The organism is Paraburkholderia sp. EG304 (genome assembly GCF_046543485.1).
GTDB lineage: Bacteria > Pseudomonadota > Gammaproteobacteria > Burkholderiales > Burkholderiaceae > Paraburkholderia > Paraburkholderia youngii.
Map to the genome: position 1 here is coordinate 1 of NZ_JBKGUA010000008.1, position 57,671 is coordinate 57,671.

48 protein-coding genes are annotated in these 57,671 nt (G+C 65.2%); 25 read left to right on the forward strand and 23 right to left on the reverse strand.

Going from position 1 to position 57,671, the window contains the following annotated elements:
• Nucleotides 1-373 precede the first annotated feature (373 nt).
• From ACLFKU_RS11915 to ACLFKU_RS11935, 5 genes are all read left to right on the forward strand, one after another.
• On the forward strand, nt 374-1,102 hold the full coding sequence (locus ACLFKU_RS11915; protein ID WP_368583565.1) for a hypothetical protein: 729 nt from the start codon (nt 374-376) through the stop codon (nt 1,100-1,102).
• Between the two features lie 370 nt (nt 1,103-1,472).
• Nucleotides 1,473-2,939 carry an amino acid permease gene (locus ACLFKU_RS11920; protein WP_368583566.1) on the forward strand — a complete coding sequence of 489 codons (1,467 nt, stop codon included), beginning with the start codon at nt 1,473-1,475 and terminating at the stop codon, nt 2,937-2,939.
• Between the two features lie 347 nt (nt 2,940-3,286).
• Nucleotides 3,287-4,498, forward strand: coding sequence for an efflux RND transporter periplasmic adaptor subunit (locus ACLFKU_RS11925; protein ID WP_410849215.1), 1,212 nt, complete (start codon nt 3,287-3,289; stop codon nt 4,496-4,498).
• Nucleotides 4,499-4,509: 11 nt separating this feature from the next.
• The gene (locus ACLFKU_RS11930) at nt 4,510-7,707 is read left to right on the forward strand and encodes a multidrug efflux RND transporter permease subunit (RefSeq protein ID WP_410849216.1); all 3,198 of its coding nucleotides are present in this window, start codon (nt 4,510-4,512) and stop codon (nt 7,705-7,707) included.
• On the forward strand, nt 7,700-9,205 hold the full coding sequence (locus ACLFKU_RS11935) for an efflux transporter outer membrane subunit (protein WP_410849217.1): 1,506 nt from the start codon (nt 7,700-7,702) through the stop codon (nt 9,203-9,205). The genes ACLFKU_RS11930 and ACLFKU_RS11935 overlap by 8 nt, the downstream gene beginning before the upstream one ends.
• Before the next feature lie 63 nt (nt 9,206-9,268).
• Here ACLFKU_RS11935 and ACLFKU_RS11940 read toward each other — a convergent pair whose 3' ends face one another.
• Nucleotides 9,269-10,687, reverse strand: coding sequence for a Do family serine endopeptidase (locus tag ACLFKU_RS11940; protein ID WP_368583570.1), 1,419 nt, complete (start codon nt 10,685-10,687; stop codon nt 9,269-9,271).
• Between the two features lie 327 nt (nt 10,688-11,014).
• Between ACLFKU_RS11940 and ACLFKU_RS11945 the strand changes: the two genes are divergently transcribed.
• The 6 genes from ACLFKU_RS11945 (at nt 11,015) to ACLFKU_RS11970 (ending at nt 16,339) form a co-directional block, all read left to right on the forward strand.
• Nucleotides 11,015-11,536, forward strand: a complete 522-nt coding sequence (locus tag ACLFKU_RS11945) for a 2,4'-dihydroxyacetophenone dioxygenase family protein (protein ID WP_410849218.1) — start codon at nt 11,015-11,017, stop codon at nt 11,534-11,536.
• Between the two features lie 84 nt (nt 11,537-11,620).
• On the forward strand, nt 11,621-12,922 hold the full coding sequence (locus ACLFKU_RS11950; RefSeq protein ID WP_410849219.1) for an MFS transporter: 1,302 nt from the start codon (nt 11,621-11,623) through the stop codon (nt 12,920-12,922).
• A 13-nt stretch (nt 12,923-12,935) separates the two neighbouring features.
• A complete protein-coding gene (locus ACLFKU_RS11955) occupies nt 12,936-13,664 on the forward strand; it encodes an SDR family NAD(P)-dependent oxidoreductase (protein WP_410849220.1) in 729 nt (242 codons plus the stop codon).
• Nucleotides 13,665-13,747: 83 nt separating this feature from the next.
• Nucleotides 13,748-14,605, forward strand: a complete 858-nt coding sequence (locus ACLFKU_RS11960) for an IclR family transcriptional regulator (RefSeq protein ID WP_410849221.1) — start codon at nt 13,748-13,750, stop codon at nt 14,603-14,605.
• A 149-nt stretch (nt 14,606-14,754) separates the two neighbouring features.
• On the forward strand, nt 14,755-15,798 hold the full coding sequence (locus tag ACLFKU_RS11965) for a rod shape-determining protein (RefSeq protein WP_176105923.1): 1,044 nt from the start codon (nt 14,755-14,757) through the stop codon (nt 15,796-15,798).
• Between the two features lie 22 nt (nt 15,799-15,820).
• Nucleotides 15,821-16,339 carry an SLATT domain-containing protein gene (locus tag ACLFKU_RS11970; RefSeq protein ID WP_176105924.1) on the forward strand — a complete coding sequence of 173 codons (519 nt, stop codon included), beginning with the start codon at nt 15,821-15,823 and terminating at the stop codon, nt 16,337-16,339.
• A 47-nt stretch (nt 16,340-16,386) separates the two neighbouring features.
• On the opposite strand, the gene ACLFKU_RS11975 is transcribed toward ACLFKU_RS11970, so the two are convergent.
• On the reverse strand, nt 16,387-17,082 hold the full coding sequence (locus ACLFKU_RS11975; protein ID WP_368583575.1) for a YceH family protein: 696 nt from the start codon (nt 17,080-17,082) through the stop codon (nt 16,387-16,389).
• 132 nt (nt 17,083-17,214) lie between these two features.
• Nucleotides 17,215-17,610 carry a PaaI family thioesterase gene (locus ACLFKU_RS11980; protein ID WP_368583576.1) on the reverse strand — a complete coding sequence of 132 codons (396 nt, stop codon included), beginning with the start codon at nt 17,608-17,610 and terminating at the stop codon, nt 17,215-17,217.
• Nucleotides 17,611-17,750: 140 nt separating this feature from the next.
• Here ACLFKU_RS11980 and ACLFKU_RS11985 point away from each other — a divergent pair, with 140 nt between their 5' ends.
• Nucleotides 17,751-18,005, forward strand: a complete 255-nt coding sequence (locus tag ACLFKU_RS11985; RefSeq protein ID WP_368583577.1) for a BON domain-containing protein — start codon at nt 17,751-17,753, stop codon at nt 18,003-18,005.
• A gap of 30 nt (nt 18,006-18,035) precedes the next feature.
• On the opposite strand, the gene ACLFKU_RS11990 is transcribed toward ACLFKU_RS11985, so the two are convergent.
• Complete coding sequence (locus tag ACLFKU_RS11990) at nt 18,036-19,181, reverse strand: acetate/propionate family kinase (protein ID WP_410849222.1); 1,146 nt, start codon at nt 19,179-19,181, stop codon at nt 18,036-18,038.
• Nucleotides 19,182-19,192: 11 nt separating this feature from the next.
• Nucleotides 19,193-21,586, reverse strand: coding sequence for a phosphoketolase (locus ACLFKU_RS11995; protein WP_410849223.1), 2,394 nt, complete (start codon nt 21,584-21,586; stop codon nt 19,193-19,195).
• Nucleotides 21,587-22,050: 464 nt separating this feature from the next.
• Between ACLFKU_RS11995 and ACLFKU_RS12000 the strand changes: the two genes are divergently transcribed.
• Entirely contained in the window at nt 22,051-22,590 is a 540-nt protein-coding gene (locus tag ACLFKU_RS12000) for an ankyrin repeat domain-containing protein (protein WP_410849224.1), read from the forward strand.
• A gap of 63 nt (nt 22,591-22,653) precedes the next feature.
• Here the strand turns inward: ACLFKU_RS12000 and ACLFKU_RS12005 are convergent, their stop codons facing one another.
• The 5 genes from ACLFKU_RS12005 to ACLFKU_RS12025 all read right to left on the reverse strand — a co-directional run bounded on the left by ACLFKU_RS12005 (nt 22,654) and on the right by ACLFKU_RS12025 (nt 27,036).
• On the reverse strand, nt 22,654-23,352 hold the full coding sequence (locus ACLFKU_RS12005; protein ID WP_368583581.1) for an HAD family hydrolase: 699 nt from the start codon (nt 23,350-23,352) through the stop codon (nt 22,654-22,656).
• A gap of 36 nt (nt 23,353-23,388) precedes the next feature.
• Entirely contained in the window at nt 23,389-24,423 is a 1,035-nt protein-coding gene (gene gnd, locus ACLFKU_RS12010) for a phosphogluconate dehydrogenase (NAD(+)-dependent, decarboxylating) (protein WP_410849225.1), read from the reverse strand.
• A gap of 216 nt (nt 24,424-24,639) precedes the next feature.
• Nucleotides 24,640-25,983: a sugar efflux transporter gene (locus ACLFKU_RS12015; RefSeq protein WP_368583583.1), complete on the reverse strand. Its 1,344-nt coding sequence runs from the start codon at nt 25,981-25,983 to the stop codon at nt 24,640-24,642.
• 236 nt (nt 25,984-26,219) lie between these two features.
• Nucleotides 26,220-26,663 (reverse strand): hypothetical protein, encoded by a 444-nt coding sequence (locus ACLFKU_RS12020; protein ID WP_410849226.1) that lies wholly within the window; start codon nt 26,661-26,663, stop codon nt 26,220-26,222.
• A 76-nt stretch (nt 26,664-26,739) separates the two neighbouring features.
• Nucleotides 26,740-27,036 (reverse strand): DUF2628 domain-containing protein, encoded by a 297-nt coding sequence (locus ACLFKU_RS12025; protein WP_368583585.1) that lies wholly within the window; start codon nt 27,034-27,036, stop codon nt 26,740-26,742.
• Nucleotides 27,037-27,208: 172 nt separating this feature from the next.
• Between ACLFKU_RS12025 and ACLFKU_RS12030 the strand changes: the two genes are divergently transcribed.
• The 3 genes from ACLFKU_RS12030 to ACLFKU_RS12040 all read left to right on the forward strand — a co-directional run bounded on the left by ACLFKU_RS12030 (nt 27,209) and on the right by ACLFKU_RS12040 (nt 29,081).
• Nucleotides 27,209-27,529 carry a thioredoxin family protein gene (locus tag ACLFKU_RS12030; RefSeq protein WP_368583586.1) on the forward strand — a complete coding sequence of 107 codons (321 nt, stop codon included), beginning with the start codon at nt 27,209-27,211 and terminating at the stop codon, nt 27,527-27,529.
• Between the two features lie 15 nt (nt 27,530-27,544).
• The gene (locus ACLFKU_RS12035) at nt 27,545-27,964 is read left to right on the forward strand and encodes a secondary thiamine-phosphate synthase enzyme YjbQ (protein ID WP_368583587.1); all 420 of its coding nucleotides are present in this window, start codon (nt 27,545-27,547) and stop codon (nt 27,962-27,964) included.
• Nucleotides 27,965-28,061: 97 nt separating this feature from the next.
• Complete coding sequence (locus ACLFKU_RS12040; protein WP_410849227.1) at nt 28,062-29,081, forward strand: class I fructose-bisphosphate aldolase; 1,020 nt, start codon at nt 28,062-28,064, stop codon at nt 29,079-29,081.
• A gap of 120 nt (nt 29,082-29,201) precedes the next feature.
• On the opposite strand, the gene ACLFKU_RS12045 is transcribed toward ACLFKU_RS12040, so the two are convergent.
• Both ACLFKU_RS12045 and ACLFKU_RS12050 read right to left on the reverse strand, forming a co-directional pair.
• The gene (locus ACLFKU_RS12045) at nt 29,202-29,480 is read right to left on the reverse strand and encodes a hypothetical protein (protein WP_368583589.1); all 279 of its coding nucleotides are present in this window, start codon (nt 29,478-29,480) and stop codon (nt 29,202-29,204) included.
• Between the two features lie 153 nt (nt 29,481-29,633).
• The gene (locus ACLFKU_RS12050) at nt 29,634-31,778 is read right to left on the reverse strand and encodes a response regulator (RefSeq protein ID WP_410842460.1); all 2,145 of its coding nucleotides are present in this window, start codon (nt 31,776-31,778) and stop codon (nt 29,634-29,636) included.
• Nucleotides 31,779-32,044: 266 nt separating this feature from the next.
• Between ACLFKU_RS12050 and ACLFKU_RS12055 the strand changes: the two genes are divergently transcribed.
• The 5 genes from ACLFKU_RS12055 (at nt 32,045) to ACLFKU_RS12075 (ending at nt 38,477) form a co-directional block, all read left to right on the forward strand.
• A complete protein-coding gene (locus ACLFKU_RS12055; RefSeq protein WP_368583673.1) occupies nt 32,045-33,670 on the forward strand; it encodes an FAD-dependent oxidoreductase in 1,626 nt (541 codons plus the stop codon).
• Nucleotides 33,671-33,709: 39 nt separating this feature from the next.
• A complete protein-coding gene (locus ACLFKU_RS12060) occupies nt 33,710-33,883 on the forward strand; it encodes a hypothetical protein (protein ID WP_184227466.1) in 174 nt (57 codons plus the stop codon).
• Nucleotides 33,884-34,022: 139 nt separating this feature from the next.
• Nucleotides 34,023-35,219 carry an HlyD family secretion protein gene (locus ACLFKU_RS12065; protein WP_410849228.1) on the forward strand — a complete coding sequence of 399 codons (1,197 nt, stop codon included), beginning with the start codon at nt 34,023-34,025 and terminating at the stop codon, nt 35,217-35,219.
• Nucleotides 35,216-36,805 carry a DHA2 family efflux MFS transporter permease subunit gene (locus ACLFKU_RS12070; protein WP_410849229.1) on the forward strand — a complete coding sequence of 530 codons (1,590 nt, stop codon included), beginning with the start codon at nt 35,216-35,218 and terminating at the stop codon, nt 36,803-36,805. The genes ACLFKU_RS12065 and ACLFKU_RS12070 overlap by 4 nt, the downstream gene beginning before the upstream one ends.
• Nucleotides 36,806-36,875: 70 nt before the next feature.
• The gene (locus ACLFKU_RS12075) at nt 36,876-38,477 is read left to right on the forward strand and encodes an efflux transporter outer membrane subunit (RefSeq protein ID WP_410849358.1); all 1,602 of its coding nucleotides are present in this window, start codon (nt 36,876-36,878) and stop codon (nt 38,475-38,477) included.
• A 46-nt stretch (nt 38,478-38,523) separates the two neighbouring features.
• Here ACLFKU_RS12075 and ACLFKU_RS12080 read toward each other — a convergent pair whose 3' ends face one another.
• The 3 genes from ACLFKU_RS12080 to glgX form a co-directional block, all read right to left on the reverse strand.
• Nucleotides 38,524-40,590 (reverse strand): AI-2E family transporter, encoded by a 2,067-nt coding sequence (locus ACLFKU_RS12080; RefSeq protein WP_410849230.1) that lies wholly within the window; start codon nt 40,588-40,590, stop codon nt 38,524-38,526.
• Between the two features lie 95 nt (nt 40,591-40,685).
• Nucleotides 40,686-40,862: a DUF2934 domain-containing protein gene (locus ACLFKU_RS12085; protein WP_368583594.1), complete on the reverse strand. Its 177-nt coding sequence runs from the start codon at nt 40,860-40,862 to the stop codon at nt 40,686-40,688.
• 161 nt (nt 40,863-41,023) lie between these two features.
• On the reverse strand, nt 41,024-43,237 hold the full coding sequence (gene glgX / locus ACLFKU_RS12090; protein WP_410849231.1) for a glycogen debranching protein GlgX: 2,214 nt from the start codon (nt 43,235-43,237) through the stop codon (nt 41,024-41,026).
• Nucleotides 43,238-43,532: 295 nt separating this feature from the next.
• Here glgX and ACLFKU_RS12095 point away from each other — a divergent pair, with 295 nt between their 5' ends.
• The gene (locus tag ACLFKU_RS12095) at nt 43,533-43,955 is read left to right on the forward strand and encodes a PRC-barrel domain-containing protein (RefSeq protein WP_368583596.1); all 423 of its coding nucleotides are present in this window, start codon (nt 43,533-43,535) and stop codon (nt 43,953-43,955) included.
• Between the two features lie 44 nt (nt 43,956-43,999).
• Here ACLFKU_RS12095 and ACLFKU_RS12100 read toward each other — a convergent pair whose 3' ends face one another.
• The 8 genes from ACLFKU_RS12100 to ACLFKU_RS12135 form a co-directional block, all read right to left on the reverse strand.
• The gene (locus ACLFKU_RS12100; RefSeq protein WP_410849232.1) at nt 44,000-46,261 is read right to left on the reverse strand and encodes a xanthine dehydrogenase family protein molybdopterin-binding subunit; all 2,262 of its coding nucleotides are present in this window, start codon (nt 46,259-46,261) and stop codon (nt 44,000-44,002) included.
• Entirely contained in the window at nt 46,258-47,265 is a 1,008-nt protein-coding gene (locus ACLFKU_RS12105) for an FAD binding domain-containing protein (protein WP_410849233.1), read from the reverse strand. Before ACLFKU_RS12105 ends, ACLFKU_RS12100 begins: the two co-directional genes overlap by 4 nt.
• Complete coding sequence (locus ACLFKU_RS12110) at nt 47,262-47,822, reverse strand: (2Fe-2S)-binding protein (protein WP_410849234.1); 561 nt, start codon at nt 47,820-47,822, stop codon at nt 47,262-47,264. The genes ACLFKU_RS12105 and ACLFKU_RS12110 overlap by 4 nt, the downstream gene beginning before the upstream one ends.
• Nucleotides 47,823-47,977: 155 nt before the next feature.
• Entirely contained in the window at nt 47,978-48,292 is a 315-nt protein-coding gene (locus ACLFKU_RS12115; protein WP_368583600.1) for a hypothetical protein, read from the reverse strand.
• A gap of 86 nt (nt 48,293-48,378) precedes the next feature.
• Nucleotides 48,379-49,245, reverse strand: coding sequence for a glucose 1-dehydrogenase (locus ACLFKU_RS12120; RefSeq protein WP_410849235.1), 867 nt, complete (start codon nt 49,243-49,245; stop codon nt 48,379-48,381).
• Between the two features lie 226 nt (nt 49,246-49,471).
• Nucleotides 49,472-49,948, reverse strand: coding sequence for a response regulator (locus ACLFKU_RS12125; RefSeq protein ID WP_410849236.1), 477 nt, complete (start codon nt 49,946-49,948; stop codon nt 49,472-49,474).
• A gap of 443 nt (nt 49,949-50,391) precedes the next feature.
• A complete protein-coding gene (locus ACLFKU_RS12130) occupies nt 50,392-52,065 on the reverse strand; it encodes an ATP-dependent DNA ligase (RefSeq protein WP_410849237.1) in 1,674 nt (557 codons plus the stop codon).
• A gap of 10 nt (nt 52,066-52,075) precedes the next feature.
• On the reverse strand, nt 52,076-53,158 hold the full coding sequence (locus ACLFKU_RS12135; RefSeq protein ID WP_368583604.1) for a ligase-associated DNA damage response exonuclease: 1,083 nt from the start codon (nt 53,156-53,158) through the stop codon (nt 52,076-52,078).
• A 159-nt stretch (nt 53,159-53,317) separates the two neighbouring features.
• On the opposite strand from ACLFKU_RS12135, the gene ACLFKU_RS12140 reads away from it, so the two are divergent.
• The 3 genes from ACLFKU_RS12140 to zapE all read left to right on the forward strand — a co-directional run bounded on the left by ACLFKU_RS12140 (nt 53,318) and on the right by zapE (nt 57,486).
• On the forward strand, nt 53,318-54,220 hold the full coding sequence (locus ACLFKU_RS12140; RefSeq protein WP_410849238.1) for a YihY/virulence factor BrkB family protein: 903 nt from the start codon (nt 53,318-53,320) through the stop codon (nt 54,218-54,220).
• A gap of 99 nt (nt 54,221-54,319) precedes the next feature.
• The gene (locus tag ACLFKU_RS12145; RefSeq protein WP_368583606.1) at nt 54,320-56,155 is read left to right on the forward strand and encodes a thiamine pyrophosphate-requiring protein; all 1,836 of its coding nucleotides are present in this window, start codon (nt 54,320-54,322) and stop codon (nt 56,153-56,155) included.
• Between the two features lie 230 nt (nt 56,156-56,385).
• The gene (gene zapE / locus ACLFKU_RS12150) at nt 56,386-57,486 is read left to right on the forward strand and encodes a cell division protein ZapE (RefSeq protein WP_410849239.1); all 1,101 of its coding nucleotides are present in this window, start codon (nt 56,386-56,388) and stop codon (nt 57,484-57,486) included.
• Nucleotides 57,487-57,671: the final 185 nt, after the last annotated feature.

The window sequence follows — 57,671 nt, forward strand, 5'->3', positions numbered from 1 at the left end:
CTGCCAGTTCAAACGCTATCCTTCGACACTGCGTGAATAAAAACCGGGTGAGAGACCGATTCCCACCCCCTAAAAGCGGACATTTGAACTTGGCCAGTAAGCGGACATTTCAAAATGGCTTTGACAATTCGAATTTGGAGATCGAGTCATTATTTCCGCATTTCGTCGAACGCCGGCGCGCATCGCCGCAGTCGAGCCATTTCCAAATTCTCGTAACGAGATTAGAAAAGCAGCCAGAGAAGTCCGACTTTAGATTTAATGATCGGAATCAATGACCTGAGGACTTTACGTACGCTGCCGCACATTGTGCGCGGCTAGTAGGGAATATTTTTCATTACGGTTGTAGCGCAAAAAAACGAATGGAATTTGGGCTATGGACACCCTGACAGACGTGCGTGGGCACACTGAGATTAACCGGATCCGAATCGACCAAAGCGTCGCCCTGAAATCTTTTGACGACGTAATTCCCCAGGAGACGATCGCCGAAATCAACCAGTTCATCGACCATTTGTTTGACACGACCGCTCCGCGCTCGCAATCCGGCGCGAAGATTGCCGGGATGCTGCGTGGCGTTCAGGCCTTTCGCGAACTCGAGCAGTCGATCTGCGCGAATGCGCGCGCGATGGCCGCCAGGATCGGGCAGACAAACTTACCGGCCGAGCCGTTCCACGTACTGCGTTGCGCGAGCAAGGCTTCGCTGGCGGAGAGCCACTGCCGCCACTACGACTCGCACCTGCTGACGCTGCTGATTCCGCTTCAGCTCGCACCCGACGGCGTTCACAACGGCGATCTCGTGATGTATTGCAAGCCGCGCCTGTCGGTCACGACGCTGACCAACGTGATCTGCAAGATGCGGCATGGTTTCCTGCATAGCCTGCCGCTCAGTTGGCGCAGCTGGCATACCCTGCATGATCTGCGTGTGGGCAACTGCAAGCGCATTCCGGTCAAACCGGGCAGCGTCTACGAATTCAACGGCTTTGCGCTTCAGCATGCGAACCTCGACGTACAGAACGGGCAGCGGCGCACGCTCCTGATTCACTACTACGACCCCGGTCACTCGCTCGGCCTGAGCGGCGTGCTGCGGCGCGGGCGTATCGGCTGAGGTCCGCCTCGCAAGGCTGAAATCGCCACCTTTCCTTGCCGGTATCGCAAGCGCACATCGTAAGTTCTACTGCATCGGACAGCAGGCGTCTGCATGCGGGATCGCAATGCACAAATGCACACCGGCGCACAGCACGCCGCTGCTGCGCGCGCCGGCCACGTCACTGCCCTATCGCCCCGTCGAAGCAAGCCGATTTCACTTTGCTTTTAATCCGGCATAGACTGAATCCAGACTTTTTCCGTAAGACGCTTTCTTCGCACTTGCCGTGACCGTTGCCGTGCGCGGCGACGGATGTTTTTGTCGTGCTCCGCGAGCCGATGGCGGTCCGACCGGTTCGTGCCTAATCAACACTGAAAAGGGACGACTCATCATGGCCGATACCGGTTACATGGCACGCAAAACCATCGCTGAGATCGTCGCCAGCGCCGACGTCGAAGAAGGCCGTCATCTGTCCAAAACGCTGGGCGCGACGAGTATCACCGCGATGGGCATCGGCGCGATCATCGGCGCCGGCATCTTCGTGCTGACGGGGACCGCCGCCGCGCAGTTCGCGGGGCCGGCCATCACGCTGTCGTTCATCCTGGGCGGCATCGCGTGCGCGTTCGTCGGCCTGTGCTATTCGGAGCTCGCGGCGATGCTGCCCGTGTGCGGCAGCAGCTACACGTACACGTATGCGACGCTCGGCGAAATCTTCGCGTGGATCATCGGCTGGGATCTGATCCTCGAGTACGCGATGGGCGCCGCGACCGTCGCGGTCGGCTGGTCCGGCTATATCGTGAGCCTGTTGCGCAACGTCGGTATCGACATCCCAGCTACCCTCGCCGCCGCCCCCGGCACCGTCGTCAAACTGGCCGATGGCTCGACGGTCACCGGCGTGATCAACCTGCCGGCGGTGGTGATCATCGCAATCCTGACCACGTTGCTCGTGTTGGGGACCAAGGAATCGGCGCGCCTGAACAACGTGATGGTCGCGGTCAAGCTGACCGTGGTGGTCGCGTTCATCGCGATCGGCGTGTTTTTTATCAAGCCGGAACACTGGCATCCGTTCATTCCTGCCAACACCGGCCAGTTCGGCAGTTTCGGCATGAGCGGCATTCTGCGCGGCTCGGCCGTGGTGTTCTTCGCGTTCATCGGCTTCGATGCGGTGTCGACCGCCGCGCAGGAGGCGCGACAGCCGCAGCGCGACATGCCGATCGGCATTCTCGGCTCGCTGGTGATTTGCACGGTGCTGTACATCCTCGTTGCCGCCGTGCTGACCGGCCTCGTTCCGTACACCGAGCTGAACGTTCCCGATCCGATCGCCAAGGGCGTCGACACGATCGGGCTCACGTGGTTCGCGATACTGATCAAAATCGGCGCGTTGACGGGGCTGACCACCGTCATACTCGTGCTGCTCTATGGACAAAGCCGCATCTTCTTCACGATGTCGCAGGACGGTCTGTTGCCGCACTTTTTCGCGAAGGTGCATCTGCGTCTGCACACACCTTATCTGAGCCAGATCCTGATCGGCACGGTCGTCGCGATCGTCTCGGCGCTGACGCCGATCGGCGTACTCGGCGAGATGGTCAGCATCGGCACGCTGTTCGCGTTCGTGCTCGTGTGCGGCGCGGTGATCTATCTGCGGCGCAGCGACTCCGAGGCGGCGCGTCCATTCCGGGCACCCGGCGTACCGGTCGTGCCAGTGCTCGGCATCCTGTTCTGCCTGCTGCTGATGGTCGGCCTGCCGCTCGTCACGTGGCTGCGTCTCGTCGTGTGGCTCGTGATCGGCATGACGATTTATCTGTCATACGGCCGCAATCATTCGGTGTTGCGCCATCCGGAGCGCAAGCGTACGTGACTGTTATTCAGTGACAATTGCATGCCTTTAAATAGCCGCGATTACCGGATGGGCAATTGACATGTAATTGACGATTGCCATTCAACCTGCCGGTCTCTTTGGACATGCGCGCTGCGTCTCTATCCGGCGATCCACGTGGTGCCGCGTTTGCGAGCGCGAAGCCTGGTCCTGCTCGCGACACCAAGAATAAATTGACAAGCCACCCAGACACGGTAGGATCAACGGAAATATTTTTCCGCGCATTAACGCGCCCACACTCGTTCCCAATAGTTAATTCGACCGCAAACCGGTAAAACCGTCACCGATCTCACGCGCAAAAAAGACTGCCTTGATCAAAGGAGTTTCGCTTGCTTTGCTCCGCATTTCGCCTGCGTAGTCGTGCCGTATCGCTGCTTGTTACCGGTTTGCCGCTCCTGCTTGCCGCCTGCAACGACCGGTCGCAGACTCCCACCGCCGCGTCGATGCCGCCGCCGGTTCCCGTGCTGGTCGAAACGGTTTCCACCACCCCTGTCGCCGATGTGGTCGAGTTGCCGGGCCGCATCGAGGCCGTGCGCACCGCCGAGATTCGCGCGCGCGTCGATGGCATCGTCGAGCGCACGCTCTATCAGGAAGGCACGGACCTGCCGGCCAACGCCCCGCTCTTCCAGATCGACGCGAGCGACTATCGCGCGCAGTTGCAGCAGGCGCAGGCCGCACTCACGCGCGCGACCGCCGTGCGAGACAACGCGGCGTCGGTCGTGGAACGGTTCAAGCCGCTCGTCGGCCGTCATGCGGTCAGCGCGCAGGAATACGACGCCGCGCTCGCGACGATGCAGCAGGCACAGGCCAATGTCTCCGATGCGCAAGCGGCGGTTGCGCTTGCGCAACTGCGGCTGGATCGCTGCATCATACGCACGCCGATCGCCGGGCGCGCGGGCCGCGCGCTCGTCACCGAAGGCGCGCTCGTCAGCGCGGGCGCGGCAACGCTGCTCACGCAAGTCAATCAGCTGACGCCGATCAACGCGGTGTTCACGCAGTCGAATACCGTGATGCTCGATGTCGAGCAGCAGATCCAGTCGGGCGCGCGCAAGCCGACCAGCATGAAGCACGTCGAGGTGCAACTGATCCTCGCCAACGGCCAGGTCTACAACGAGCGCGGTTTTCTCGACTTCGCCGATCTCGTCATCGATCCGTCGACCGGCACGCAGACGGTGCGCGCGCGCTTCGCAAATCCGGACCGCACGCTGTTGCCGGGGCAGTTCGTGCGCGGGCGCATCATCGCGGCGGGCACGCTGCAGGGCATCCGTATTCCCGAGCGGGCGGTGCAACTCGACAACGGCGTTGCGAGCGTCGCGCTGGTCGCCGACGACGGCACCGTGGTTCGCCGCAACATCGATCTAGGCGAACAGGGCGAAGGACGCTGGACCGTGCGCGGTGGCCTGAAGCCCGGCGAGCGCCTGATCGTCGACGGCTGGCAGAAGGTGCAACCGGGTCAGCACGTCGACGCGCGGCCCGCGCCCGATGCTTCGCCAGCGGCGCAGCCGGCCGCGCCCCCCGCCCCCGCTTCTGCCGCGCACTGACGGGCGGGCCGATGAATCGATTCTTTGTCGCCCGGCCGGTTTTCGCGTGGGTCATCGCCCTGTTCATCGTGCTGTTCGGCGCGATCGCGCTCGCGCTGTTGCCGGTCGAGCAGTACCCCGACGTCGCCCCGCCGTCGCTCAGCATCGCCGCGGTGTACAGCGGCGCCGACGCGAACACGCTCGAGCGTACCGTCACGTCGATCGTCGAGGACGAGATGAACGGCATCGACAATTTCCTGTACATGTCGTCGGTGAGCCGCTCGAACGGCACGATGCAGATCACCGTGGTGCTGAAGCCCGGCACCGATCTCGACGTCGCGCGCAGCCAGGTGCAGGACCGTCTGAGCCGCGTCGAGCCGCGCCTGCCGCTCGAAGTCCGGCAGGTCGGTGTGCGCGTGACGAAGGCGTCGTCGGGCTTTCTGATGCTGCTTGCGCTGCAGGCGACCGACAGCTCCACCAGCGCCGTCGCGATGGGCAACTTCGCGACGAACAACATCGTCAACGAGTTGCGCCGGATCGACGGCGTCGGCGACGTGCAGCTGTTCGGCTCGTCGTACGCGATGCGAATCTGGATCGATCCGCGCAAGCTCGCGGGCTTTGGTCTGTCGGCAAGCGAGGTGCTGCAGGCGATCCAGGAACAGAACAGCCAGACCGCCGGCGGCGGCCTCGGCGATCAGCCGATCGCGCCGGGCTCCGAATTCACCGCGCAGATCGTCACGCAAAGCCGCTTCACCACGCCCGAGCAGTTCCGCGAGATCATCGTGCGCGCGAATCCGGATGGCTCGACCGTGCGGGTAGGCGACGTCGCGCGCGTCGAACTCGGCAACGACAGCTATGGCAACCGGCTCACCGTCAACGGCAAGGCGTCGGCCGGCATCGCGATCCAGCTCGCGAGCGGCGCGAATGCGCTCGCGGTAGCGAACGCGGTGCGCCAGCGCATGCGCGAATTACAGCCGATCTTCCCGCGCGGCGTCACGTGGACCGTGCCGTTCGACACCACGCCGTTCATCACGACCTCGGTGCAGGGCGTGATCCGCACGATGGTCGAAGCGCTGCTGCTCGTGACGGTCGTGGTGTTCCTGTTCCTGCAGGACTGGCGCGCGACCGTGATCCCGACGATCGTCGTGCCGATCGCGCTGATCGGCACCTGCGCGGGGCTCTATCTGTTCGGGCTGTCGATCAACATTCTGTCGCTGTTCGGCATGGTGGTCGCGATCGGTATCCTCAACGACGACGCGATCGTCGTCGTCGAAAACGTCGCGCGCATCATGCGCGAGGAAGGGCTCGGCGCGCCGCGCGCAACCGTCAAAGCGATCGGGCAGATATCGGGAGCGGCGATCGCGAGTACGCTGGTGCTCGTCGCGGTGTTCATTCCGATGGCGTTTTTTCCTGGCTCGACGGGCGGCATCTACCGGCAGTTTTCGGTCACGCTGGCGGTGTCGATCCTGCTGTCGACGGTGCTGGCGCTGACACTCGGCGCGGCGTTGTGCGCGGCGATGTTGCGCAGCGAGGCGGCCGCAAAGCGACGGCCGAAGAACCCCGCGTCACGTCTGCTGCACGGCGTGTTCGGCGGCTTCAATCGCGCGCTCGACGCGGGCACCACGCGCTATATCGGCGGCGTCGATGCGATGCTGCGCGCGCCGCTGCGCTGGCTGCTGGTGTTCGTCGCGGCCTGCGCGATCACCGCGTTTTTCTTCACGCGGCTGCCGACCGGCTTTCTGCCGACCGAGGACCAGGGATACATATTCGTCACCTATACCGGGCCGCCGGGTTCGACCGACCAGCGCACGCAGCGTGCGATCGATCAGGTCGAGGCGTTCTTGCGAACGCAGCCGCAGGTGCGCAACGTCGCGTCCGTGACGGGCTTCAGCTTCTTCGGTCAGGGGCAATCGGCGGCGCTGTCGTTCGTCGATCTGAAGCCATGGGACGAGCGCTCGGGCGAGGAAAATTCGGCGAGCGCGCTGGTGCGCCGCGCGAATGCGGCGTTCCGGCAGATTCCCGGGGCGATCATTTTCGCGCTCGATCCGCCGCCGATTCCGTCGCTCGGCACCGCGACCGGCTTCACGATGAAGATCCAGGATCGTAGCGGCGTCGGCGGCGAAGCGCTGCAACAGGCCGCGCAGCGCATGATGATCGATGCGTCGCAAAGCCCTCTTCTTGCGGGCGTGCGCGCCGAGGGCATGCCGGAGGCGCCGCAACTCTATGTCGAGATCGATCGCGTGAAGGCGCGCGCGCTCGGTCTGCAGATCGGTCAGGTGAACCAGGCGCTCGCGCTGACGTTCGGTTCGAACTACGTGAACGACTTCGTGTTCGAGGGCAACGTGCTGCGCGTGCTGTTGCAGGCTGACGCCGAGCAACGCATGCGCGCCGAGGACGTGAGCGCACTGCGCCTGCGCAACAACCGCGGCGAGATGGTGCCGTTTTCGGCGTTCTCGCACGTGCGCTGGATTTCCGGGCCGCAGCAACTCGAACGCTATAACGGCTTTCCGTCCGCGACGCTGTCTGGGCAGGCCGCGCCCGGCCGTTCGAGCGGCGCGGCGATCGCCGAGATGGAACGCATCGCGTCGCACGTGTTGACCGGCAGCCTGAGCTACGAATGGACCGGCACTGCGTTCGAGGAAAAACAGGCGAGCGGGCAGATCGGCATGCTGCTGGGATTGTCGCTCGTCGTCGTGTTCCTGCTGCTCGCGGCGCTGTACGAGAGCTGGGCGATTCCGGTCGCGGTGTTGCTGATCATCCCGTTCGGCGTGATTGGCGCGGTACTGCTGACGATGCTGCGCGGACTGTCAGCGGACGTGTACTTCAACATCGGCCTCGTGACGATCATCGGCCTTGCCGCGAAGAACGCGATTCTGATCGTCGAGTTCGCGATCAAGGAGGAAGCCGAAGGAAAGGATGCGCTGGCCGCTGCGAAGAACGGCGCACAGCAGCGTCTGCGCCCTATTCTGATGACGAGCGTCACGTTCGTGTTGGGCATGCTGCCGCTCGTGCTCGCGACCGGCGCGGGCGCTGCGAGCCGGCGTGCGGTCGGCACCGGCGTGATGGGCAGCATGCTGACCGCGACGATGTTCGGCATCTTCTTTACGCCGCTGTTCTACGTGGCCGCGCGTCGCTGGCTGAGCCGCAAGAAGCGCAGCATCGATCTCGACGATGACGATCGGCCGACGGCCACGCCGGGCGAATTGGGTAGAGGGCAGCGCGATGCCTAAGAGCCTTCATCCGAGCCTTCATCGGTGCCTTCATCAGCGCCTGCTGCTGCCCCTCTTCTGCTGCTCGCTCGCCGCCTGCAACTTTGCGCCGAAGTATCAGCAGCCCTCGCTGCCGATCGCCGATCATTTCGACACGACGGAGACCGTCAATCCGGCCACCGCGCATCTGGCAAGCGAAGTCGACTGGCAGACCTTCTTCGCCGATCCGCGACTGAAGCTGCTGATCGAGGCCGCGCTCGAGCACAACCGCGATCTCGCCGCGTCGATCGCGCGCATCGAGCAGGCGCGCGCGTTCTATCGCATCCAGAACGCCGCGCGTTTGCCGCAGGTCAATGCGAACGCGGGTGCGACCCGCACGAAGGCGCCGCTCGGTTCGATCGACCCCGAGTTCGACAACACGGACATCTCGGTCCAGTTCAACCAGTACAACGTGCAGGCCGCGGTGACGTCGTTCGAACTCGACTTCTGGGGGCGTGTGCGCAACACCAGCGAAGCGGCGCGGCGCCGGTATCTGGCCACCGTCGACGCGCAGCACGCGTTCCGTTTGTCGCTGATCGGCAATGTCGCGTCGAACTACTACGCGATCCGTTCGGGGGAAGAAGGCATCGCGCTTGCGCAACGGACGCTCGACAGTCGGCGCTACGCGCTGGAAGTCGCGAAGATGCGGCTCGATGCGGGCGTCACGTCGATGGTCGATTACGACCAGGCCGCCATTCTCGTCACGCAGGCGCAGACGCAGCTCGCGGAGCTGCAACGAACCACCGCGCAGCAGCGCAATCTGCTCGAGGTGCTGATCGGCGGGCCGCTGAACGAGGCGCTACCGCAAGCGCCGCCGATCGCCGACGCCGCGCAGTTCCGCGAACTCGATGCGGGCCTGCCCTCCGCGTTGCTGATCGACCGGCCGGACATCCAGCAGGCCGAGCAGCAGCTGCGCGCGGCCAATGCCGACATCGGCGCCGCTCGCGCGGACTTTTTCCCGCGCATCGCGCTGACGGGCAGCTTCGGTTATGTGTCGCCGGAACTCGGGGATCTGTTCGTGCCGGCCAAGCAGGCGTGGTCGTTCGGCGCGCTGGTCGGCATGCCGATCTTCGATGCGGGACAGCGCCAGGCGCAACTCGCGCAGGCGCGCGCGCGGCGCGACGAACTGGTCGCCGACTATCAGCGCACGGTGCAGAACGCGTTTCGCGAGGTCTCCGATGCATTGGTCGCACGGCAACGCTACAAGGAGCAGATCGCGGCGCAGGAACAGGCGGTGCAGGCGCAGCGGCAGCTCGCCGAAACGGCGGAGCTGCGTTACGAAAACGGGATCTCGATCTATCTGGAGGTAGTGGATGCGCGACGCAATCAGTTTGCCGCCGAGCAGCAATTGATCCAGCTTCGGGCGACAGCGTTGCAGAATGGCGTGTCGCTTTACGTCGCGTTGGGGGGCGGACCCGACGAGCCGCCGAACGTATCGCAAAGCACGTCTCACGCGGATGGGGTCCAGCCGTCCAACTGAGGCACGCGCGCTGCATCAGCGCGTCGTGCCCGCCGCCGGCATTGCACCGGCGGGTTCTACTCATCAGCCAAGCGTCACGTCGACCGACGCCTGTTCGCCATCGCGCACCACGGTGACGGACACGCTTTCGTCCGCCTGCGCGATCATGCGGCGCAGCTGCTCGACGCCGCGAATCACCTTGCCGTCGACGGCAACGATGATGTCGCCCGCCTGAATGCCTGCCTCGGCGGCCGGACCGGTGGCCTGCTGCACCACCACGCCGCCCGGCAGCTGCGCTTGCTGCAGTTCGTCGCGGCTCAGCGGACGCACGGCGACGCCCAGACGCGGACGGTTCTGCTGCTGCGGTTGCTCCTGCTGCTCTTCGCGCGGCTGGGCCGACGCCATGTCCTGCGCTTGCTGCGCGCCCACCGTCACCGACAGCTTGTTTTCGCTGCCGTTGCGCCACACGCTGATCGTCGCTTTGCTGCCCGGCGACAGTTGCGCAACCTGACCGACCAATTCCCTGGTGTTATCGATATGCTTGCCATTCACGCCGACGATCACGTCGCCCTGGCGCAGACCGGCTGCGTGCGCGGGACCATTCGGATCGACGGAGCCGACCAGTGCGCCGCCCGTCGAGTCGAGGCCGAGCGCCTTCGCCTTGTCGGCGCTGAGCGGCTGCACGGCCACGCCGATGCGGCCGCGAGTCACGTGACCAGTGCTCACGAGCTGGTCTTTCACATGCATCGCCGCATCGATCGGAATCGCGAACGACAGACCCTGGAAGCCGCCAGTGCGGGAGTAGATCATCGAGTTGATGCCGATCACTTCGCCGTTCAGATTGAACAGCGGACCACCCGAGTTGCCCGGATTGACCGGCACGTCGGTCTGGATGAACGGGATCGGGCTGTCGTCGGACATCGAGCGCGATTTCGCGCTGATGATGCCCGAAGTTACCGTGCTGTCGAAGCCGTACGGCGAGCCGATGGCCACGACCCATTCGCCGACCTTGCTGCTGTCCGGGTTGCCGATCTTCACGGTCGGCAGATTGTTCGCGTCGATCTTGACGACGGCGACGTCGGTGGTCTTGTCCTTGCCGATCACCCGGGCGCGGAATTCACGGCCGTCGGTGAGCTTCACGCTCACGCTGGTCGCGCCGTCGACGACGTGATTGTTGGTCAGGATGTACCCGTCCTGGCTGATGATGAAGCCCGAGCCGAGCGCTTCGCCGCCGCTCTTGCGTTGACCGTTCTCGTCGATCGACGCGGCTGCCTTGACGCCGATATGCACGACCGCCGGACCATAGCGCGTGACGATGCTGGAGAAGTCCGGTGCCGACGAGCGCGAGCCGACGATATCCGCCGCCGCGTGCAGCGACGACGTCGGGCCCTGCGTGTCGCTCACCGACGCATCGGCATTGCGATGGCTGAGCGCATACGCGCCGCCAAAGGCGAGTACTACGCAAATCGCAGCGCTACCGCTCCAGTATTTTTTCGTGGTCATAGTCAAGGGAATATTGCCGAAAATTTCGAGATGGATGCGTAATGTAGTGGCCTCCTCTTAAACAAGGCTTAAAGATGGTGCTCGATCAGAACGGGCGAAGAAGCCTTGATTTATGGGCTATTTGCGCGTGCGCGCTTGCGGCCACCGTTGCCCGTGCATCTGTCGCGCGACGTGAGGATGAATTCACGTGTGGTTTGTCGTGCCCGACCGGTGATTTCCCCAGGATTGACCCCGCCGAAACCGGTTCCGATAATAGCCATATCGTGGACTTGATATCCACCATGTGGACATGAAGTTCTTTGAGCACACTTCGCGAGGAATTTCCGCATGCCAGAGGCTAATCAATCCGCTTTGACGCCGTACCAACTGCCGTTCCCGAAGGAAGCGCAAAAGGAAATCGTCGTGCCCTTCGCGATTCCGACCGACGAACGCGTGTGGGTCCCGCAGGCCGAAAACGTGTCGTTCCGTCCGCTATGTCTGAATGCGTCGCAGGGATACTGGATGAATCTGCTGCGCGTGCGCCGCTCGGGTGTGCTGAGCCGCCATCGTCATCCGCAGGCCGTGCACGGCATGGTGCTCAAGGGCCACTGGCGCTATCTCGAACATGACTGGGTCGCGACCGAAGGCAGCTACGTGTACGAGCCGCCGGGCGAAACGCATACCTTATATGTGCCCGAAGACGTCGAGGAAATGATCACGTACTTCCAGGTCAACGGCGTGATGTTCTATTGCGATCCATACGGCAACTACACCGGCTACGAAGACGTGTTCACGAAGATCGACATGTGCCGCAAGCACTACACGGCGGTCGGGCTCGGCGAAGACTACGTCGACCAGTTCATCCGGTAAACAACACGCCCAACGACTCTGCAATACCCGGAGTCACAGCAACACCATCCCGACACAGCAGGACCCATTGCGCAGGAGACAAGCATGCTTCAGAAGTCGCAACGTCTGAAACGTATCCAGGTGGTCGCCGTCGTCTTCCTGACGGTTGCGGGCATCGTCAATTATCTCGACCGCAGCACGCTGTCGATCGCGAATCATCTGGTCAGCGAGGAATTGCATCTGTCGGCTTCACAGATGGGGTTGCTGCTGTCCGCATTCTCGTTGTCGTATGCGTTCGCTCAGTTGCCGGTCGGCGCACTGCTCGACCGTTTCGGTTCGCGCGTGATGCTCGGCCTCGGCATGCTCGTGTGGTCGATCGCCCAGGTCGCGGGCGGCTTCATCCAGACGCTCAATCACTTCCTGAGCGCGCGCGTCGTGCTCGGCATCGCCGAGGCGCCGTTGTTTCCGGCTGGCGCGAAAGTCGTCAGCGAATGGTTCGCGGTACGCGAGCGCGGCACGCCGATCGGCACCTTCATCTCGTCATCCACCATCGCGCCGATGATCGCGCCCCCGCTGCTCACGGTGCTGATGCTGGCCTTCGGATGGCGAACGATGTTCGTCATCATGGGCGTGATCGGCATTATCGTCGCGCTCGCGTGGTACGTCGTCTATCGCAATCGCAGCGAAATCGCGCTGACCGAAGCCGAAACCGCGCATCTGAACGAAGGCGCGACCGCCCAGGAAAACCCGCAGGGCCTCAGCTGGTCCGAATGGGGCGCGCTGTTCAAGCTGCGCAATACGTGGGGCATGATCTTCGGCTTCATGGGCGTGATCTACATGGTGTGGCTCTATCTGACCTGGCTGCCCGGCTATCTCGAGCGCGAGCGTCATCTGAGCATCGCGCATACCGGCTGGCTGGTCGCGATTCCCTATGTGTTCGGCACGATCGGCATGGCGAGCAGCGGCGTGATCGCCGACTATCTGTTGAAGCGCGGCATGGCGCCGATCCGCAGCCGCAAGTGGCCGCTGTGTATCGGCCTCGTCGGCGCGGCCGCGTTCACGGTGCCGGCCGCCTACACGCCGAGCACGACGCTCGCGATCGTCTACGTGTCGCTCGCGATGCTGTTCGTGAACCTGTCGAGCGGCAGCGCATGGGCGCTCGTCAGCGTCGCTGCGCCGCGCCACCTGGTCGCGTCGCTCGGCAGCATGCAGAACTTCGGCGGCTATCTGGGCGGCTCGTTCGCGCCTGTGATCACCGGCATCGTCGTCGATCAGACGCATTCGTTCGTCAACGCGCTGCTGATCAGCGCGGCGGTTGCGTTCGCGGCGGCGCTCGTCTATCTGTTCGTCGTCAAGGAAGTGGCGCCCGCGCCGCTCGCGAGCTCGATCGAGACCCAACCCACTTGACGCGGCTTCTCACATGACATTCCAGAATCAGCTACTCGAAGGCAAGACCGCGCTCGTGACCGGCGGCTTGTCCGGCATCGGCGCGGCAATCGCCAACGCGCTCGCGCAACTCGGGGCGCAGACGATCGCGGCCGGTTTGCCGCTGCCCGCAGGCGCACCCGATACGCTCGAACGCGAGATCCCGCGCGTCACGCTGGACGTGCGCTCGGCGGACGCCGTAAGCGCAGCGGTTAACGCGTTCGAGCGTCTCGACATCGTGGTCAATTGCGCGGGCGTGATAAGCCGCGCCGAAGAACATCGGCTCGACGTGTTCGAACGCGTGATGGATATCAATCTGAACGGCACGATGCGGGTGTGCGCGGCCGCGCGCGACTTGCTGAAGGCGTCGGCGGGCTGCATCGTGAATACGGCGTCGATGCTGAGTTTTTTCGGCGGCGGTCTCGTGCCTGCCTATAGCGCGAGCAAGGGCGCGGTGGCGCAGCTAACGAAGTCGCTAGCCATCGCGTATGCGGCCGACGGCATTCGCGTGAATGCGGTTGCGCCGGGCTGGATCGCAACGCCGCTCACGCAGGCGTTGCAGGACGACGATGGCCGCTCGCAGGCGATCCTCGAACGGACACCGCTGCGTCGCTGGGGCACGCCGGCAGAAGTCGCGCAGGTCGCGGTGTTCCTCTGCACGCCGGCGGCGTCGTTCATGACGGGCGCGATTGTGCCGGTCGACGGCGGGTATCTCGTCGCGTGAGCCAGTCGTTGCGTGAAGCGGCGTCACCGTCGATTGAGCCATCGATAAAGCATAATTGCGTACCCCTGCCCTGCCTCTATGTAATGTCAAGTTCCGCTTCCAAACCCGCATCGCGCGCTGGCTCCGCCCGCCATGATGCCGTCCGGCACGCTGAGAACAAAGCCGACTCCAAGGCCGTCGCCGGCGCCGCCGCGTTCTCGAAGTTCATCGCGGTGCTGCAACTGATCGCCGATGCGCCAACTCCGCCCAACGTCGCGAAACTGAGCGCGGCGAGCGGCTATCCTCGCCCGACCGTGCATCGCATCGTCGCCGCATTGCAGGCCGAAGGGCTGATCATCGCGAGCGGTAGCGGCAACACCTTCGGCCTCGGACCGCGCCTGATCGATCTCGCGAGCCATAGCTGGGAGCGCTCGGATCTGCGGCTCGCGGCCGTCGACGCGTTGATGGCCTTGCGCGACCTCACGTCGGAGACGATCCACCTCGCGGTGCCGAGTCAGGGCGAGATGGTCTACATCGAAAAGCTCGAAAGCCCGCACGCGGTGCGCATGGCCTCGCGCATCGGCACGCGCGTGTCGCTGACGTCGAGCTCGGTCGGCAAGGCGTATCTGGCGACACTCACCGTGGCCGAGCGCGAGGCGCTGCTGAAGAACGCGCCACTCGCGCGTTTCACCGAGCACACGCTGACCGACCTCGACGCCGTGCGCCGCGAGATCGATGCGACCGCGCAACGCGGCTACGCGGAGGATCAGGAGGAGAACGAAGCTTCGATCTGCTGCTACGGCGCCGCGATTCGCGGCCCGGACGGCCACGCGGCCGGCTGCGTGAGCATCAGCATGCCGACCTTCCGCCGTCGCGACGATGTGCAGGCTACTTACATCGAGCCGCTGCTTGCGGCATGCCGCACGATCGCGGCGCGGCTGGGTCCGGCGAGCGGCAGATAGCAAACGATACTGCGGCCGCGGCCGTCGATAAACTGCTATTCTTGCTGTCGCGCGGCCCACGCTCCGGCCGCCCGCCGCGTGCAAGCGGCAGACCCCGACAAGCTCCCGGCGGCGCTCACGCGCCCGCCTTCGCAAAGACAGGAATACGCATGTTCGGTTTTCTGCGCGGCTACTTTTCCAACGACCTCGCGATCGACCTCGGCACGTCGAACACGCTGATCTACATGCGCGGCAAAGGCATCGTTCTCGACGAGCCGTCGGTCGTGTCGATCCGCCAGGAAGGCGGGCCGAACGGCAAGAAGATCATCCTCGCCGTGGGCCGCGAAGCGAAGCAGATGCTCGGCAAGGTGCCGGGCAACATCGAGGCGATCCGGCCGATGAAAGACGGCGTGATCGCCGATTTCAACATCACCCAGCAGATGATCAAGCGCTTCATCCAGATGGCGCATGAGGCGCGGCTTTTTGCACCGTCGCCGCGCATCATCATCTGCGTGCCCTGCGGTTCGACCCAGGTCGAGCGTCGCGCGATCAAGGAGGCCGCGCATAGCGCGGGCGCCTCGCAGGTCTATCTGATCGAGGAACCGATGGCTGCCGCGACCGGCGCCGGCCTGCCGGTGTCCGATGCGACCGGCTCGATGGTCGTCGATATCGGCGGCGGCACCACCGAGGTCGGCGTGATCTCGCTCGGCGGCATCGTGTACAAGGGTTCGGTGCGGGTCGGCGGCGACAAGTTCGACGACGCCATCGTCAACTACATTCGCCGCAACTACGGCATGCTGATCGGCGAGCAGACCGCCGAAGCGATCAAGAAGGAAATCGGCTCCGCGTTTCCGGGCTCCGAGGTCATGGAGATGGAGGTCAAAGGCCGCAACATGTCCGAGGGCATTCCGCGCAGCTTCACCGTGTCGAGCAACGAAATCCTCGAAGCGCTGACCGATCCGCTGAACCAGATCGTCTCGTCGGTAAAGATCGCACTGGAACAGACGCCGCCGGAACTCGGCGCGGACATCGCCGAGCGCGGCATCACGCTCGCGGGAGGCGGCGCGCTGCTGCGCGATCTCGACCGTCTGCTCGCCGAGGAAACCGGCCTGCCGGTGTTCGTCGCCGAGGCGCCGCTGACCTGCGTCGTGCGCGGCTCGGGCATGGCGCTGGAGCGGATCGAGAAGTTCGGCAGCTCGTTTTCCTACGATTGATGTGCGCGCCGACCACTGAACGATGACGACCCTGCCCGCCTACGAGCCGCCCGTCGACGAAACCGAGTTGCTGTTGAAATGGATTCGCCGCGCGCGCGAATCGCAGATGAGCCATTACGACATGGCCGATCTGCTGTCGGCGCGCGAGCGCCGCATGGGCTGGCTGGTGACCGCGCTGACCGCGTTCGTCGGCACCGCGGTGTTCGCGTCGTTGAGCGTGCCGCCGGTGTCGTTCGAGATGCGGATATTCGTTGGGCTCGTCAGCGTGACGGCGGCGATTTCCGCGGCGTTGCAAACGTTCCTGCGGTATGCGGAGCGTGCCGAGAAACATCGCGCGGCCGGTGCGCGCTATGGCGCGGTGCGCCGGCGGCTCGAAGCGGTGTTTGCCGGCGACGCCGATGCGCGCGAAGCGCACTACCTCACCGGCATTCGTACCGAACTCGACCGTCTCGCCGAAGACTCGCCGAACGTGCCGCCGCGAATCTTCTATCGCACGCAGCGCACGTTGCTGGCGGACAGGCCGCGTCGGCGCGACGCGTGAAACGGGCGGCTTTACGTTTCCGTTTCCATTTCCGTCTTCATTTCAGATCACAAATCGTCCGCGCTGATACCCAGCTCGGCCGCCATGCGCCGCACGACGGCCTGCAGACGGCTGACTTCGTCGGCGAGACGCTTCTGCTCGGCCTTCAGCGCCTCGAATGCGGACAGCGGCACGCTGTCGTCCTCGGCCACCGCCGACTGCGCGGCTTCGCTGAGGCTGACCTCGCCACACAACAGATGCATCCAGCGGTTCTCGCGCTCGCCCGCCATGCGCGGCAGCCGGACGACGCGAGGCGGATCGTTCGCGGCCAGTTCGTCGAGAAACGCTTCGACCGACGAGATATCGGCGAAACCATGCAGACGCGCGCTGTTCAGGCGCAATTCGGCGGCCGTTTGCGGGCCGCGCAGCAGCAGCGTGGTCAACAGCGCGATCGACTGCCCCGGCAGTCCGAGCACGCGGTTCATGTTGTGCTCGAAGCGCGGCACGCGGCTACTGCTGCCCTCGAACACGAGGCTCAGGCGTTTCAAGCCGTCGATGGCGGTCAGCACCTCGGCCTCGGTCGCGTTCATTACCGGCGCGCGGCCGGTCTTCTGATTGCAGCCGAGCGTCAGCGCGTTCAGCGATAGCGGATAACTGTCGGGTACTGTGTTCTGTTTTTCGACGAGCACACCGAGGACACGTCCTTCGAGCGCGGTCAGCGCGCGCAGCGAGGGTCGGGAAGGAGCGTCGGGAGTCGAATTCATGGGGATACGAGGTCTCGTGGAAGATGCGCGCGCCGTTCGCGGCTGGACGGCACGTCCTGTCAGGTGGCCACTATGATAAACGCGGCGCGGCCCGCGCGGTGCGGGAATCTGCGCTGCCGGGGCCGCCGCGCGTCAGGCGGTCTTCGAATACTTGAAGGTGCCCTGCGCGCTCGCGATCAGCAGCTTGCCGTCCACCCATGCTTCCGCCCGAGAAAAGAAAATCGAACGGCCCGAGCGTTCGAGAAAACCCTTCGCGGTGACCGTCGCGCCGAGCCCCTTGTCCAGATAGTTGGTGGTCAGCGACAGCGTGAAGCCATGCCGCGCCGGTTGTCCCGGCTGCGCATACAGGCCCGCGTAGCCCGCGGCGGCATCGAGCAGCGTCGCGATCGCGCCGCCTTGCAGCACGCCCTGACGATTGAGCTTGCTCGCGTCGATCGGCATCAGCAGCTCAGCGTAGCCGTCGCGCCATTGCGTCAGACGCACGCCGAGCGAGTCGAGAAACGGGTTGTCGATGGGAAAGTCGGACATGATTCGGGCCTTGGCTCGGTCGGAACGAACCGTGAGCATACCCTTGAACCGGGCGGCGGCAGCGGCCAGGCGCGCACGCGGGCAAATCCCGCCGCATCTGCTAGTGTGAAGGGATGGACATTCTGTTTCGTGGAGATTCCATGCGCTCCGCTAGCTCGAAATCTGGCGAGCCTACCCGCCTGACCGACGCGCAGATCGCCGCTGAAGCGGCACGCCGTCTCGCGTGGGACTCGGCCGTGCCGCCGCGCGCCGTGCGCGTGAAGGTCACGCGCGGGCGCATCACGCTGTCGGGCGAGCTTCAGCACGAAGCACAGCGCACCGCGATGCTCGAAGACGTGACGCGGTTGTTCGGCGTCACCGGCATCGCGGACCGGACCATGGTCAAATCGGCATAACGCGGCTCGAGCGGGTCAGGCGCGTCAGCTCTAGCCCGCTAGCAGCAGTTCCCGACAATGCCGCGCGATCTGCTTCTCCTCCTCGGTGTGCAGCACCCTCACCTTGCCCGCCGGATCGCCCTCGACGAGCCCAAGAAACGCAAGCCCATCGCATACGCGCCGCCGGACCTCGGCGCTGTGCTCGCCGATCCCGCCGGTGAACACCAGTAGATCGATGCCGCCAAGCAGTGCCGCGTAAGCGCCGATCGTCTTGCGCACGCCGGTCGCAAACGCATCGAGCGCGAGCGACGCGTGCGCATCGCCGGCCGCCGCGCCTTTTTGCAGCGCTTGCATGTCGCTTTCGCCGTCCGCGTAACCGGCCAGACCGCTCTGGCGATTGAGCAGCGTGTCCAGCGCATCCGCGTCGAGCCGTTCCGCGCGCATCAGATACAGCAGCACGCCCGGATCGAGGTCGCCGCTGCGCGTGCCCATCGGGACGCCGCCGGTCGGCGTCAGGCCCATCGTCGTATCGACCGAGCGGCCGTCGAGCAGCGCGCACAGGCTCGCTCCGTTGCCGAGATGCGCGAACACCGCGCGCGACGGCAACGCCGCGCCGAGTTGCTTGACCAGCGATTCGTACGACAGCCCGTGAAAGCCATAGCGGATCACACCGGCGTCCGCATAACGGCGCGGCAGCGGGAGCCGCGCGGCGCGCGGCGGCAGCGTCGCATGAAACGCGGTGTCGAAGCACGCGTAATGCGTGGCGTCGCGGAAAATCTGCGTGGCTTCGTTGATCAACTCGAGTGCCGGCGGGATATGCAGCGGCGCGAAGTGCAGCGCGTCGAGCAACTGACGGCGCACGTCGTCGGTGATGCGCTGGTGCGTGCGCAGATGCGGGCCGCCATGCACGACGCGATGCCCGACCGCCGAGGGCCGCGCATGATGCTGTTGCACGAGCAGTTGCGAAAGCTGTTGCAGCGCCTCGGTCTGCGAGTCGAGCCTCTGGTCCTGCTGCAACAGCACGCGGCCGTCGGCCGCCTTGATCCGCAGGCGGCCGTCGGTGCGGCCGATGCCCTCGGCCGCGCCTTCGAGCAGCAGCGTTTCGTCGTCGGCCGAAGGTGCGAAAAGCCCGAACTTCAACGACGACGACCCGCTGTTCAACACGAGGATCGTCCGTTCCTGATCGTGGTCGTGCATGGTGTTCCCCCTCAGCCTTTCCACGTCCAGTTACGGATTTCCTCCTTGTCGATCCCCTCCTCGTGCGCATATGCGAGATGCTCGATGATCTGCCCGCGCAGCCACTCCTTCGTATGATCGCCGACGCCGCGCAGCGTCGGCACGCGATCGATCGCATCGATCGCCAGCGTGAAGCGGTCGACGCCGTTGATGATCGCGAGTTCGAGCGGGGTATTGATGTTGCCCCTCTCGTTGTAGCCATGCACGTGCATGTTGCCGTGGTTCTTGCGGTTGTACGTGAGCTTGTGCACGAGCGCCGCATACGCGTGGAAGTTGAAGATCACCGGTTTGTCGGTCGTAAACAGCGAATCGAAATCACGGTCGGACAGTCCATGCGGATGCGCACGCTCCGGCATCAGGCGGAACAGATCGACCACGTTGACGAAGCGGATCTTCAGCGTCGGGCAGTGCTCCTTCAGGATCTGCACCGCGGCGAGCGCTTCCATCGTCGCGATGTCGCCCGCGCACGCCATCACGACGTCCGGCTCGGCGCCCTGATCGGTCGACGCCCAGTCCCAGATGCCGATACCTTTGGTGCAGTGAATGACGGCCGCGTCCATGTCGAGATAATCCAGATGCGGCTGCTTGTCGGACACGATCACGTTGACGTAGTCGCGCGAGCGCAGGCAGTGGTCACCAACGCTCAGCAGACAGTTCGCATCGGGCGGCAGATAGATGCGCACGACATCCGGGCTCTTGTTCGTGACCACGTCGAGAAAACCGGGGTCCTGGTGCGTGAAGCCGTTGTGATCCTGGCGCCACACGATCGACGTGATCAGCAGATTGAGCGACGGCACCGGCTGCCGCCAGCCGAGCTCGCGCTTGGATTTTTCGAGCCATTTCGCGTGCTGGTTGAACATCGAGTCGATCACGTGCACGAACGCTTCGTAGGTCGCGAAGAGCCCATGACGGCCGGTCAGGTTATAGCCTTCCAGCCAGCCTTCGAGCGTGTGCTCGCTGAGCATCTCCATCACGCGGCCGTCGGGCGACAGGTGGCCTCCGTCGGCGTCGCTCGGTTCGAGCGGATCGAGCCAGGTCTTGCCCGACACTTCATAAACCGCATGCAGCTTGTTGCTCGACGTTTCATCGGGACCGAACAGCCGGAAGTTCGACATGTTCTTGCGCATCACGTCGCGCAGGAAGGTGCCGAGCACCGCGGTCGGCGACGTATACGCCGCCGCCGGTTTCTTCACGGCGACCGCGTAATCGCGGAACGACGGCATGTCGAGCATCTTGCACAGCAGCCCGCCGTTCGCGTGCGGATTCGCGCTGATGCGGCGCGCGCCTTCGGGCGCGAGCGCGCGCAGTTCTTCGACGAGGCGGCCATTCGCATCGAACAGCGTTTCAGGACCGTAGCTGCGCAGCCAATCCTCGACGATCTTCAGACTCTTGCGATTGGTCACCGCATCGGCCACCGGCACCTGATGCGAGCGCCACGAGCCTTCCACCTTGTGACCGTCCACTTCTTTCGGCCCGGTCCAGCCCTTCGGCGAGCGCAGCACGATCATCGGCCAGCGCGGCCGAGTGGTGTCGTTGTTCTGCCGCGCGTTCTGCTGGATCGCGCGAATTTCGCTGAGGCATTGTTCGAGTGTCGCCGCCATCTGCTGATGCATCGTGTCGGGATCGTCGCCTTCGACGAAATATGGCTTGTGCCCGTAACCGACCATCAATGCCTCGAGCTCTTCATGCGGAATGCGCGCGAGCAGCGTCGGATTGGCGATCTTGTAGCCGTTCAGATGCAGCACCGGCAGCACCGCACCGTCGCGGATCGGGTTCAGGAATTTGTTCGAATGCCACGAGGTGGCGAGCGGCCCGGTCTCCGCTTCGCCGTCGCCGATCATCACGGTGACGATCAGATCAGGATTGTCGAACGCGGCGCCGTAGCCGTGCGACAGGCAGTAGCCAAGTTCGCCGCCTTCGTGAATCGAGCCCGGCGTTTCCGGCGTGCAATGCGAACCGATGCCGCCCGGGAACGAGAATTGCCGGAAAAAGCGCCGCATACCGTCTTCGTCCTCGCTACGGTCCGGATAGACCTCCGAATAGGTGCCTTCCAGATAGCAGTGCGCGAGACTCGCCGGCGCGCCGTGACCGGGGCCGGACAGAAAGATCATGTCGAGATCGTGTTTGCGGATCAGCCGGTTCAGATGCACGAGCACGAAGCTCTGGCCGGCGTCGGAACCCCAGTGGCCGAGCAGCCGGTTCTTGATGTGCTCGGGCTTCAGCGGTTCGCGCAGCAGCGGGTTGTCGCGCAGATAGATCATGCCGACCGACAGATAATTGCATGCGCGCCAGTACCGATCGAGGTTGCGCAGCATATCGGGGTCCAGAACTTGCGGTGGGGTGGGATGCGAGGTTGCTTCGGCCATGGCGTCACTCCTCGAAAAGAACTGTCAGGCTGGTTGGCGGATGATGCGGTGCAATCGAAACGAAGCCGTGGGGCACGGGTCGAATGTACTAAGCTGCTCAAACCGGGGGCGAATGTTTCTACCCCTCGCAGTATCTGGCGCTGACTGTGGCATTCGTACTGCAATTGCCTTGCGCTGTCTGCTTTCTTTTCGTGATCCTCTGTCTCAGGTCAATGGCCGCCATGTCGACATCTCCCAGTGCGCTCAAAGTGCTTAAGGTTCTGGTCCTTACGCTCGTATTGACGTTCGTGGCGGTCGGAATACCGATAGGCGTATTCGGGCTGCTGGTCAAGCTTTTCAGCCACGCATAGCACAGCGGCGCCGCTGTCGGCACGCGGACGCGAGCGCCGCGGAATGTGTATGCTCTCTGAAAAACCGGGCGCGACATTTGCATCGCGCCGCTCATTCAACGCAAGGAGAGAGCCTTGGCCAATCACAGCGACCACACCAACAACCCGTCCGCTTCGCAACCCGATCCTGAATTGCAGGCGCTCGCCCGGGAAGTCTTCGACCTCGCGCGACGCGGCGATGCGACGATGCTCGCCGCCGTCATCGAAAAAGGCGTACCGCCGAATCTGCGCAACGAGCGCGGCGACAGCCTGCTGATGCTCGCGAGTTACCACGGCCACGTCGACGCGGTGCGCACGCTGCTCGAACAGGGCGCCGATGCGAACCTGCGCAACGATGCGGGGCAGACGCCGATCGCGGGCGCCGCGTTCAAGGGCTTCGACAACGTGATCGAAACCTTGCTCGCGCATGGCGCCGACGTCGAAGGCGCATCGCCCGATGGCCGCACCGCGCTGATGATCGCCGCGATGTTCAACCGCACCGCAATCGTCGATCTGCTGCTCGCGCACGGCGCGGATCCGCATGCGCGCGACGCGAACGGCGTCAGCGCGGCCGATGCCGCCGCGCGCATGGGCGCAGCCGATACCCAGGCGCGCCTGAAAGCGCTGGGCGCTTGATCTCGCGACTTCACCCGCGACTCCATCCAAGAGGCGGTGCCCGCACATCGCGCGCGGCGCCGCCTAGTTGCCCTTCCCGCTACGCAACAGCGTCTGCACGTCGATCTCCGCCAACTCGCCGATTCGCCCGATGCTCACGTCCGCGGGCGGATTGTTCGCGATCTCCTTCGGATCGAACGCATAGTGTCCCTGGCGCGGAAACACGGTCGTCAGCTCCGCGCCCCATGCCTGCTTCATCGCGCTCAGAATCCGCAGCTTGTCGTCGACCATCACGTAATGGCGCGCCGGATAGCAATCCATCACCTGATCGAGCATCAACTCCTTGTGGATGTAGATCAGCACGCGTCCTTCGACTTCGTCCCACAGGCCCGAGCGCGAAATCTTGCGCGGCTGGAACACGACGTCGCCGTCCGACAGAATCACCGTCGGCCCGTACTTGCCGACATGCCGCAGCGCGTCGAGCGCACCCGGATAGAGCCGGTTCGCAAACGGATACTCGATCAGGAACGACGACATCAGCAGCAGACGCGTGTCGCGTGGATGCTCGGTCCGGTAGCGCTGCAGCGCGCCGAGGTAGTCGGCGTAGCCAAGTTCCTTACGCAGGTTCTCGAAGATTTCCCAGTAGCGCGCACTGTTCTCTTCGCCGAACTGCCCCATCATGTGCGCGCGCAGATCCTGCAGCACGTGATCGTTGTCGAGCAGCGTGTTATCGCAATCGAATAGAAATACGACGTCGTGCGGCGTGGCGGAAGTGACTGGCATCGCGGTTCCTCGTGGCAGGTTCGTGGATCGCCTCGGCTACTTCAGTCCGCCGTCCGGCGCGACGGGTTTTTCCGCGTGACCGCCGAAATCGTGCCGCATCGCCGACAGCACGCGGTTCGCAAAATCGGCGTCTCCGCGCGAACTGAAGCGCGCGAACAGCGCCGCGCTGAGCACCGGCGTCGGCACGCCTTCGTCGATCGCCGCGGCGACGGTCCAGCGCCCCTCGCCCGAATCCGATACGCGGCCGGCGTAGCCTTTCAGTTCGGTGTCGCCGGCAAGCGAGCCGGCGATCAGGTCGAGCAGCCACGAGCCGATCACGCTGCCGCGCCGCCACACCTCGGCGATGTCCGCGAGATTCAGATCGTACTGATACAGCTCCGGGCGGCGCAGCGGCGCCGTCTCCGCATCGGCTTCGCGCGCGTGGCGGCCGGCGTCGGCGTGGCGCAGCACGTTCAAACCCTCGGCGTAGGCGGCCATCAGCCCGTACTCGATGCCGTTATGAACCATCTTGACGAAATGCCCCGCGCCTTGCGGGCCGCAATGCAGAAAACCCTGCTCGGCGGTGCTCGCGCCCGCCACGCGGCCCGGTGTCGCGCTCTCGGTGCCGACGCCGGGCGCCAGCGCCGAGAAGATCGGTTCGAGCCGTTTCACGACCTCGGCCTCGCCGCCGATCATCAGGCAGTAGCCGCGCTCGCGCCCCGCCACGCCGCCGCTCGTGCCGACGTCCACATAGTGAAGCTGGTGCGCGCCGAGCTGTTGGCCGCGGCGGATGTCGTCGTGATAGTAGGAGTTGCCGCCGTCGATCACGATGTCGCCCGGTTCGAGCAGCGGCACGAGCTTGTCGAGCGTCGCGTCGACCACCGCGGCCGGCACCATCAGCCACACGGCACGCGGCCTGGCGAGCTTCGCGACGAGGTCTTCGAGCGAACTGGCGCCGGCTACGCCTTCCTGCTTCAGCCTGTCGACCGCCGCCGGCTGCACGTCGTACACGATGCATTGCTGAGCGCCTTTGGTCAGGCGCCGCACCATGTCGGCGCCCATCCGTCCCAATCCAATCATGCCTAGCTGCATAGCTCGCTCCGAAAGATGCTGCGTTGCGCTGTCCGATTTTCTGGTCGTCGTGTTGCGGCGGCGTGGTTGCCCTTAAGCATAGGCGCTGTGTCGCGAGGTGCGCCGAATGGGTCGAAAGAAGCCGCACTTTTTTGCAGAGGTGCGGCGCGGGTCAAAGTTCCGCGCGGCTGGAGGCGCGCCGCATCCGCACGAAAGCGAACGCGGCGGCGTCGCGCGTCATTCGCTGCGCTCGGGCAAGCGCGTGCCGCGGCGCGCGGCCAGCTTCGCGTATTGCTCAGCCGTGAAGCGCTTCACCGCGCGCCACATCACCGGATAGCGATAGCCGGGCACCGCGAACAGCACGAGCGCGCACAGCCCCAGCAGTCCGCAAAACAGGAACGTGCCGCGATAGCTGAACGCCTGCACGAGCAGCCCGGACAGCACGCCCGACAGGATCGAGCCGACCCGCGCCGCATTGAAGAACAGCGCAGTCGCTCGCCCGGGCGAGTGCGGCATCAGATCCTGCACGTAGGTCATGCCGAGGCACGAGGTCACGGCGACCACGAACGCGTTCAGCATCTGCATCGGGATCAGCACGCTGACGCTGCCGGCCAGCGACATCGCGACAAAGTACACCGCATGCACGGCCGCGCACGCGGCAAGCCAGTTCGGCTTGTGCAGCGACGACGACTTCGCGCCGAGCGCGAGCATCATCGGGATCTCGGTCAGCGCGCCGAGGCCGAGCATCACCGACACGTCGAGATGCGTGCCGTTCAGCCCGTGCACGATGTAGAGCGGCAGCACGATCATCGTCGCGTTCGCGGCGAGGCCGAGCAAGGTCAGCGCGGTCACCGAGCGCAGGATGTCGTTCGCCGACGCGGCCGGCAGCGTTTCGTGCGCATCCTCGCCGGGTTGCCGCAGCGGCGGCACCGTGATCGACGCGGACGGCTCGGACGCGGTGTCCTCGACCGTGTGATCGCCGAGATGGCTCTGCGGCTCCTGCATGCGCCAGACGATGAAGCCGCAGATCGCGAAGCTCGCGGCCGCGAACAGGAACAGCCCGGTGAAGTTCGTCGCCGCGAGCACCAGCGCGCCGACCGACGGCCCGAACACCCATGCGGCCGACAGGATCGTGCGCAGCGTCGCGCTGGCGAACACGCGCTCGGCTGGGTCAGGCACCGGCAGCGCCGCGCGGCTGAACGAGAACACCATCGAAATCGCCGAGCCGCCCGCGCCGATGAACACGATACCGACCACGAGCAGCAGCCGGTAATCGCGCACCACGCACAGACACAGGTAGCCGAGCGCGGCCAGGATCAGCGCCGCCAGCAACAACGGGCGGTGCCGCCCGCTCCTGTCGCTCCAGCGCCCGGCGGCCGTGCTCGCGAGCACGCCGCTCGCGGCGATCAGCGTCATGAAGACGCCGAGCCGGAACGGGGTCATGCCGGCGCGTTCGATGCCGAACAAAGACAGATACGGTGCGGTGAAGGACATCGCCACACCGAGCATCAGGGTGGCGGCAGCGAGCGGCTTGAAGCCAGGAATGCGAAGCAGGTCGAAAAAACGCGCAGTTTTCAACACGGGGACGGAAGGTCAGGTGGAGCGGGCCTCGCTGCGCTTCGATGCGCGCGACGGCACGATAGGCGTCGCGGGCTCGGGGCCAAAAACGACCGGGGCATTATCGACCCGGAGCGCGGCTCGCGTAAACCCGCTCACAGCCGTCCCAATTGTGAAATGCGCGCGCGTGGGTGTAGCGCTGCTCGCGCCGTGCGGTGCCGATGCGCGCCGTTAGCGGCAAGCTCCCCGCACACTCGCCGCTACTTGCCCTCCGTTGCGCGCATTTGCTGCGCCTGCGTCTTGTAGTCGTAGGTCGGATAGAACTCGGTGTGATAACCGCCCCACGCGGTCGATTCGATCGCGCGGTTCACTTCGCGCAGCCGGCTCGCGGGCACGCGCAGCGTCACGACTTGTCCGATGCCCATCATCACGTACCACGACACGACTTCGATGCCGGGCGGCGGAAATGTCTTGAAGAAGCCCTGCTCGCGCAGTTGATCGTTGATCTTCGGCAGCGGCTTCGATTCGTCGTGGCGCAGGAAGATCGTCAGCAGGAAGGTGTCGTCGGCGGGAGCGGACGTTGGGGTCGCCGGGGTGGCCGCGATCGTGGCGGGGGGCGCCGCGTCGGCGGCGTGGGCGAGCGGCGCGATGGCCAACATTCCCAACGACACGGCGAGACCAGCGACTGTCGATGCAATGAGCATGAAACGCCTCCATCACGGATTGAACCGAGCTTCGATCACACGCCCGCGCAGCAATCCGCGCTCCAGCGTGAACGCATCACACGACGACGTAGCCGCGCTGTTCGAGCGTCCAGCGATGCCACCGGTTGCCATACGCGCCGCACGCGAACGCGAACACGATCGACAGCCCGAAGCCGATCAGATCGGCCGTCTCGCCCCACAGCCCGATGCCGAGCAGGATCACGTTGATGCCTAGCATCACGAAAGCGGCGAACCACATTCTTTTCGACAGCGCCCAGATGAAGCCGAGCAGGCACGCGCCCCAGCTGAAGCCGGTCGCGACCGCGATCGCGTCCTTGTGTTGCGGATGTTGCAGATAGATTCGTGCGTTCATGTCTTGCGAGGTTCCGTGCGATGACGCGGCGCGTCGATCGGTCGAGCACGCGCGCACCGCTTTTTAACATGCCGCGGCGACATCACGCGCATCGGCTGCATACGGCCGCTGCGCTGACGATCCGCGGCATAGCTGCTACCCTTGGCAGATCACGATCAAGAGCGGAGCACGCATGACCTCCCCGACAGCTTATTCCCCGAAAGCCCCTTCCCGCGCCGAGCTCGACTCGCTGCCCGGCGCCACCGTCGTCGAATTCGGCACCGACTGGTGCGGCTATTGCCAGGGTGCGCAGGCCTCGATCCGGCAGGCGCTCGCACCGCACGCGGGCGTGCGGCATCTGAAGATCGAGGACGGTCCCGGCCGCCCGCTCGGCCGCTCGTTCAAGGTTAAGCTTTGGCCGACGCTCGTGCTGATGCGCGACGGCGCCGAGGTCGCGCGCGTGGTGCGGCCACGCAGCGCCGAGGACATCGAGGACGCGTTCGCGTCGCTCTGAGATTCGAGCTCCATCATGCGCCAGGTCATCCATCATCTGCGTGTCCAGGCCCGTGGCCGCGGCCTGGTCGAATTTACCGACGACGCGCGCCGCTTCGTCGACGATACGGACATCCGTACCGGTCTGCTCACGGTATTTTGCCGGCACACGTCGGCGTCGCTGCTGATTCAGGAGAATGCCGATCCATCGGTGCGGCGCGATCTGCAGCGCTACTTCGAGACCCTCGCGCCCGAGGACGACACGCGCTACGAGCACGACACCGAAGGCCCCGACGATATGCCCGCGCATCTGCGCACGGCACTCACCCAGGTGCAGCTATCGGTGCCTGTCGAGCATGGAAGAATGGTGCTCGGCACATGGCAGGGGCTCTATCTGTTCGAACATCGGCGTCAGCCACAGCCGCGCGATATCGTGTTGCATCTGCTCGGCGAATAAAGTCCGCTTTCGCACCCACTCGTCACGCAAAGGAAACTGTCACCGGCACTTCTCCGCACACCGCATCGTACGGAGCCTACCCAAGGGAGCACACCTCATGGACACCCGTAGCGAGCTGCAAGCCACCGTCAAGGCGATGATTCAACCGGGCAAGGGTCTTCTCGCCGCCGACGAAAGCGGCCCGACCATCGCCAAACGCTTCAAGACGATCGGCCTCGAATCGACCGAAGAAAACCGTCGCGCGTATCGCAACCTGCTGCTGACGACACCCGGCCTCGGCGAGTTCGTGAGCGGCGTGATCCTCTACCAGGAAACGCTCGGCCAGAAAGCCGACGACGGCACGCCGTTCCCGCAAGTGGCCGCGGCGAACGGCATCGTGCCGGGCATCAAGGTGGACCTCGGCAAGGTGCCGCTCGCGCTCGCTCCGGGCGATGGAATTACCGAAGGCCTCGACGGTCTCGCCAAACGCTTCGTCGATTACAAGCGGCAAGGCGCGCGCTTCGCGAAGTGGCGCGCGGTCTACAACATCACCGCGAGCCTGCCGAGCCGGCTCGCGATCGAGGCGAACGCCGATTCGCTCGCGCGCTACGCGGCGATCAGCCAGGAAGCCGGCATCGTGCCGATCGTCGAACCCGAGGTGCTGATGGACGGCGATCACACGATCGAGCGTTGCGCGGAAGTGACCGAGGCCGTGTTGCACGAGGTGTTTCATGCGCTGCATCGGCATCGCGTTGTGCTCGAACATATCGTGCTGAAGCCGAGCATGGTGCTGGCTGGCTCCGAGCATGAGCAGCAGTCGAGCACCGCGCATATCGCGGCGGCGACCGTTCGCGTGCTGATGCGCACGGTGCCCTCTTCGGTGCCGGGTCTCGTGTTCCTGTCGGGCGGACAGTCGCCCGAGGAAGCTACCGCCAATCTCAGCGCGATGAACCGGCTCGGCGCGCTGCCGTGGAATCTGAGCTTCTCGTATGGGCGCGCGTTGCAGGAGCCGCCGCTGAATGCGTGGCGCGGCCAGCCAGGCAACGTGAAGCAAGCGCAGCAGGCGCTGCTCAAGCGCGCGCGTCTGAATGGCGCGGCCGCGCTCGGCAAGTACGACCCGTCGATGGAAAAGGATTGACCCGCCGGCGGGCGAAGCGCGAATCGCCCGTCAGCACGCTTCTGTACGAAACCGCAGGAGCCGACACGCCGGGGGACCGGCGCGCGGCTCCTGCCGTCCTTCTGCCTCGATACGCGGCGCTTACTGCCCCTTCGTATCGCTGCTCGCGTCGGCGCCCGGCATATTCGTCGAATCGGTCATGGGCTTTTTCGACTTCGAATGCTTCTTCATGTGATGGTGGGTCGCAGGCGTGGTCGTCGCCGCCGGGCCCGCATCGCCGCCCTCGCGCGACGAGGTCGCGGCGTTGGTGCTCGGGTCGGTGCCGGCCGGCCCGCCGCCGCCGCCGCCGGCGCCTTGCGCCATCGCGAGCGACGAAGCCGCGAGCAAGGTGGAAACGAGCACTGCGTGTCTGATCTTCATGGCGATTCTCCTTGGTGTCGAAACTGTCGAAAGGAAGTGGGCGCGCGACAGCCGCACGCGCAAACCTCGCACTCTTTTCAGCAAGGGCTGTGCCGCAGCACAGCACGACAGGAAAAGCTCATGCACGCAATGCGCGAACGGCGTGCCGCGGCTTCAGGTGCCGCACGCCACCAGCGCATGCAATTCGTCGATGTTGAACGGCTTCGCGAGTATCGCGATGCCGAGCCGACGCGCGCGGTCTAGTTCGTCGGCGTAACCGGTCATCAGCGCGATCTTCTGCGTCGGCCACGCGCTGCGGATCTTCTCCGCGAGGTCGATACCGTTCAGCTTGCCCGGCATCTGGATGTCCGACAGCACGAGCTCGAAGCGCTCGCCGGCGCTGAGCACGTCGAACGCCTGGTCGGCGGTCGGCTCGTGATGGACCTCGCAGCCGAAGGTTTCGAGCACCGCGGTCACGCCGGCCGCGACGTCCTCGTTGTCCTCGACGAGCAGCACGACCCCGGCCGCGGTCGGCTGCGGCTGGCGTGCATCGACGCCGGCCGTTGCCGCGCGCTCGCGATAGCGCGGCAAAAACATCCGTACCGTCGTGCCGCTGCCCAGCACGCTGTCGATCTTCGCGGTGCCGCCGGCCTGCTCGGACATCGACAGCACCTGGGCGAGCCCGAGGCCGGTGCCCGCGCCGCGCAGCTTGGTCGTGAAGAGCGGCTCGAACGCGCGCCGCGCGACCGATTCAGGCATCCCTTCGCCGTCGTCGGAACAGGCGATCAGCACGTACTCGCCGTCCGGCAGCAGCGTGTCGCTGCCGACCAGCCGATTGTTCTGGCAGCGGATCACGAAGCGTCCGCCGCGCGGCATCGCATCGCGCGCGTTCATCGCGATGTTCACGATCGCGAACTCGAGATCGGTCGGATCGACGAGCACCTGCCACAAGCCCTCCGGTATGCGCAGCGCCAGCTCGATCGTGTCGCCGAGCGCCGCGTTGATCAGCGGCACGGCGGCCGGCAGCCAGCGCGCAAGCTCGACGGGCTCCTGCTTCAGCGGCTGTTTGCGCGCGACGGTGAGCAGACGCCGTGTCAGCGCTTGGGCCGTGGCGGTGGCGCGCTCGACCGCATGCACTTCCTTCTCGAGATCGTTGTAATGCTTGAGCCGCGCGAGCTCGGTGTTGGCCGACACCACCATCAGCAGATTGTTGAAATCGTGCGCGACATTGGCGACCAGATTGCCGAGCGCGCCCATGCGCTGCAGTTGCCGGCTCGACGCCTCGGCCGACAGACGCATCGCGACCTCGCCCTGCCAGCGCTCCCACGCGCGCCGCTCCGCTTCGAGCTGGCGCAGCGAATACAGCACGAGCGCCCAGATCGCGATACAGGGCACCGCCGTCAGCGCCGCGATCAACAGAAAGTGCGTGCGCCACGCCGCCACGATCGACGACGTCGCGTACGCGCTCATCACATACAACGGGTAGTCGCCGACGCGGCGAAACGCGAGAAGCCGCTCGACGCCGTCGACGGTCGAATTCAGACGCACGTGGCCGAACAGCTGTTTGTCGCGCAACGCGGACATGAACGCGCTGTGCATCGACGGCCGCGCGCCGGCCGGCCATGGCGGATAGCGCACCAGCAGATTGCCGTCCTGCCGGTAGAGTGCGAGCGCGAGCGACGGATCGCCGTTGGTCAGTTCGTGATAGAAGCGCGAAAAATATTCGTTGCGCAGCGCGACCGTGACCGCGCCGAGAAACCGACCGTTCGCGTCCGAGCGGCCGATCGCGGTCGTGAAGACGTCGACCTTCGACAGTGCGCCGAACATCGGCAGCGAGAAATACGGCTGCGGACGCATCGCCTTCGCGGCGAGAAAATCGTCGCGCTGGCCGGTCTGCACCGCCGGCGCCGGGTACGCGAGGCTCGACGCGAGCAGCTCGCCGTTCACGCCGAGCAGCGCGATCGATGCCACCTGCGGAAAGTCGCCCCCAATACTCTGCAGACGCGCGTGGAGTTCGCGCTCGCGCGCACGGATCTGCGCATCGTCGGAATCGCCGAGCAGCTCGATCACGCGCGAGGCCATCTGCCGGTTCAGATCCAGCACCTTGACGGCCTGCTCCTGCGCCACGCGCGCGAGGCGGTCGATCATATCGTTCGCATCGGAGATCCTGCGCTGGTAGTCGAAGTAGCCATAGCCCGCGAGGCAGGCCAACGGAAACACGATCGACACGGCCAGCACGATCAGCAACATGCGCCGTGTCGCCGCGAAGTTGCGTGACGGCATCGGCACATCGACTGCGACACGTTCTGCACGCTGCACGCTCACCTGCTCCATCAAAGTTGCACACGGTCAGGGAAGGCATTGCCTGTGAATTCGCACGCCGCTGTTCGCGTGCTAATTCCCCTGCCTCGAAATTTACCGCAACTCGGCCTATCTTCCCAAGCGGGTTCGCTGCATCACTTCGCGAACCCGGACGGGCACAGCGATTGCTGCCTTATCGCTGCTTGATGGCAAGCCCACTTCCGTTCCTGCTCGCGACGCGCCTCGCTGCGCTGCGCGAGCCTTTCCATGCGCGAGGCCTCACCATGTCGACGACTGCCCGCCGCGTTGCGCGGCTATCGGAATTGCCGGCTGAGCGCGCGGTGCGCGTCACCGTGGACGACACGCCGATCCTGCTGGTGCGCGACGGCGACACCGTGCACGCGTACTCCCCGGATTGCCCGCATGCGGGGGGCCCGCTCGAAGAGGGTGCGCTGTGTCACGGTCGCATCATCTGTCCGTGGCACAAGGGCACCTTCGATGTCGCGACCGGCAACGTGCTGGAGCCGCCCCCGCTGCTGCCGCTCGATCGCTATCCGGTCACGCTCGATGGCGACGACGTGCTCGTGTCGGCGGAAAAAATCGCCGCGCCGGAAGCGGCGGCGCACACGCCCGCACTCGATACCGCCGCGCAACGCAAGCACTACGTGGTGATCGGCGCGGGTGCGGCCGGCGCTGCCGCCTGTGCAGCGTTGCGCGAGTTCGGCTTCGAAGGCCGCGTCACGCTGATCGGCGACGAAGCGCACGCGCCCTACGACCGCACCTCGCTGAGCAAATTCGTCCCCTCGTTCGAGATGCCACCCGCCGACGTGCCACCGCTGTTGCCGCCCGATTGGCTGCACGCGCACGGCATCGAACGGATCGTCGCGAAGGTCGCGCGGCTCGATGTGCCCGCGCGCACGATCCATTTCGAAGCCGGCGCGGGTAATGGCGGGCAGAGCATCGAGCCGCTCAAATACGACACCGCGCTGCTCGCCACCGGCAGCGTGCCGAAAGTGCCCGACATTCCCGGCTGCGAACTGGGCGGCGTGCATGTGCTGCGCCACCTCGACGATGCCGCCGCATTGATCGACGCGCTGGGCGACGATGCATCGCAAACCCGCGTCGCGATTCTGGGCAGCAGCTTCATCGGCCTCGAAGTCGCATCCGCGTTACGCAAGCACGGTGTGCCCGTCACCGTGATTTCGCACGACAAGGTGCCGTTCGTGAAGCAGTTCGGCGAGCGCGCGGGCCAGATGTTTCGCGCGCTGCACGAAAGCAATGGCGTGAAGTTTTATCTCGACGCCAAGGTCGCGTCGCTCGAGGGCGAGGAAGGCAACGTGCATACGGTAATGCTCGCGGACGGCGAAGCCATTGCCGCGGATGTCGTGCTGCTGGGCACGGGGGTTGCGCCGGCTACAGGGTTCGTCGAAGGACTGCCGTTGCAGAAGGACGGCGGCGTGGTGGTCAATGCCGGCATGAGCGCCGCGTGCGGTCTGTATGCGGCCGGCGATATCGCCGTGTTCTCGCTGCACGAGAACCAGGAGCCGCTGCGTATCGAACATTGGCGCGTCGCGCAGCAGCATGCGCGCATCGCCGCGCAGAACATGTGCGGCGTGCGTACCCGCTATGCGGACGTGCCGTTCTTCTGGACCTATCACTACGGCAAGAACTTCGAATACCTCGGTCACGCTAGCGAGTGGGATGAGATCGTCGTCGATGGCGACTTCGATCATCACCAGTTCATCGCGCTGTACGTGCGCGACGGCAACGTCGACGCGGTGTTCGCCTGCGAGCGCGAAGCGCTGACCGCGCGGCTTTCGGACGCGATGCGCGGCGGGCTGTCGCGCGCCGACGCGCTCGCGATCATCGGCGCGACGGCCGGCAGCGCGCCGCAAGCGGCGGCGTCGTGATCCATCGTTTTGCCGTTCAACCTGGAGGAAGGAGCCACCATGACGACACACAAGGAACAGCATCCGCACTCGGAAAAGAGCGAACAGCAGATCGACGAACAGGTCGAGGACAGCTTCCCGGCGAGCGACCCGCCTTCGACCGGCGGCACCACGAAGATCGAGCCGGAGCAGGACAAGGCAAAGACCGGGCACGACAAGCCCGCCGGTCAATAGGCGCGTGGCAGCGCGCTACGCGCTGCCCGTGCTTCCCGAGCGCCCGCGGCCTCGCGCATTGCGGTAATCACGGCGGCCGTGGGCGGCGTCTATTGCACTCCCCATTCTCAACCCACTGGAACGATGGAAACGACTCACCATGTCAGACGAGACCGGCTCGGCCAGCACCGGGAAGGAAGCATCCGGGCGCGATGGCCCGCACGGCGCTGCGCGCCGCGACGGCAACGACGCACGCGATGACGGGGGCAAACGCGGCAACGAGAAGAACAAGGACAACGGCAACGACGACGGCCAGCAGAAAAAGCCCGGCAAAAAGCCGCTGATCATTCTCGGCGCGGTCGTGATACTGATCGGCATCGTCGGCTTCGTCTGGTGGTTCGCGACCCGCAACGAAGTAACGACCGACGACGCCTACACCGACGGCAACGCAATCACGATGGCGCCGAAAGTCTCCGGCTACGTGGTGACGCTAGCGGTCGACGACAACCTGTTCGTGCACAAGGGCGACCTGCTGCTCGTAATCGACAAGCGAGACTACCAGGCACAGGTCGATCAGGCGAAGGCGCAGCTCGGTCTTGCGAAGGCGCAATTGAACGCCGCGCAGGTGCAGCTCGATATCGCGCGCGTGCAGTATCCCGCGCAGTACCGCCAGGCGAAGGCGCAGACCTCGTCGGCGGAAGCGAATCTGCGCGAGGCGCAAGCCGCCTGGCAGCGGCAGCACTCGGTCGATCCGCGCGCGACCACGCAGCAGAACGTCGATACCGCCGACGCGCAGCGCCAGTCGGCCGGCGCGAGCGTCGAGCAGGCGCGTGCGCAGCAGCGCACCGCGAGCCTCGTGCCGCAGCAGTTGCGGGAGGCCGAGGCCAGCGTCGACGAACGCCGCCAGCAGGTGCATCAGGCCGAGGCGCAGCTCGAACAGGCGCAGCTGAACCTGTCCTACTGCGAGGTGCGCGCGCCGTCGGATGGCTGGATCACGCGGCGCAACGTGCAGCTCGGCAGCTTCCTCACCGCGGGGGTGTCGCTGTTCTCGATCGTCACGCCGCAGGTGTGGATCACCGCGAACTTCAAGGAATCGCAGCTCGAACGCATGCGCCCCGGCGACAAGGTGAAGGTCGACGTCGACGCGTATCCGAAGCTCGAGCTGCGCGGCCATGTCGATAGCGTGCAACTCGGCAGCGGCTCGCGCTTCTCGGCGTTCCCCACCGAAAACGCGACCGGCAACTTCGTGAAGATCGTGCAACGCTTACCGGTCAAGATCGTCATCGACGAAGGTCTTCCGCGCGATCATCCGCTCGGGCTCGGCTTGTCGGTCACGCCGAAGGTGTACCTGAAATGACGGCGTCCGATGCCGCGCCGGGCGACGCATCGTCGAACTGGATGCCATCCGCGAATCCGTGGCTGATCGCGATCGTCGTGACGCTCGCGGCGTTCATGGAAGTGCTCGACACGACCATCGTCAACGTCGCGCTGCCGCATATCGCGGGCACGATGTCCGCGAGCTACGACGAAGCGACGTGGACGCTGACCTCGTATCTGGTCGCCAACGGCATCGTGCTGCCGCTCTCGGGTTTCTTCGGGCGGTTGCTCGGCCGCAAGCGCTATTTCCTCGTCTGCATCGTTGCGTTTACCGTCTGCTCGTTTCTGTGCGGCATCGCGACCGATCTGTGGCAGCTGATCATCTTCCGCTGTTTGCAGGGCTTTTTCGGCGGCGGACTGCAACCGAACCAGCAGTCGATCATCCTCGACACGTTCCCGCCGCAGCAGCGCGGCCGCGCGTTCTCGATCTCGGCGGTCGCGATCGTCGTCGCGCCGGTGCTGGGGCCGACGCTCGGCGGCTGGATCACCGACAACTTTTCGTGGCGCTGGGTGTTCCTCGTGAACGTGCCGTTCGGCGTGCTGACTTCGCTCGCGGTGATGCAGCTGGTCGAGGACCCGCCGTGGAAACGCAAGGGCGACCTGCGCGTGTCGGTGGATTACGTGGGCATCCTGCTGATCGCGATCGGCCTCGGCTGCCTGCAGGTGATGCTCGATCGCGGCGAGGACGACGACTGGTTTTCATCGAACTTCATTCGCGCGTTCACGGTGCTCGCGGTATCGGGCATCGTCGGCGCGACCTACTGGCTGCTGTACACGAAGAAGCCGGTCGTCGACCTGCGCTGTCTGAAGGACCGCAACTTCGCGCTCGGCTGCGTGACGATCGCCGCGTTCGCGACGATGCTCTATGGCAGCGCGGTGCTCGTGCCGCAGCTCGCGCAGCAGCAGCTCGGCTATACGGCGATGCTCGCGGGCCTCGTGCTATCGCCGGGCGCGGTGCTGATCACGATGGAAATTCCGCTGATCAGCAAAATGATGCCGCACGTGCAGACGCGTTTTCTGGTGGCGACCGGCTTCGGGCTGCTCGCGTGCGCGCTCGCGTATACGCACACGCTGACGCCGGACATCGACTACTTCACGCTAGTGAAGATGCGCAGCGCGCAGTCGCTCGCGATCGGCTTCCTGTTCGTGCCGATCACGACGCTCGCGCATCTGACGGTGCCGCCGCGACTCAACGACGACGCGTCCGCGCTGTTCACGATGTTCCGCAACGTCGCGGGTTCGATCGGCATCTCGCTGTCGACCGCGATGGTTCGCGAGCGCACGCAGGCGCGCATGGCGCATCTGTCGGAGTTCATGTCGCCGCTCTCGCAGAACTACGACGATACCTTGCAACGCAATGCGCAAAGGATCGCGGATATGAATGGCATGCCGCTTTCGCAGGCGCTGCAAACCGCCAACGGCCATCTGTACACCACGTACATCTCGCAGGCGACGTTCCTCGCCTATGTCGACGTGTTCGCGTTCCTCGCGATTTTCTGCACGCTTTGCATCCCGATCACGATTTTCTTTTCACCGGTCAAGGCGTCTGGCGGCGGAGGACATTGAAGTGAAGCTTCGTTCGAAGCGCGGCGTTTTCGATTCCGCTGCGGGTTTCATCGCGTGTTTCGTCATCGGCATGCCCGCGCTGCTGCTCGCGTCCTGCACGGTAGGCCCCGACTTTCATGCGCCGCACGCCGACGTGCCGGCGCAGTGGCACGATACCGAGCGCACCGCTGCGAGCGAGGCGACCGCAAGCGGCGCATCATCCGCAACGGCGGCTAAAGTCGCTTCCGTGCCGACGCTCGACACCGATCCCGACCCGCGCTGGTGGCGCAGCTTCAACGATCCGACGCTCGACGCGCTGATCGCCCGCGCCGCGCTCGGCAACCTGGACTTGCAGCAGGCTGTGCTGCGCATCGTCGAAGCGCGCACCCAGGTGCAAGCGGCGGCCGCGCAAGGTTTGCCGAATCTGCGCGCGACCGGCAGCTATCAGCGCGAGCAGCTCGGCCTCAAAGGCTTTCTGGAGGAGAACGGCGCGTTCGATAAGGTCGATCAGCTCGGCGCGCCGAATTCGCCGGTCAATGCGATCGCACCGGGCGCGGGGGCCGCGCTGCAAAACGGCGCGAACAACCTGCTCGATCAGCTCACCGCGCCGGTCAATCTGTGGCAGGTCGGCTTCGACGCGACCTGGGAGCTCGATCTGTTCGGCCGCGTGCGTCGCTCGGTCGAGGCCGCGAACGCGCAAACCGAGGCCGCCTACGAAAGCCGCAACGACGCGTTGCTATCGCTCGAAGCCGAGGTCGCGCAGACCTATATGCAGTTGCGCGGCGCGCAGACCTTGCACGACATCGCGGTGAGCCTCGTCGAGCAGCAAGGCGAGACCGTCGCGTTGACGGAGAACCAGGCGAAGGTCGGACTCGCGAGCCAGCTCGATGTGCAAAGCGCCCGCGCCCAGCTCGCGCAAACCAAAACGCAGTTGCCGCAATTCGATCAGCAGATTGCCCAGGCGCTGAACGCGCTCGCGTATCTGATCGGTGAGCCGCCCGGCGCGCTCGAAGCGCAGCTGAGCACGCCGCAGACCGTGCCGCCGGTGCCGCCCGTCGTGCCGGTAGGCTTGCCGTCGACGCTCGCGCGGCGCCGGCCCGACATCCGCCGCGCCGAGGCGAACCTGCATGCGGCGACCGCGAGTGTTGGCGTCGCGGTCGCGCAGTTCTATCCGGACGTATCGCTGACCGGCCAGGCCGGCATGCGCGCGACGAATGCGCGCGATCTCGCGCGCTGGTCGCACCTGTTCTATTCGTTCGGACCCACCGTGTCGCAACCGATTTTCCAGGGCGGCGCGCTGGTCGCCAATCTGCGCATGTCGAAGGCCCAGCAGGCGGAGGCCGCGCTCGATTACCGCAAAACCGTGCTGACGGCGCTGCGGGACATCGACAACGCGCTCGTCGTCTATCGCACCGATCAGGCGCGGCGCGATGCGCTCGCCGACAGCGTCAGCGCGCAGCAGACCTCGTTCGATCTGTCGCGCGACAGCTATCGAAAGGGGCTCACGAGTTTCATCAACGTGCTCGACGCGCAGCGGCAGCTCGCGCAGGCACGCGAGCAATACGCTCAAGGCACGACCCAGGTCAGCACCGATCTGGTGGCGCTCTACAAGGCGCTAGGCGGGGGCTGGCAGAGCGATGCGGATGCGGCGGGGGCAACCGGCGCGGCGGCGCCGCCAGGCAGTGGCGGATAAGCGGCCGCGATGCAGCGGTGCCGCAAGGTCGCAAGGCCGCAAGGCTTCAGCCATGCTCGAACTGCGGCTCCGCAATCTCCGTTCGCGTCGCATCGAGATGACGGCATGCGGCTAGCATCTGCTGCAACGACGTCACCGCGCAATCCGCTTCCAGCGACTCTTGCTGTTCCGCGCTCCACTGCTGCGTATCCTCGGGTGCCCAAAGGCCGACCACGATCGACACGTTCGGCAGGCGCGCGCGGATGCGCCGGATAAGATTGCGCAGATGCGACGGAATGCCGTCGATCTGCAGATACAGAAGGCAGACGATGCCGACGTCGTCTGCCTCGAGGCGATCGATCGATGCGCGCGACACCGCCTCGTGCGGCAGCGAACGCGCCGCGAAGCCGTGCTTGCCGAGCAACTGCAGCAGGATGACCGTCGCGAGCGCGTCGAGCGGACCACGGCCCGGCAGGCACAACACGCGGCTCGTCGGCGCATGCCACGCGAATACGGGCTCTACGACGGACGGTTCGCCGCCCGGCTCCTGCCGCGGGCCGTGGCTCTGTTCCGGCGTGAGCGTCGCGGTGCTCACGCCACTGATCGCCGCGTCGACCGATCGTGGCATCGCCCGAGCGGTCTGCGTTTCGTCGGAGGGCGCGAGCGGCCCCGCCGCGCCCCAGTTCGGCTGTGTTGGGAGCGGTGCGGGCTCGCGATCCTCGTAGCCGTCGAGGCCGTCGACCAGCTCGTTGGTCGTCGATTCGATGCGCGCGAGTTGTGCGCTCGTCACGCTGCCGCTCGTTACGTCGCTGGCCGCGAGCCGCAAGCCCTTGATTGCGACTTCGTCGTAATAGGCCGACAACGAGCGATCACGCAGCAGCACTTCGGCCTGCTCGATCGGTTCATCCGGATCGCCGGCGAGCGCGCGTTGATAGAAGTTTTCGACCGGCGTCAGCGGCGGCTGATCGCCGAGCAGCACGTCGAGAAACTCCAGACGCCGCACATGCCGGCCGAGCACCATCAGACACAGCGTCAACGGTGTCGACAGGATCAGGCCGATGGGCCCCCAGATCCAGCTCCAGAAGATCGCCGCGACCACCACCGAAAACGGCGACAGGCCCGTGCTGCGCCCATACAGCAACGGCTCGACCACCTGCCCCACTGCGAGTTCGGCGACCACGAACAGCACCAGCGACCAGATCGCCATCTCCCAGCCGGGACTGACCGCGGCCGCGAGCGCGGTGGGCAGTATCGCGGCGATCCAGATGCCGACGTAGGGCACGAGCCGCAGCAGCGCCGCGAGAATGCCCCACAGGATCGGGCTAGGCACGCCGATGAGAAACAGCCCCGCGCCGATCACGACGCCGACGCCGGTGTTCACGCCGAGCTGAGACACGAAGTAGCGGCTCAGGCGCCGCGCGGTCTCGTCCATCACCGTGGTCGTGCGATGCAGGTCGCGCGAGCCGAACAGCCGGATCGCGCGATCGCGCAGGTCGTCGCGTTGCAGCAGGATCACGATCGTGACGACGAAAACGATGAACGCGGTTTCCAATGGACTGATGGCCGGCGACAGCACGCGTCGCGCGAGCTCGAACGGCGTCGGCACCGGCTCGCGCACTTCCACCGGCACGGCCGTCGATGCCTGCGGGCTCGCCGCGGCCGCCGCGCCGTTCGGCGCTCGTAATTGTGGCGGCTCGATCGTCGTGCGCTGCAACGCCTGCCCTGCCTCGCTCGCGAACCGGTTCAGCTTGCCGATCGTCAGGCTGTGCACGGTATCGAGCTTGTGATGGATGGTCGCCTGATAACGCGGCATGCCGGCGGCGAGATCGGTCAACTGTGTGGCGATCACCGCGCACAACAGCGCGATCACCGACACCGTGATCAGCACCGCCGCGCACACCGACGCGACATGGCCGAGTTTGAGCCGGGCCAGTGCATCGGCGAGTGGCGCGACGAGAAAGCTCAACAGGATCGCGAGCGTGATCGGAATCATCACCGCGCTCGCGAAGTACAGGCATGCGACCGCGATCACCGCGACGACGAACGTGACGAGGCCCTCGATACCGAATGCGGCGCTCGCCGCCTGAATGCGCGCGGCGGGGCTCGTGGCGCGCGGCTCGGGTGTGTCGTTCATCTCGTTGAAGAAGATCGGGCATGGGAAAGCGGTCCCTGAGCCGCGCCGCGATGCGCCGGCTCAGAGTCTAGTTACTTGTGAAGGCCAAGTAACGCCTATTTCATCGTGTCGCCCGACACCGGCCCGCTCTCGACCGGTGGTGCCTCCTTCTCGATCTCACTGCGCGCCTGCTCCCAGTATTGCTCGGGCCTGCCCTTCGGCTCGGCCGCCTGCTCCCACAGATAGTAGGCGCGCATGCGGATCTGCTCGTCGACGCTCGGTTCCTGTTCCATTTGTTCACCCCAGCCTGGCTGTTTGCGTTCGCGCGTCTATCGTCGCGAAGATCGGAGACGCGTGCGTGTCGTCGACAACAGAGGGAGCAAACCTTGTACCCGGGCTGCGGCCCGCTTGTACCACGGAGTGCGACGGAACTGGCGTCGCTCGCTCACCCGGACTAGCCTGGCGATGAGTCGCCTTCGTCGGAAGTCAACTGCTCTTCGAGACGGTCGAACACGCGCTGCGTCGCGCGGCTCGGCGCTTCGAGCGCGAACAGCAGCAGCGAGCGGCCCGTCACCTGGTAGGCGTCGCCCGCGCTGAATTGCGGCAGCTCGGCGCGCACCGGCATGTTGGTGTCGACGAGGCAGGTCCAGCGCTCGCCCTCGGGAATGTCGGGCAGCGTGAAGTTGACGACGTCGTGATGCGCGTTCAGCACCAGCAGCAAGGTCGCGTCGGACGCGAGACGGCGAATGCCGCTCGCTTGCGCGCGGCCGTCGATCACGAGGCCGAAGCAGCGCATCGCCGGATCGGCCCATTGCTCGTCCGTGATGTCGGTGCCGTCCGGCGATAGCCAGCGCGTGTCGGTCACGTCGAGCGTCTCGTTGTATTCGCCGGTCAGAAACCGGCCGCGCCGCAGCACCGGCAAGCGGTGGCGCAGCGTGGTCAGCTTGCGCACGAACTCGGTCAGCGCGCGGCCGTCGTCATCGATCGCATCCCAATCGACCCAGCTGATCTCGTTGTCCTGGCAATACGCATTGTTGTTGCCCTGCTGCGTGCGGCCGAATTCGTCGCCGGCGAGGATCATCGGCGTGCCCTGCGAGAGCAGCAGCGTCGCGAGCAGATTGCGCTTCTGGCGCTCGCGTTGCTGGCGGATGTCGGGGTCGTCGGTGGGTCCTTCGGCGCCCATGTTCCACGACCGGTTGTCCGCGTGGCCGTCGCGATTGTCCTCGCCGTTTGCGTCGTTGTGCTTGTCGTTGTACGAGACCAGATCGTTCAGCGTGAAGCCGTCGTGCGCGGCGATGAAGTTCACGCTCGCCCACGGCCGCCGGCCGCGGTGATTGAACTTGTCGCCCGACGCGGTGATGCGTGTTGCGAGATCCGCGGCGGTGCTCTCGTCGCCCTTCCAGTACGCGCGCACGGTGTCGCGGAAGCGATCGTTCCATTCGGCCCAGCCCGGCGGAAAACCGCCCACCTGATAGCCGCCGGGGCCGCAATCCCAAGGCTCGGCGATCAGCCGGATGCTGGAGAGCACCGGGTCCTGGCGGCAGCTGTCGAGAAAGCCGCCGCCTTCGTCGAAGCCGTGATCTTCGCGGCCGAGGATCGTCGCGAGATCGAAGCGGAAGCCGTCCACTTTCATTTCGGTGACCCAGTAGCGCAGACTGTCGGTCACCATCTGCAGCACGCGCGGATGCGAGAGGTTCAAGGTATTGCCGGTGCCGGTGTCGTTGATGTAGTAGCGGGGCTCGTCGGGCATCAGCCGGTAGTACGACGCGTTGTCGATGCCCTTGAACGAGATCGTCGGGCCGCGTTCGTTGCCTTCGGCCGTGTGGTTGTACACGACGTCGAGTATCACTTCGAGATCGGCCTGGTGAAAGCGGTCGACCATCTCCTTGAACTCGCCGACCGATTCGGTCGACGACGCGAAGAAACGCGGATCGGCCGCGAAAAAGCCGATCGTGTTGTAGCCCCAGTAGTTCGTCAGCCCTTTGTCGAGCAGATGTTTGTCGTTGACGAAGGTCTGGATCGGCATCAGTTCGACCGTGGTCACGCCGAGGCTGCGGATATGGTCGAGCACCGGCTGCTGCGCGAGACCCGCGAATGTGCCGCGCAAACGCTCGGGCACTCGCGGATGACGTTTCGTATAGCCGCGCACATGCGTCTCGTACAGAATCACGCGCTCCCACGGCAGCGCGTTACGCTCCGGATGACTCCACGAAAAATTCGCGTCGACCACCTTGCATTTCGGCACGAAGGGCGCGCTGTCGCGCTCATCGAATGACAGGTCGAGCTCTTCCGAATCGAGCGTATAGCCGAAAATTTCCGGCGCCCATTTCAGCTCGCCGATGTGCGCCTTCGCATACGGATCGAGCAGCAGCTTGTTCGGGTTGAAGCGATGCCCGTTCTGGGGCTCGTACGGACCATGCACGCGATATCCATAGACGGCACCCGGTTTCAGATTCGGTACGAACACATGCCATACCTCGTCGGTGTACTCGGGCAGTTCGATGCGTTCGAGTTCGTGCTGGCCGGATTCGTCGAACAGACACAGTTCGACTTTCGTCGCGTGCGCGGAGAACAGGGCGAAGTTGACGCCGCTGCCGTTCCATGTCGCGCCGAGCGGGAAAGGCGCGCCTTCGGAAATGCGCGTCGAGTAGCTGGCTGGGGATGACATAGATGGTCTCAGTGGATGCAAGGAAGGTTGGTATCTCGGGGGCATGCATGTGCTTTTTTTCAACTGCCTTTCCACCTGTTCCGGGCTGCTCTCTATTCAAGTGTAGGCATTCGGGGCGAACGCGCCGGACAATGCACAGCGCGCACCCAGCAGGCGAGTTCAGATAGCAACTTATGGGCCTGATTGGCTCCCCTTCCCTCAGATCAAAGTCGCGGCATGAGATTTGCAGCACAGCGGCAAGGCGCACGCGTTCCGCGCCATCGAAAAGCCACGACAGCAATCAGGGAGAACACAGATGATGCGCAACACGCAGATCAAACCGCTGGCCGCTTCCGCATCGCTTCTCGCCGCCATTACGCTGATTTCCGCGTTCGGCACATGCGGCAGCGCGTTCGCGCAAGGCGCGCCGCAGGCGATCACCGAAAAACGCACCGACGTCGTGCAGCTCGCGAGCGGCTATCGCGCGTCGAAGCTGTCGGGCGCGGACGTGTACAACCGCAACAAGGACAACATCGGCACGCTCGACGATCTGATCGTTTCGCCAGGCACCGAGCGCACCACTTACGCGATCCTGTCGGTCGGCGGCTTTCTCGGCCTGGGCAAGCATCTGGTCGCCGTGCCGTTCAACGATCTGCAGATCGACAACCGGCGTGTCGTGCTGCCCGATGGGACGAAGAAATCGCTCGAGGCGTTGCCGGAGTTCAAGTACGCGGATTGAGCGCGGCGTTGCCGCGTCGCATCGATCGACGCGGCAACGGGCCGTCAGCCGAGCAGCTTGTCGGGCGTAATCGGCAAATCGCGGATGCGTTTGCCGGTCGCATGCCAGATCGCGTTGCAGACCGCTGCGGCCACGCCCACCACGCCGATTTCTCCGACGCCTTTGACGCCGAGCGGATTGACGATGTCGTCGCGCTCGTCGACGAACAGCACGTCGATTTCGTGAATGTCGGCGTTCACGGGCATGTGGTATTCGGCGAGGTTGTGATTCATCTGCCGTCCGAGCACGTGATCGAACTGGCCGTGCTCGTGCAGCGCCATGCTGATGCCCCACACGACGCCGCCCGCGACCTGATTGCCCGCCGTCTTCGGATTGACGATGCGCCCCGCCGCGACCGCGCTGAGCACGCGCGTCACGCGCACGGTGCCGAGCGCTTCGTCGACGCGCACTTCCGCGAACACCGCCGAATACGTGCCCATCGAATACGCCTGCTGCTTGACGTGCGGCTGCACGCTCGCCTGCTCTTCGAGTTCATCGAGGCCCGCGCGTTCGAGCAGCGTCGCGATCGCAATCGAGTCGTCCGCGTGCGGGCCGCACACGAGCCGGTTGCGCTCGCGCCGCACTGCTTCGCGCTCCACCGACGCGAAGCGCGCACCGCCATGTTCGCGCGCGAGTTCGACGAGACGATTGTGCAGGCGCGTACAGGCCGCATCGACTGCGCTGCCCACTGACGACACCGTCCACGATCCGCCCTCGATCGGCGCCTTCGGCAACCGCGTATCGCCGAGTTCGAAGCTGACGTCCGCGAGCGGCACGCCGAGCGCATCGGCGGCGATCTGCGTCATCGCGGTGTAGGTGCCGGTGCCGATATCGGAGGTCGAACTCGACACTCTGACGCGGCCATCGGGCGTCAGCACCGCGCGGGCGGCCGCTTTGTTCTGCATCGCGTCCCACGCACCGGTCGCCATCCCCCAGCCGATCAACTCGTTGCCTTCGCGGCGTGCGCGCGGTTCGAGCGGCCGCCCCGCCCAGCCGAAGCGCGCCGCGCCTTCGCGATAGCAGTCGCGCAGCGCCTTGCTCGAAAACGGCAGGTTCTTGTTCGCGTCGCGCTCCGCATAGTTGACGAGCCGCAATTCGAGCGGGTCCATCCGCAATGCCTCAGCGAGCTCGTCCATCGCGACTTCGAGCGGAAAGAGCCCCTGGGTCGCGCCGGGCGCGCGCATGTCGGCCGGCGTCGGCACGTCGAGCTTCGCGACCTTGTAGCCCATCGACACGTTGTCGCATCGATACAGCTGCCCGGCCCAGTTGACCACGACGTCGCAGAACTCCTCGTAGCGTGAGGTTTCCGACACCGCCTCGTGAATCACCGCCTGCAGGCGGCCATCCGCCGACGCGCCGAGCGCGACGCGTTGCACCGATTGCGGCCGATGCGCGAAGGTGAACATCTGCTGCCGGGTCAGCGTGACGCGCACGGGTTTCTTCAGTTCGCGCGCCGCCATCACCGCGAGCGCCAGATGATATTGCGGCCGCAAGCCGGAGCCGAACGCGCCGCCGACGAACGGCGACACCACCTGCACTTCGTCGTCTTGCAACCCGAACACGCGCTTCAGATAGCCCTTCGTATTGACGACGCCCTGAGTCTTCTCATAGACGGTCAAGTGTCCTTGCGCATCGGGCACCACGGTACAGCCGTGCATTTCCATCGGATTGTGGTATTCCGCGGGCGTCGTGTAGAAGGCGTCTACGCGCACCCTGGCGTCGGCCAACGCTTTGCGCGGCTCGCCGCGCTCGGGCGGCGGCGGATCGAAGCCGCCTTTCTCCGCTGACGGCGGCACGGCGCTCATCAACGCCGCTTCGATATCGGTCTGATGAGATGCGGCCTCGTAGCGCACCCGCACCAGCGACGCCGCGTAGCGCGCGAGTTCGAGCGACTGCGCGACCACCAGCGCGACGGGCTGCCCGCTATACCACACGCGCTCGTCCCACAGCGGCCTCAATGGCGTGCCGGCCGGCGCGATCATGTCCTTGAACGCATCGACATCCGACGGCAGCGCCGGGCGCTTGCGATGCGTGAGCACGAGCAGCACACCGGGTAGCGCCTCGGCGGCCGAGGTATCGATCGACACGATCTTGCCCGTCGCGATGGTGCCCGACACGACGACGCCATACACGAGCCCTTCGGCGCAGAACTCGGCCGCATATTGCGCGGCGCCGGTCACTTTGGCGGGCCCGTCGACACGCGAATGCGGCACGCCGATCGCGGGCTTCGGGCTGCCTGTCGATGGCAAGGTTTCGGCACGGTTCATCGCGCGGCCTCCTCGAACGAACGTTGTGTAGCCTCGCCGAAGGCGCGCACGATCACGCGCGCCGCGAGTTCGATCTTGAACGCGTTGTCGCGCTGAGCGCGCGCATCGCGGAGCAGCGCCGCCGAGAAATCGCGCACGGTCCGCGCGTTCAGCGTCGCGCCGCGCAGTGCGGCTTCGGCGGCGGGATCTCGCCACGGCTTGTGCGCGACGCCGCCGAGCGCGCAACGCGCGTCGACGATACGCGAGTCGTCATCGAGTTCGACACCGACCGCGGCCGACACCAGCGCGAACGCATACGAAGCGCGGTCGCGCACCTTCACGTACGCGTGATGCACGGCAAAGCCTTGCGCCGGCAATTCGATCGCGGTCACGAGTTCGTCGTCGCGCAGGTTGGTATCGATGTGCGGCGTGTCGCCGGGCAACCTGTGAAAATCCGCGAACGGCAGCGTGCGTGCGCCGTCGTTGCCGATCAGATGCACGGTGGCGCCGAGTGCCGCCAACGCCACGCACATATCTGACGGATGCACCGCGATGCAGTGTTCGCTCGCGCCGAGGATCGCGTGAATGCGGTTCACGCCGTGCAGCGCCGGACAGCCGCTGCCTGGTTCGCGTTTGTTGCACGGCGTGCCCACGTCGTAGAAGTAGTAGCAGCGCGTGCGTTGCAGCAGATTGCCGCCGACCGTCGCGACATTGCGAATCTGCGGCGACGCGCCGGCCAGGATCGCTTTCGCGAGCAGCGGGTAGCGCGTTGCGACGGTATCGTCATACGCGAGCGCGCTGTTCGTTACCAGCGCGCCGATCATCAGGCCGCCTTGCGCCGACGCTTCGATCCGCCTGAGCGGCAAACGGTTGATGTCGACGAGCAAAGCCGGCCGCGCCACATCTTCGCGCAACAGGTCGACGAGATTCGTGCCGCCCGCGATGAACGCGGCGGCCTTGTCCGAACGATGCCGTTCGAGCGCATCCTGCACCGCATCGGCGCGCGTGTATGAGAAGCGGTTCATGGCCGCGCTCCGCGCTGATCGCCGACCGGACTGTCGTGCGGTGCATCCTCGTCGCCGAAATGCGCCACGTCGAGAATCGCGGCGACGATATTCGTGTACGCGCCGCAGCGGCACAGATTGCCGCTCATCTGCTCGCGCACGTCGTCCGCGCAGTGCGCATGGCCTTCTTCGAGCATCGCGTACGCCGAGCAGATTTGCCCCGGCGTACAGTAGCCGCACTGGAACGCGTCATGTTCGATGAACGCCTGCTGCAATGGATGCAACGTATCGCCGTTCGCGAGACCTTCGATCGTCGTGATCGATGCACCGTCGTACACGACCGCGAGCGCAAGGCAGGTATTGATCCGCTGACCATTGACGAGCGCGGTGCACGCGCCGCATTGGCCGTGATCGCAGCCCTTCTTGGTGCCGGTGAGGTGCGCATGCTCGCGCAGCAGATCGAGCAGCGAGGTCCACGCTTGAACGTCGAAGTGCCGCGTCTCGCCGTTGATATCGAACGTCAATGCATGCGACGCGGGCGCGTCGGCCTGCGCGGCTTCAGCATCGGGGGTAGCCATCGGATTTCCTCCTCACAAGGCGTCGCGCAAGCAACGCGGCGCGCGACGAAACTCCATGCAACTCGAACCCATGCAAAACGGCGGCAGCGCGCGAGCGCGATGCCGCCGCGGCCTCCGGCGCGTCGCGACGCAGCCCGCCGCGCGCGGCTGAACGCTTATTGCCCCGCCGCGCTACCCGCGCGCGGCGGCGTCGCGCCTTTGAAGCGCTTGTTGGTGGCGCGGCCATTGCCGCCGCCGGCGACACCATTGGTCGCGCCCCCCGACTCGCCCACATTGCCGTTCGCGTCGTTCGTGCTGGTCGTATCCGGCGTGCGCGATTCTTCCAGACTTGCGCCCGGTTTTGCGGCGGACTTGCCGTGTTGCGTAGACGGATTGGAACCGGTCTGCGCGAAGCCCGCCTGCGCAAACCCTAGCGCAAGGCAGCCCGACACGAGCGCGGCACCCAGTTTGACGGATACATCGATCTTCATGTCACTCTCCCTTATGACGTTATGGAAACCACTGCGAGAAGCTGCTGCGCGGTCCATGGCAGCCTCGCCGCCTTCGGTTCGACAACCTAAATAATCGGCGCGCCGCCTGTCACCGCAATCGTCGCGCCCGAGATATAGCTGGCTTCGTCCGACGCGAGCATCACATACGCGGCCGCAAGCTCGGCCGGTTGTCCGGGGCGCTTCATCGGCACCTGCTTGCCGAACTGCTCGACCTTGTCGGGCGGCATCGTCGATGGGATCAGCGGCGTCCAGATCGGTCCCGGCGCCACGCAGTTCGCGCGAATACCCTTTTCCGCGAGCAATTGCGCGAGGCCGCCGGTGAAGTTCTGAATCGCGCCCTTGGTGGTCGCATAGGCGATCAGGCCGGGGTTCGGATGATCGGCATTGATCGACGACGTATTGATGATCGCGCCGCCCGGTTTCATATGGCGGACCGCCGCGCGCGTGATCCTGAACATCGCGCCGATGTTGGTATCGAAGGTCTTGTCCCATTCTTCGTCGCTGATCGCGTCGAGCGACGGATAGCTCATCTGATACGCGGCGTTGTTGACCACCACGTCGAGCCGGCCGAAAGCCTCGATCGCCTTGTCGACGATCGCATCGCAATGCTCGCGATCGCGGATATCGCCGCCGACCAGCACCGCTTTGCGACCGGCGTCCTCGACCCAGCGCGCGGTCTCGCGCGCATCGTCTTCTTCGTCGAGATAGGCGATCAGCACATCGGCGCCTTCACGCGCGAACGCGATCGCGACCGCACGGCCAATGCCGCTGTCGCCGCCGGTCACGATTGCTGCCTTGCCGGCGAGACGCCCCGAACCTTCGTAGGTTTTCTCGCCGTGATCCGGTTGCGGGTTCATGCCGGCCGTGCGGCCGGGCGTCTGGTCCTGCTGCTGTTTGGGAAACGGCGGTGCCGGGCGTTGCGTGTCGCTCATGTCTGATCTCCCTCGTTGCATATCACAAATGACCATGGACGGCGCGCATGAGCGCGCCGCGTCATCGGTCTTTGAGCAACGAGTGGGCCCGCACCGCTAAAGAAGCTGCGGCGGATAGAACGCTGGCAGAAAGATGGCAGACAAATGACAAACCGGTTCGCATCGCGCCAGGTGCGATTTCCGGCCACGACCCTGCATAAATGACAGAACGGTCAGCAAGTTTTCGCTAACAGCCTGATTCAGATGATGGCTCCGCCGCGTGCAACGCGGCCGCCGATTCGAGCACCCGCAGCAGCCGCTCGGGCGTCAATGGTTTCGCGCAATGCGCGTCGAAGCCCGCCGCCTTGGCGAGCGCGCGATCCTCTCGCGACGCGAACGCGGTGCACGCAACCAGCAGCATATGCGCAGTCTGCGGATGCGCGCGCAGACGCCGCGCGAGTTCGAGCCCGTCGAGTCCCGGCATCTTGATGTCGAGCAGTACCGCAAACGGCTGCCACTCGCACGCGGTCTCGCACACCGCATACGGATCGTCGAGCGCACGGCACTCGAAGCCGTCGGCCGTCAGTAGCATTTGCAGCGCGTCGGCTGCTTCCCGGTAATCGTCCACTACCAGCACGCGACGATGCGCGGCCATCGCATAGCGGATCTGCCGCCATACGAGCACGTCGTCGCTGCTGTCCACGTTGTCGTTGAACACAGTCATTTTTTCTCGCCCTTTTACATTCGCCCTGAAGGGCATCCCGCGCCACGCGCGCAAGATTCGATCCCATTGCGTCTGCCGGACTGCGGCCAGGTTTTTGTTATTTCCGCTTCATTCGGACGATGCCGCGGCCAACATGCGTCATCCCGCATTCCAGCGTTGCAATCACCTGGTATGCGGGATTCAGCGTGCCCATACATCACGGCGTTTGAATGACGGCGACGACGATGTGCGTGCTGCGCAACATCGTTTGACGCTCTGTCTTTGTGCGATCCGCCTCGCTAAGGGGCGTCGCACGACATCGGTATTCCAACGGATCGAGGGTCCACGCAATGCATGCCGCGAGCGCTCTCATGGCGCGAATCGATGACGCGGTCATAAACAAAGGATAAGCGACGCTGCCGATAAAAAAATGCTCGACGTGTTAGGGGTTTGTGCTCTGCGGGTTATCCCGCACGATTATCGATAAAGCCTTTCAGCATCGCGAGCGTGTCGGCGTCGTCGATATGTTTGTCGGTACGCCAGCGCAACATGCGTGGAAAACGCACGGCCACGCCTGACTTATGGCGCGAACTCGCTTGTATCCCTTCGAAGCCGATCTCGAACACGAGCGTCGGCGTTACGCTGCGCACCGGGCCGAATTTATCGACTGTGGTCTTGCGCACGATCGCATCGACGCGATGCATCTCTTCGTCGGTGAGCCCTGAATAGGCCTTCGCGAAAGGCACGAGCGTGCGCACGCCGTCGGCTTCGTCCCATACCGCGAACGTGTAGTCGGTGTAAAGACTCGCGCGCCGGCCATGACCGCGCTGCGCGTAAACAAGTACAGCGTCTACCGCATACGGCTCGATCTTCCATTTCCACCACGTGCCCGATGCCTTGGTACGGCCGACGCCATACATCGATTCACGCTCCTTCAGCATCAAGCCTTCGACGCCGCGCGCGCGGCTCTCCTCACGCAAGGCCGCCAGCGCATGCCAGTCCGCGCCACGGACGAGCGGCGATACGCGCAACAGACCGCGCGCGAGCGTGCCATCGACCGACGCGCTCAACGCATCGAGCCGCGCGCGCCGATCGACGAGCGGGCTCATGCGCAGGTCCTGGCCGTTCGCTTCGAGCAGGTCGTAGGCGAGCAGCGCTGCGGGCGAATCCGCAAGGATCTTGCGCGTCAGCGTCTTGCGCGCGATGCGCGGTTGCAGCCGCGCGAACGGCAACGGCGCAGCCGCACCGGGTTCCCACGCGAGAATCTCGCCATCGATCACATAGCCATCGGGTAAGGACTCGCCCAATGCCGCGACCTCCGGAAAACGATCGGTAATCAAATCCTCGCCACGCGACCACAACCACACGCGGCCGCCGCGTTTGACGAGTTGCGCGCGGATGCCGTCCCACTTCCATTCGATCAGCCAGTGCGCGGGATCGCCGAGCGTCGCCGGATCGCTCTGCAACGGATGCGCGAGAAAGAACGGGTACGGCAGGCCCAGGTCGCTATCGTGTTGAGGGGCATGCGCTTGCGTATCGTCGTCGGTCTGCGGCGCGATCAGACGCAGATAGCGCGCCGCATCGGGCTTCTGTCGCGAATCGGTCCAGCCGACCATTCGTTGCGCGATCCGCTTGTGATCGACGCCGGCCACTTCGGCGAGCGCGCGCACCACCAGTTGCCGTGCGACGCCGACACGAAAGCCGCCGCCGATCAGCTTGGTCAGCAGGAAGCGGCCGCCCCAGTCGAGTTCGTCCCAGTAACTGAGTAGACGCGTGCGCAACTCGTCGGGCGGCAGGCCGCGCAATGGCAGCATGCGTTGCTCGATCCATTGCGCAAGGCCCAGCTCGGAGTCGCGCGACGCGGGCGGCAGAATATGCGCGATGGTTTCGGCCAGATCGCCCACCGAGTGATACGACTCTTCGAACAGCCACTCGGGCAAGCCGGCGCGCTCACGCGCGATGTCGGTCAGCAAACGCGTCGGCACCAGTTGACGCGGTTTGCCGCCCGCGAGGAAATACGACGCCCATGCCGCGTCTTCAGGCTCGGCCACCGAGAAATAACTGGTCAGCGCCGCGAGTTTGTCGTGCGTCGACGTGGTCGCATCGAGCGCGGTGTAGAGGGCCGCGAAGCGTTTCATACGGTGTCCGTCATGTTTCGCTCGCCGCGGGCGCTTCGTCGGCGCCGGCCGCATCGGCTTCGACTGTATCGTCGCCGTATTGCGTGTCGAACGCGCTCGCCTGCAGGCCTTGCTCGTTGAGCCAGCGCACCATCGGTTCGATCGAGCCATGCGTGACGATCACACGCGAGGCGCCGCTCTCGCGGATCGCCGTTTGCAAACCCGGCCAGTCGGCGTGATCGGACAGCACGAAGCCGCGATCGACGCCGCGCCGGCGGCGCGCACCGCGCAGGCGCATCCAGCCCGACGCGAACGCATCGCTGTAATCGCCGAAGCGCTTGAGCCACGCGCTGTTCTGCGCGGACGGCGGCGCGACGATCAGCGCCTGTCTGAACACGGCCTTGTCTTTCGCGGCGATCTCGCTGACGAGATTGACTGGCGGCAGGCGCACTCCCGCGTCGCGATACGCGCGATTGAGCGGCTCGACCGCGCCGTGACAGAAGATCGGCCCGATCGCGGCATCGACGCTCGCGAGCACGCGTTGCGCCTTGCCGAACGAATAGCAGAACACCACCGACGCGCGCCCTTCGGACGCGTTGTGACGCCACCATGAATCGATCGAATCGAACACGCTTTGCGGCGTATCCCAGCGATAGATCGGCAGACCGAAAGTCGATTCAGTGATGAAGGTATCGCAGCGCACCGGTTCGAACGCGGCGCAGGTCGGATCGGCTTCGAGCTTGTAGTCGCCCGATGCGACCCATACGCGGCCCCCGTGCTCGATGCGCACCTGCGCCGAACCGAGCACATGCCCGGCCGGATGCAGCGACACGCGCGCCGCGCCGACCATGAGCGGCTCGCCATAGTCGAGCGTGTGCAGCGCGATGCCGGGCAGCCGCGACAGCAGCACGCTCGCACCCGCGCGTGTCGCGAGATAGCGCTGATGGCCGAAGCGCGCATGGTCGGAATGCGCATGCGTGATCACCGCCCGCTCCACCGGCCGCCATGGATCGATGTAAAAATCGCCGGCCGGGCAATACAGTCCCTCGGGCCGCGCGACCACCAGATCGTTGGCTTGCGGCGCGGCGTTGGTCTGACGGGGCGGCTGATCCATCGGCTGTCCTCGGGATTGGCGGGCGATCTTCCGAACGCGGCTAAGCAAACTATATGCCGCGCCATTGATGGCCCCGTTTCTGCTTACGGTATATAAAGCACACAGGCGTGTCGAGAGCGGTTGCCATCCGGCAGCGCCCGGCGCGCACCGCGAGGCCTCATGCCGATCCTGCTCGACCAGCATGCGCTGTTTATCGCCAGGCATCCCGGGCGCTTCCTGCTGCAAACGCTGAAGGCGTTTCGCGCGAACCAGGGGCTGCTGCTCGCGGGCGCGGTCGCGTATTACGCGTTGCTGTCCATCGTGCCGCTGCTGATCCTGGTCGTCATCGTGCTGTCGCGCGTGGTGCCGCAGCAGCTGGTGCTCGAAGCGCTGTCGCATCTGCTGCGCTGGCTCGTGCCCGGGCAATCGGCCGCGCTCGTGCGTGAGCTGTCGAACTTTTTGCAGCATCGCGCGGTGATCGGCTGGGTGCTGCTGCTGACGATGCTGTTCTTCAGCTCGCTCGCTTTCACCGTGCTCGAAAACGCGATGTCGCTGATCTTCGTGCACCGCGTCGTCGTGAAGCGGCGCCACTTCCTGGTCTCGGCGTTGCTGCCCTACTGCTACATCATGTTTCTCGGCGTTGGCCTCTTGATCGTCACGTTCGTATCGAGCGCGCTCGACACGATCGGCGCCGAAGGTCTGCAACTGTTCGGCCTGCATGTGTCGTTGCAGGGCTTCACGCGAGTGCTGCTGTATCTGCTCGGGCTCGCCGGTGAAATCTTCGTGCTGACTTCGGTGTATCTGGTGATGCCGGTCGGACGTCCGTCGCTCAAACATGCGCTGATCGGTGGCGTGGTGGCCGGCGTGTTGTGGGAGGTTACGCGGCACGTGCTGGTCTGGTATTTCGCCACGCTGTCGCAGGTCAGCCTCGTCTATGGTTCGCTGACGATGGCGATCGTGATCCTGCTGAGCTTCGAATGGCTCGCCACTCTGCTGCTGTTCGGCGCGCAGGTGATATCGCAGTACGAGCGCTTCGGCACCGAAGCGCTCGACGCGCCGCAGCCGAAGATCAAGACCGGCTAAGCAAGCCAGTCGCAAGGTACAGCCCTTGCTCGTTCGATACCGACCCAAGCCGCCCATGCGACACGGCGGCTTCGACTGGATATTGAGGGAGCAAGGATCATGGCTGAGACGGTTGGCGATTTCATCATCGAGCGGCTGCATGCATGGGGCGTGCGGCGTATCTACGGCTATCCGGGCGACGGCATCAACGGCGTCTTCGGCGCGTTGAACCGCGCGCAGAGCGAAGCGAAGAAACGCCATAAAGGCACGGATCAGCCGGGCCCGATCGAATTCATCCAGGTCCGCCACGAAGAAATGGCCGCGTTCATGGCCGCCGCGCATGCCAAGTTCACCGGCGAACTCGGCGTGTGCATCGCCACCTCGGGGCCCGGCGCTTCGCATCTGCTGACGGGCCTCTACGACGCGCGCATGGATCACATGCCGGTGCTGGCGATCGCCGGTCAGCAGGCGCGCGCGGCGATCGGCGGACACTATCAGCAGGAGCTGGATCTGCCGGCGATGTTCAAGGACGTGGCCGGCTCGTTCGTCGGCTTTGCGACGATGCCCGCGCAGGTGCGTCATCTGGTCGATCGGGCGGTGCGTATCGCGCTTGCCGAGCGCGCGGTGACCGCGCTGATACTGCCGAACGATCTGCAGGACATTCCGTATGAACCGCCGGGGCGCAAGCACGGCACGCTGCATTCGGGCATCGGTTACGCGCGCCCGCGCGTGGTGCCGAGCGACCAGCAGTTGCGCGAGGCCGCCGACGTGCTGAACGCCGGCCGCAAGGTCGCGATCCTGGTCGGCGCGGGCGCGCTGCACGCGACCGACGAAGTGATCGCGGTCGCCGAGAAACTCGGCGCCGGCGTCGCCAAAGCGCTGCTCGGCAAGGCGGCGCTGCCCGACGATCTGCCGTGGGTGACCGGCTCGATCGGCCTGCTCGGCACGAAGCCGAGCTACGACATGATGACCCATTGCGATACGTTGCTGATGATCGGCTCCGGCTTCCCATACTCGGAGTTTCTGCCGAAGGAAGGCGACGCGCGCGGCGTGCAGATCGACATCAAGGCCGACATGCTGAGCCTGCGTTATCCGATGGAAGTGAACCTCGTCGGCGATAGCGTCGAGACGCTGCGCGCGCTGCTGCCGCTCATCGAGCAGAAGGAGGATCGGCTGTGGCGGGAGCGCATCGAAGGCTGGGTGTCGGACTGGTGGAAGACGCTGGAAAAACGCGCGCACGAACCCGCGAAGGCTGGCCTGAATCCGCAGCTGTCGGTATGGGAACTGTCGAAGCGCATTCCGTCGAACGCGATCGTCACCAGCGATTCGGGTTCGGTCGCGAACTGGTACGCGCGTGATCTGCAGGTGCAGCGCGGCATGATGTGCTCGCTGTCGGGCGGGCTCGCGTCGATGGGCGCGGCCGTGCCGTATGCGATCGCCGCGAAGTTCGCGTATCCCGAGCGGCCCGTGATCGCGCTGGTCGGCGACGGCGCGATGCAGATGAACAACATGGCCGAGCTGATCACGGTCGCGAAGTACTGGCAAGGCTGGAGCGATCCGCGCTGGATCTGCATGGTGCTCAACAATGGCGATCTGAACCAGGTCACGTGGGAGCAACGCGTGATGGAAGGCGATCCGAAGTTCGAGGTGTCGCAGGACATTCCTTCCGTGCCGTATCACCGCTTCGCGGAGCTGATCGGTTTGAAGGGCATCTATGTCGACAATCCCGAGCAGATGGCGACCGCCTGGGACGACGCGCTCGCGTCGAATCGTCCGGTCGTGATCGAGGTGAAGTCCGATCCGAACGTGCCGCCGTTGCCGCCCCACGTTACGCTCGCGCAGGCCAAAGCGTTTGCCGAGACTTTGCTGAAGGGCGATCCCGATCAGGGCAACGTGGTGGTAGAGACGGCCAGGCAGGTGCTCGGTGCGGTGCTGCCGGGACATCACGACAAATGATGCGGTAGCGGCTCGACGACGTGTGCGCGCGCCAACGGTTCGACAGAGGAAGTGACTGTTAAAATGGCGCGCGCTTCGTGCGCGCGCTCATTGGGCCTGCTTCAACGCAGGCCATCACGTCGCCCCTTATCTCATGCTCACACACGTCCTCGCCGTTTTCGCGGCGGCCCAGACTGCGTCATTCGCGCAGGTCGCATCGTTTGCATCACCTGGCATGGACGCCCTCGCCCATGCTTGACGAAACCCGCATCGCACGCGCACTGACCGCGCGCGGCATCACGCCCGATCCGCGCCAGCGTGAGGCCATCAGCGCGCTCGCCGGGTTGCTCGGCGCGCAGCAGCGCGCACGGCATGCATGGTCCACCGCCGCGTTCGGGCCGCAAGGCGTCTACTGTCACGGCTTGCCGGGGCGCGGCAAGAGCCTCGTCGTCGATACGCTGTTCGAGCTCGCGCCGTGCCGCAAACGGCGCCTGCATTTCCACGAGTTCCTGCGCGAGATGAACCGCCGGCTCGTCCAGGCGCCGCGTGGCGACGACCGACTCGGCGACGTCTCGCGGCAATGGCTCGACGGCATCGAGTTGCTGTGCTTCGACGAATTCCATGTGCACGATATCGCCGACGCGTTCCTGATGGGGCGCTTTCTCGATACCGCGATCAACCTCGGCACGCGGATCGTGCTGACGTCGAACTACGCACCGGACGATCTGCTGCCCGACCCCGAGTTCCACGAGCGCTTTATGCCGACCATCGCGCAGATCAAACGTGCCTTCACGGTGATCCATTTCGACGGCGCGCGCGATTACCGTTTCGGCGGCGAAGCGGCCGAAGTGCCGCGCTTTTTCTCGCCGCTCGATGCGTCCAGCGCGGCCGCGTTGCGCGATATCTTCGCGAGCCATGAAAGCGGCGCTGCGATCGAACCGGTCAGGCTGAGCGCGGCGGGCCGGCCGCTCGAAGCGCGCGCGGCCGGCAACACGCTGCTGTGGGCGGACTTCGAGCAGTTGTGCGTCGCGAGCCGCTCGCACCTCGACTACCTCGATCTCGCCGAGCAATGGCAAGGCTTGATCGTCGATCGTCTGCATACGCAAGCACTGAGACAGTCGCATACGCTGCAGCGCCTCGTGTGGCTGATCGACATCTTTTACGACCGCAAGCGTGCCCTCTTCATCGCGTCCGATCAGCCGATCGAGACCGCGTTGATCGGTCTCGAAGGCGCGCATGATCTGTCGCGTACGCTAAGCCGGCTCGCCGAGTTGCAATCGCGCGCGTATCGCAGCGTGCTCGAGCGAGGCGGCGCGGACGAAGCGCAAGACGGCATCGACGCCGAAGCTTGAAAGCCGGGCATCTGACCCGCGCCCATTTCTGGAATTCTTGCAAGGCAGCGGTAAAGCGTGCCAGCGCCCTCTCGCGTCGACACACGCGCTCCAGCGGCGCGCGCTGCGCCGGAGCGACAACGAAGCGGCCCCGGAGCCGGCCCGCCGCTTGCGCGGGAATGGGTTCTGCTAACGCCGAGCGCAGA

Bases quoted from the DNA above. Each gene is read 5' to 3' on its own strand.
- ACLFKU_RS11915 (WP_368583565.1), top strand. From the start codon at position 374: ATGGACACCCTGACAGACGTGCGTGGGCACACTGAGATTAACCGGATC.
- ACLFKU_RS11920 (WP_368583566.1), top strand. From the start codon at position 1,473: ATGGCCGATACCGGTTACATGGCACGCAAAACCATCGCTGAGATCGTC.
- ACLFKU_RS11930 (WP_410849216.1), top strand. From the start codon at position 4,510: ATGAATCGATTCTTTGTCGCCCGGCCGGTTTTCGCGTGGGTCATCGCC.
- ACLFKU_RS11935 (WP_410849217.1), top strand. From the start codon at position 7,700: ATGCCTAAGAGCCTTCATCCGAGCCTTCATCGGTGCCTTCATCAGCGC.
- ACLFKU_RS11940 (WP_368583570.1), bottom strand. From the start codon at position 10,687: ATGACCACGAAAAAATACTGGAGCGGTAGCGCTGCGATTTGCGTAGTA.
- ACLFKU_RS11945 (WP_410849218.1), top strand. From the start codon at position 11,015: ATGCCAGAGGCTAATCAATCCGCTTTGACGCCGTACCAACTGCCGTTC.
- ACLFKU_RS11950 (WP_410849219.1), top strand. From the start codon at position 11,621: ATGCTTCAGAAGTCGCAACGTCTGAAACGTATCCAGGTGGTCGCCGTC.
- ACLFKU_RS11955 (WP_410849220.1), top strand. From the start codon at position 12,936: ATGACATTCCAGAATCAGCTACTCGAAGGCAAGACCGCGCTCGTGACC.
- ACLFKU_RS11960 (WP_410849221.1), top strand. From the start codon at position 13,748: ATGTCAAGTTCCGCTTCCAAACCCGCATCGCGCGCTGGCTCCGCCCGC.
- ACLFKU_RS11965 (WP_176105923.1), top strand. From the start codon at position 14,755: ATGTTCGGTTTTCTGCGCGGCTACTTTTCCAACGACCTCGCGATCGAC.
- ACLFKU_RS11970 (WP_176105924.1), top strand. From the start codon at position 15,821: ATGACGACCCTGCCCGCCTACGAGCCGCCCGTCGACGAAACCGAGTTG.
- ACLFKU_RS11975 (WP_368583575.1), bottom strand. From the start codon at position 17,082: ATGAATTCGACTCCCGACGCTCCTTCCCGACCCTCGCTGCGCGCGCTG.
- ACLFKU_RS11980 (WP_368583576.1), bottom strand. From the start codon at position 17,610: ATGTCCGACTTTCCCATCGACAACCCGTTTCTCGACTCGCTCGGCGTG.
- ACLFKU_RS11985 (WP_368583577.1), top strand. From the start codon at position 17,751: ATGCGCTCCGCTAGCTCGAAATCTGGCGAGCCTACCCGCCTGACCGAC.
- ACLFKU_RS11990 (WP_410849222.1), bottom strand. From the start codon at position 19,181: ATGCACGACCACGATCAGGAACGGACGATCCTCGTGTTGAACAGCGGG.
- ACLFKU_RS11995 (WP_410849223.1), bottom strand. From the start codon at position 21,586: ATGGCCGAAGCAACCTCGCATCCCACCCCACCGCAAGTTCTGGACCCC.
- ACLFKU_RS12005 (WP_368583581.1), bottom strand. From the start codon at position 23,352: ATGCCAGTCACTTCCGCCACGCCGCACGACGTCGTATTTCTATTCGAT.
- gnd (WP_410849225.1), bottom strand. From the start codon at position 24,423: ATGCAGCTAGGCATGATTGGATTGGGACGGATGGGCGCCGACATGGTG.
- ACLFKU_RS12020 (WP_410849226.1), bottom strand. From the start codon at position 26,663: ATGCTCATTGCATCGACAGTCGCTGGTCTCGCCGTGTCGTTGGGAATG.
- ACLFKU_RS12025 (WP_368583585.1), bottom strand. From the start codon at position 27,036: ATGAACGCACGAATCTATCTGCAACATCCGCAACACAAGGACGCGATC.
- ACLFKU_RS12030 (WP_368583586.1), top strand. From the start codon at position 27,209: ATGACCTCCCCGACAGCTTATTCCCCGAAAGCCCCTTCCCGCGCCGAG.
- ACLFKU_RS12035 (WP_368583587.1), top strand. From the start codon at position 27,545: ATGCGCCAGGTCATCCATCATCTGCGTGTCCAGGCCCGTGGCCGCGGC.
- ACLFKU_RS12040 (WP_410849227.1), top strand. From the start codon at position 28,062: ATGGACACCCGTAGCGAGCTGCAAGCCACCGTCAAGGCGATGATTCAA.
- ACLFKU_RS12045 (WP_368583589.1), bottom strand. From the start codon at position 29,480: ATGAAGATCAGACACGCAGTGCTCGTTTCCACCTTGCTCGCGGCTTCG.
- ACLFKU_RS12055 (WP_368583673.1), top strand. From the start codon at position 32,045: ATGTCGACGACTGCCCGCCGCGTTGCGCGGCTATCGGAATTGCCGGCT.
- ACLFKU_RS12060 (WP_184227466.1), top strand. From the start codon at position 33,710: ATGACGACACACAAGGAACAGCATCCGCACTCGGAAAAGAGCGAACAG.
- ACLFKU_RS12065 (WP_410849228.1), top strand. From the start codon at position 34,023: ATGTCAGACGAGACCGGCTCGGCCAGCACCGGGAAGGAAGCATCCGGG.
- ACLFKU_RS12070 (WP_410849229.1), top strand. From the start codon at position 35,216: ATGACGGCGTCCGATGCCGCGCCGGGCGACGCATCGTCGAACTGGATG.
- ACLFKU_RS12075 (WP_410849358.1), top strand. From the start codon at position 36,876: ATGCCCGCGCTGCTGCTCGCGTCCTGCACGGTAGGCCCCGACTTTCAT.
- ACLFKU_RS12080 (WP_410849230.1), bottom strand. From the start codon at position 40,590: ATGAACGACACACCCGAGCCGCGCGCCACGAGCCCCGCCGCGCGCATT.
- ACLFKU_RS12085 (WP_368583594.1), bottom strand. From the start codon at position 40,862: ATGGAACAGGAACCGAGCGTCGACGAGCAGATCCGCATGCGCGCCTAC.
- glgX (WP_410849231.1), bottom strand. From the start codon at position 43,237: ATGTCATCCCCAGCCAGCTACTCGACGCGCATTTCCGAAGGCGCGCCT.
- ACLFKU_RS12095 (WP_368583596.1), top strand. From the start codon at position 43,533: ATGATGCGCAACACGCAGATCAAACCGCTGGCCGCTTCCGCATCGCTT.
- ACLFKU_RS12100 (WP_410849232.1), bottom strand. From the start codon at position 46,261: ATGAACCGTGCCGAAACCTTGCCATCGACAGGCAGCCCGAAGCCCGCG.
- ACLFKU_RS12105 (WP_410849233.1), bottom strand. From the start codon at position 47,265: ATGAACCGCTTCTCATACACGCGCGCCGATGCGGTGCAGGATGCGCTC.
- ACLFKU_RS12110 (WP_410849234.1), bottom strand. From the start codon at position 47,822: ATGGCTACCCCCGATGCTGAAGCCGCGCAGGCCGACGCGCCCGCGTCG.
- ACLFKU_RS12115 (WP_368583600.1), bottom strand. From the start codon at position 48,292: ATGAAGATCGATGTATCCGTCAAACTGGGTGCCGCGCTCGTGTCGGGC.
- ACLFKU_RS12120 (WP_410849235.1), bottom strand. From the start codon at position 49,245: ATGAGCGACACGCAACGCCCGGCACCGCCGTTTCCCAAACAGCAGCAG.
- ACLFKU_RS12125 (WP_410849236.1), bottom strand. From the start codon at position 49,948: ATGACTGTGTTCAACGACAACGTGGACAGCAGCGACGACGTGCTCGTA.
- ACLFKU_RS12130 (WP_410849237.1), bottom strand. From the start codon at position 52,065: ATGAAACGCTTCGCGGCCCTCTACACCGCGCTCGATGCGACCACGTCG.
- ACLFKU_RS12135 (WP_368583604.1), bottom strand. From the start codon at position 53,158: ATGGATCAGCCGCCCCGTCAGACCAACGCCGCGCCGCAAGCCAACGAT.
- ACLFKU_RS12140 (WP_410849238.1), top strand. From the start codon at position 53,318: ATGCCGATCCTGCTCGACCAGCATGCGCTGTTTATCGCCAGGCATCCC.
- ACLFKU_RS12145 (WP_368583606.1), top strand. From the start codon at position 54,320: ATGGCTGAGACGGTTGGCGATTTCATCATCGAGCGGCTGCATGCATGG.
- zapE (WP_410849239.1), top strand. From the start codon at position 56,386: ATGCTTGACGAAACCCGCATCGCACGCGCACTGACCGCGCGCGGCATC.